This is a genomic window from Streptomyces sp. NPDC048600, assembly GCF_055587025.1.
Genome location: NZ_JBVJGZ010000006.1, coordinates 19,676 through 75,619 on the forward strand (window position 1 = coordinate 19,676; position 55,944 = coordinate 75,619).

Sequence of the window (55,944 nt, forward strand, 5' to 3'; positions counted from 1 at the left end):
CCCGTTTCTGGGGAGGAGATGTCCGCTACTGTTTCGTGGGAGACAAGGCGGGACGTGGGGCGGGGGGGGGGGGGGGGGGTGGTGGGGGGCGCGCAGTGGGCCCCGCACCGCGCGCTGCCGTACCGCTGTCGCCGTACCGCCTGAGCCGACTGGCGAGCCGAGGCCCCCGGGTCCCCGTCCCGGGGGCTTCGGCGTACGCCCGGGGAGGGCCGTGGTCGTACTCGGGACGTAGGCCCCTGGGCCCATCGGGATGCTCCCGCGGGCGCTGGTGCCGGGGCGGGGCGGCTGCCTAGCGTGGAAGCAGCCGAACCGGCCCGGTCCGGACGCCGCGAACGCCGACGGGGATCGGCCGGCCAGACGCGACAGGGAGGCACACGCGATGACCGTCCAGCTCAACCACACCATCGTCGCCGCGCACGACAGGCAGGCCTCGGCCCGCTTCCTGGCCGACCTCCTCGGCCTCGAAGTGAGCCCGCGGTACGGCCCCTTCGTCCCGGTCGAGATCCCCAACGGAGTCACCCTCGACTTCATGGAGGTCCCCGGCGAGATCACCCCGCAGCACTACGCGTTCCTGGTCTCCGAAGCCGACTTCGACACCATCTTCGGCCGTGTCCGCGACGCCGGCCTGACCTACTGGGCCGACCCCTCCCACTCCCGCCCCGGCGAGATCAACCACAACGACGGCGGCCGCGGCACGTACTTCGACGACCCGAACGGCCACAGGCTGGAGATACTGACGCGGCCGTACGGAAGCGGAGGGTGACGCGGCCGGGGCCACGCAGGGTACGTCGGCCCTCAGATCCCAGCCGCAGCAGTGGCCTCGCACGCTCGCGCAAGTTTCTCCACGGGCCTTGAGGGGACTGACCCGCCCCATGCGCGGAGCGCGGCACCAGCGGGTGAAGGAGGCATATTGCACCGTGACCGACGACGGGGGCGCTCCGAGGCAGGCCGCTCAGGGCGACTGGTCGCGGCGGTCCAGGACCTCGTAGTGCGCCGACCGCTCGTCGAAGTCCGAGAGGACCGCCCGGGCGGCCGCCGGTACGTGCGCCGCCTCGTAGTCCTCGCCCATGAACGCCTGGATCGACGAGAGGGCCTCGAACCACATCAGCGTCATGAACTCGACGTCCTCGTCCCGCTCCCGCCGGACCAGGTCGATCGAGAGGAATCCGGGGATCCGCCGCTCCTCGATCCCGGGAATCACCTCCCCGCGCACGATGCGCTCGTACGCGTCGGCGTTCTCCTTGGTCGTCCAGCCCCGCCACACTCGACAGATCATGGGCCGAGCGTAGTGCGCGCGGCCTCTCAGCGGGCCCGACCGGCGTCATCGCCGCCCGCGGCAGTGGTCCTGGCGGCGTAGGCGAGCAGGCCGGCGAACCTCAACCAGGGCAGCAGGTGCACGTTGAGGGGGGAGTAGCCGGGCCGGACGTGGCCGGTGATGCCGTCGACGAGGGCGGCGAGTTCCTCCACGTCCGGGCGGTGGAGGTGACCGAGCGCCGAGAGATAGCTGCGGGCCGCGGCGTCGAGCCGCGCGTGCAGACCGGTGATCCGGCGCCCCTCGCCGTCGGTGGTGAGCGTCTCGTCGGGGTGGCGAAGGCCACGGAAGGCCTTGTGACGGTCCGCCACGGCGGCGACCAGACCCAGCCGGGACGGTGGCGCCGCACTCGGCCAGCGGGGCCCGCGCAGGGCGGCCGTGTCGGAGGCCGACGGAGTACGTCGCCCGGCGGCCTTCTCCGCACTCCGGCGGACGGCGAAGGCGGCCGTCTCCGCGATGCTGACGGCCCGGCTCTCCTCCAGCACGTCCAGCGCGCGCAGCAGCGCCGCCGGGTCCGCGCGCAGGTCGGGAGCGGGGACGGCGGTCGCGCTCAGGTAGGCCCACGTGGCGTTGAACCCCAGCGGGCAGTACTGCCCGACGGCACACCTCAGCGCGCTGTGCCGTCGGACGAGCGGGAGCCGCTCGTCGCGAACCCTCCGCGCTTCCGTTCCGAATGCCACGGCCGAGGTCAGCCCTCGGCCTTCGCGACCCCGATCGGGCAGGAGACACCCGTCCCGCCCAGGCCGCAGTACCCGGCCGGGTTCTTGTGGAGGTACTGCTGGTGGTACGCCTCGGCCGGGTAGAAGGGGTGGGTCGCGGCGGGGAGGATCTCGGTGGTGATCTCGCCGTAGCCGGATTCGCCGAGGACCTTCTGGTACGCCGTGCGGGACGCCTCCGCCGCGGCGGCCTGGGCGGGGGTGTGGGTGTAGACGGCGGAGCGGTACTGGGTGCCCACGTCGTTGCCCTGGCGGAAGCCCTGCGTGGGGTCGTGGGACTCCCAGAAGGTCTTGAGGAGGCGCTCGTAGGAGATCAGCGCAGGGTCGTGGACCACGCGGACGACCTCGGTGTGGCCGGTCAGGCCGGAGCAGACCTCCTCGTAGGTGGCGTGCTCGCTGTAGCCGCCCTGGTAGCCGACCAGGGTCGTCCACACGCCCGCCGGGAGCTGCCAGAACTTCCGCTCGGCGCCCCAGAAACAGCCGAGGCCGAAGTCGGCGACCTCCAGGCCCTCGGGGTAGGGGCCGAGCAGCGGGTTGCCCAGGACGGCGTGGCGGTCCGGGACCGCGAAGACGGCCGTCGCGCGGCCGGGGAGCGCCTGCCCTGGCGTAGGCATCCGAGGGGTTCTGCCGAAGAACATCGCGTCTCCCTGTGTCGCTCGGCCGGCGTCCCGCGGTCGTCCTGACCGGCGCCGCCGGTGTGACCCGTAAACGCCCGGGGCCGGCCGGGAATTCCTCCCGGCCGACCCCTCGGCGCACTCTCCCGGCGCTCATCCCCGCAGCGTCGCCGGAGTCCCGCCGTTCGCCTCGAAGCCGGCGACCGCCAGCGCGCGGTAGACCGCGAACTCCGCCGCCGGGTCGGGGGACAGGGTCCACGGCAGGGCCCCCACATGACCGTCGACCAGCACCAGCTGGCTCATCGCCTCCGCCCAGCGCTCGGCGCGCACCAGGAAGAAGACCAGCATGTGCCGGACATGGGCGAGCATCGGATCGTCGGCCCGGGCCGTGTGCACCGCGTGCAGGGCGCCGTGCATCGCCTTGGTGACGACCTCGCTCTGGTAGAAGCCGGAGACCAGGTTGACCTCGGGCAGGTGCTCGAAGACGGCGAACAGCGGCATGGCCGCGAGCAGTGAACCCTGCGGCGCCCGCGCGGCGGCGGCCTCGGCGAAGGAGTAGGCCTGTGCGCGCGAGCCGTGCCACTTCTCGCACCAGTAGTGCAGGGCGGCCAGGTGCGCGCCCATGTGGTTCGGCGCGCGGTCCAGGATCTTCAGCCAGAGCTGCTCGAACTCCGGCTGCGGGTAGTCGAGTCCGCGGGCCACGGACAGCTCGATGATGTAGGGGACGGGGTCACCGGGGGCGAGCAGCGCTGCCTGCGCGCACGCCTCTCTCGCCTCCTCCATGATGATCCGGAAGTCGTCCGTGCCGGGCGTCGACGTACGCCACGCCTGCTGCACCAGGAACTCGGCGTGCACCGCCGCCCCGCCCGCGTCCTTGGCCTGCTCCGCGCGCCACACCCGCAGCCACTGGCCGCCGGGGGTGTCGCTGACCCCGCCCGGCCGCTGCTGGAGCTCCAGGGCCGCCGCCCCGGCGAAGGCCTGCACGCGCTGCCAGCGGCGCTCGCCCTCCTTCTCGGTGCCCGCGAGCAGCTGCGCCGCCGCCCGGTGGTCCTGGGTGCGCTGCACCAGGTCCAGCACGTCCACCAGGTCCTGATCGGGGCCGGGCATGCGGACGTCCAGCTCCTCCTGCCGTACGAATCCGTAGTGCGCGGGGTCGGCGGCGTCCGGGTGCCCGGGGGACACCAGCTCGATGCCGCGGCGCCGGCGCATGACGAACGGACCGAGCACCAGACTCAGCATGAGCAGGGCCATCAGGACCCAGAGAATCTCCATGTCTCCAGCGAACCAGACCGCACCGACAATTGGCCAACCTGGTCCCCGGCCTGTGGAAAACTCCCGCCCGCCACCGTCCGGGACCGCCCGCCGCCGCCCCTGACCACCGTGCCGCCTGCTCCCTCCTCGCCGCGATCGGGCTCCCGCGCCGACGTGATCACCGTCCCCGGAGCAACGGGTCCGGCCGCCCCCGGCCGTCCCCCGCCCCGCCCGTGTCCCCCACTCGTCCGGCAGCAGGCCTTCAGGCGGACTACGCTCGGTGCCCATGAGCGACAGGCACATCAGTCAGCACTTCGAGACGCTCGCCATCCACGCGGGCAACACGGCCGATCCCCTGACCGGGGCGGTCGTTCCGCCGATCTACCAGGTGTCCACTTACAAGCAGGACGGGGTGGGCGGCCTGCGCGGCGGCTACGAGTACAGCCGCAGCGCCAACCCGACCAGGACCGCGCTCGAGGAGAACCTCGCCGCCCTGGAGGGCGGCCGCCGCGGCCTCGCGTTCGCGTCCGGACTGGCGGCCGAGGACTGCCTGTTGCGTACGCTGCTCAGCCCGGGCGACCACGTGGTGATCCCGAACGACGCGTACGGCGGCACGTTCCGGCTCTTCGCCAAGGTCGTCGCCCGCTGGGGCGTGGAGTGGTCGGTCGCCGACACCGGCGACCCGGCCGCCGTGCGCGCCGCGATCACCCCGAAGACCAAGGCCGTGTGGGTGGAGACCCCCTCCAACCCGCTCCTCGGCATCACCGACATCGCCGCCGTCGCCCAGATCGCCCGCGACGCCGGCGCGAAGCTGGTCGTCGACAACACCTTCGCGACGCCGTACCTCCAGCAGCCGCTGTCGCTCGGCGCCGACGTGGTGGTGCACTCCCTGACCAAGTACATGGGCGGCCACTCCGACGTGGTCGGCGGTGCCCTGGTCGTGGCCGACGAGGCGCTCGGCGAGGAGCTGGCGTACCACCAGAACGCGATGGGCGCGGTCGCCGGTCCCTTCGACTCCTGGCTGGTGCTGCGCGGCGCCAAGACGCTGTCGGTGCGCATGGACCGGCACAGCGAGAACGCCACCAAGATCGCCGACATGCTCACCCGGCACGCGCGCGTGACGAAGGTGCTCTACCCGGGCCTGCCCGAGCACCCCGGCCACGAGGTCGCGGCCAAGCAGATGAAGGCCTTCGGCGGCATGGTCTCCTTCCAGGTGCAGGGCGGCGAAGAGGCGGCCGTCGAGGTCTGCAACCGCGCGAAGATCTTCACCCTGGGCGAGTCCCTGGGCGGTGTGGAGTCGCTGATCGAGCACCCGGGCCGGATGACGCACGCCTCCGTGGTCGGCTCGGCCCTCGAGGTCCCCGGCGACCTCGTCCGCCTGTCCGTCGGCATCGAGAACGTGGAGGACCTCCTGGAGGACCTCCAGCAGGCGCTCGGCTGACGGTCACCAGCCGGTGAGGGGTGGAGTCGTGTCCGACGGCGGCTCCACCCACGGCTGGACCAGCGCGGCCCACACCGCGAAGGCGACCGCCGCCGCGCACAGCGCCAGCCACAGCAGGCGGCGCGCGAGTGTCTGCCGGCGCAGCAGCCGGCTGCCCTGGCGTACGGCGTCGGTGTGCAGCTCCGGCGGTACCGGCGGCGGCGTCCGCTCCATGATCCGCCGCGCCGCGGCCTCCCGGTCGGCGCGGCTCATCCCGGTCTCTCCCCGTCCGGCCCGTTCACCTGAGGACTCCCTTCCTCATGACGCCACCGCCTTCGCGCTCGTGCCCGTGACGGCCGGGGCCGGGCCCCGGGGCGGGTGCAGCACGATCGCGGTGGCGCGGTCGCAGATGGCCCGTACACGTTCCACGGGCATGCCCAGCAGCGCGGCGGCCTGCTCCTCGGCGACCCCCTCGTACAACCGCAGGACGAGGATCAGCCGCTCCTGCGGGGCGAGCGCGGCCAGGACGCTGCCGGGCTGCGGACGGGCCCGGCCGAGGCCGCCGTACCGGTGCCAGGCGGTGCGGGCGAAGTGGGTGGCCAGATACTGGCGGGTGCGGTCGTACGGATCCTCACCGCGCAGCCGGTTCCAGCACGCGTAGGTGTGCGCGAGGGCGAGCGTGAGCAGGCGCCGCGCGCGCGGGTTGTCGGCCGGGGTCTCCGCCGTCAGCAGCGTGGCGGTGTGCAGCAGCCGCCCCGCGGCGCCCGCGACGAACGCCTCGAACTCCCGGTCACGCCCGGCGCTCTGCGCCGCCTGCCGTTCTCGCACCGCGCCTCCCCCTGAGGGCGACCCTGAAGAATCCGGCCCCCGGCCGCGTCCGGCCGCCCTGAGGCGGACCCGCGTGCGACGAGGACCCGGTCCCCTATGAGGACCCGGTCTCATATGAGGCCAGGGGTGCCCTTTCGGTCAAGGGCCGCGCAGCAGCCCGGCCGCCGCGGCCCTCGCGGGAGCGGCCCGCGGAGCTCCCGGACGGACGGGACAGGAGTCCCCGGACGGGCGGGAGGAGACTGGACCCGCAGGCGAACTGCTCCCTGCGGTCGGCGTGCAGGCAGTCCTCGCGCGCGGGCGCGGTCGTCGTCGTGACAGGAGGGTCAGCCGGTCGTCGCCGGGTCCTGGCCCGGGACCCCGGCCGGAGACATCCGGGCGGACAGGGCGTCATTGAAGCGCGTGAGGAGCGCACAGAACGCCTCGCGCTCCTGGGGTGCCCAGTCGTGGGTCAACTCGTCCATCAACTGACGGCGTGAGGAGCGCACTTCGGCCAGCCGCGACAGCCCGCGCGGGGACAGCTGGAGCACCACGGCACGGCCGTCGTCGGGGTGCGAGGTGCGCTTGACGAGCCCGGTGTCGACGAGCGGAGCCACCTGCCGGGTGACCGTGGAGGAGTCGATCCCCATGCTCGCGGCGAGCGCCTTGACACCCATCGGGCCCTCCTTGTCGAGCCGGTTGAGCAGCAGGTACGCGGCACGATCCATGGAGTTGCGCAGCTGCCCGACCCCGCCGAGGCGGGTCTGTTCGGCACGGCGGGCGAACACCGCCACCTCGTGCTGCAGAGAGTCGAGAAGGCCGGTGTCACCGACGGTCGTCATGTCCATCGACATGTCAGGTGTTGTGGGCATGGCCGGAGGCTCACTTCATGAAAGGGCGGCTGAGTTGGGGGACAGAGTACGCGGATGGGGGACGGGCCGTACCGGGCCTGCGCAATCCGGTCTCGGAGGTTGGTCACACCCGTGATCGACGCGTGTGAACTGCGAGACTTGGGCCATGAACCACCTCAAGGCCGATCCTCTGCCGCCGGTCACCCTGGACGACGTGCGCGGCGCGCGGAAGATGCTCGCGGGGGTGGCGCGGGAGACCGCGATGGAGGGCAGCCGGCATCTCAGCCAGCTGGTGGGGGCACCCGTCCACCTCAAGTGCGAGAACCTCCAGCGGACAGGCTCGTTCAAGCTGCGCGGCGCCTACGTCCGGATCGCCGGACTGCTGCCCGAGGAGCGGGCCGCGGGTGTGGTGGCGGCGAGCGCGGGCAACCACGCGCAGGGCGTCGCGCTGGCGTCCTCCCTGCTGGGCGTACGGGCCACCGTGTTCATGCCCAACGGCGCGCCCCTGCCCAAGATCAGCGCCACCCGCGAGTACGGCGCCGAGGTGCGGCTGCACGGCCAGGTCGTCGACGAGTCGCTCGCGGCGGCGGAGGAGTACGCGCGGGAGACGGGCGCGGTCCTCATCCACCCCTTCGACCATCCCGACATCATCACCGGCCAGGGCACCGTGGGCCTGGAGATCCTGGAGCAGTGCCCCGAGGTGCGCACGATCGTCGTCGGTGTCGGCGGCGGCGGTCTCGCCGCGGGCATCGGGGTCGCGGTGAAGTCGCTCCGGCCCGACGTACGGATCGTCGGTGTGCAGGCGGAGGGCGCGGCCGCGTACCCGCCCTCGCTGGCGGCCGGGCGGCCCGTCGCGCTGCCGAACCCGGTGACGATGGCCGACGGAATCAGGGTGGGACGGCCCGGCGACGTGCCGTTCGCCCTGGTCGGCGAGTACGTCGACGAGGTGCGCACGGTCACCGAGGACGAGCTGGCGACCGCGCTGCTGCTGTGCCTGGAGCGGGCCAAGCTGGTCGTGGAGCCGGCCGGAGCCAGCCCGGTCGCCGCGCTGCTCGGCGATCCGGACGCCTTCGAGGGCCCGGTGGTCGCGGTGCTCTCCGGCGGCAACGTCGACCCGGTGCTGCTCCAGCGGGTGCTGCGGCACGGCATGGCCGCGCAGGGTCGCTACCTGGCGGTCCGGCTGCGGCTGACCGACCGGCCGGGGGCGCTCGCGACGCTGCTGGGGGTGTTGTCAGTGGCCGACGCTAACGTGCTCGACGTGGGCCATGTACGGACCGATCCCCGGCTCGGGCTCACGGAGGCGGAGGTGGATCTGCACCTGGAGACGAAGGGGCCCGCCCACTGCGCGGAGGTCGGCAGGGCGCTGCGCGAGGCCGGTTACACGGTCATCGACTGAGGTCGCGCGCGTCGGCGCGGCCGCGTGCGGTGTGCGACGGGAGACCGGGTGGCTGGCTCCGTGCCGTCTTGACCGTCGACTCGGTCCTGCCCGGCGGCCGGCTCGGTCCCGCACCGAGCTCTGAGGCGGCGCAGGACAGACCGGTCGGCGGCTGACATGCGGCCGAGGGGTCTGACGTGTCGCTGACATGGTCATGGCCGGTGACCTGCGGTCCGCCGACGGGTGGATGCCGCGGACCCGGCGACTCCGCTCAGCCGCCGGTCTGCCGCGCTGTTCACGGCTCGGCGGCCGGGCGTTCACGGGCGTGGGTGGGGGTGTTGGCGGGGGTGTTCGCGGGCGTCGTCCGAGGTGGTGGCCCCGGGGTCACTCGTTCGAAGTAAGAGCATTGAGCAACGCGATACATCGCGATACGGTGTGGTGGTGGCCGCGCTCCCACACTCCGACAAGCTCGGAAAATCCCGCGCAGGGCGAAAAGCAGAAACCTAGGCTTTCCGAAGAATCCTCAACGACGTGGAGACTCATATGCCAGGCGCCATTCATGCCGAAGGTCTGGTGAAGACCTTCGGCGACGTACGGGCACTGGACGGCGTCGACCTCGATGTCCCCGAGGGCACTGTCCTCGGCCTGCTCGGGCCCAACGGCGCGGGCAAGACCACGACGGTCCGCTGTCTCACGACACTGCTGCGCCCCGACAGCGGCCGGGCGGTCGTCGCCGGCCTCGACGTGCTCAAGCATCCCAACGAGGTCCGTCGCTCCATCGGCCTGTCCGGCCAGTTCGCGGCGGTCGACGAGCTGCTCACCGGCCGCGAGAACCTGCAGATGGTCGGCCAGCTCTACCAGATGAAGGCCAAGGCCGCGAAGGCCCGGGCCGAGGAGCTGCTCCATCAGTTCAACCTCGCCGAGGCCGCCGACCGCACCGCCAAGACCTACTCCGGCGGCATGCGGCGCCGGCTCGACCTGGCGGCGGCGCTCGTGGTGTCTCCGCCCGTGATGTTCATGGACGAGCCGACGACCGGCCTCGACCCGCGCAACCGCCAGCAGCTGTGGGGGGTCATCAAGGACCTCGTCTCCGGCGGCACCACCCTGCTGCTGACCACGCAGTATCTGGAGGAGGCCGACCACCTCGCGCACGACATCGCGGTCGTCGACCACGGCCGGGTCATCGCCCGCGGCACCTCCGACGAGCTCAAGGCCCGCACCGGCGGCGAGCGCGTCGAGCTCGTCGTGCACAACCGCGAGGACATACAGGCCGCCTCCGAGGTGCTCGCCGGCTTCGGCAAGGGCGACACCAACATCGAGGAGCACACCCGCCAGCTCACGGTGCCCGTCACCGGCGGCGCCAAGCTGCTCGCCGAGGTCATCCGCGAGCTGGACGCGCGCGGCATCGAGCTCGACGACATCGGCCTGCGCCGCCCCACCCTCGACGACGTGTTCCTCTCGCTCACCGGCCACACGGCCGAGACCAAGCCCGGCAACGACGAGGACGGCGAGGGCGCCCCCGCCGACGCCCGCTCCCGCACCCGCAGAAAGGAGGGCGGCCAGTGAGCGCCGTCACCGACGCCGTACCCGCCGCGGCGAGCCACAACCCGGTGGTCCAGTCGATCCGGGACTCGCTCGTCGTCGCCAAGCGCAATCTCATCCGCATGACGCGCATTCCGGAGATGATCATCTTCGGGCTGATCCAGCCCGTCATGTTCGTGGTGCTGTTCAGCTATGTCTTCGGCGGCTCGATGAACATCGGCGGCACCACGGAACCCTCCGTGTACCGCGAGTTCCTGATGGCCGGCATCTTCGCCCAGACCGTCACCTTCTCCACCGCCGGTGCCGGCGCGGGCATCGCCGACGACATGCACAAGGGCCTGATAGACCGCTTCCGCTCGCTGCCCATGGCGCGTGGCGCGGTGCTGACCGGCCGGACCCTCGCCGACCTGGTGCAGACGGCGCTCACCCTGTTCGTCCTGGCGATCGTCGCCCTGCTGGTCGGCTGGCGGACCCACACCAGCTTCGGTGAGGTGCTCGGCGCCTTCGGTCTGCTGCTCCTGCTCGGGTACGCGTTCACCTGGGTCGGCGCGCTGATCGGCCTGTCCGTGCGCACCCCCGAGGCGGCCACCTCCGGCGGTCTGATCTGGCTCTTCCCGGTCACGTTCATCTCGAACGCGTTCGTGGACTCCAGCCAGATGACGCCCTGGCTCCAGCACGTGGCCGACTGGAACCCGTTCAGTGCCACGGTCCAGGCCTGCCGGGTGCTGTTCGGCAACCCCGGGGTGTCCGACTCGACCGCGTGGCCGATGGAGCACCCGGTGTGGGCCTCGCTGATCTACTCGGTGCTGATCATCGTCCTGTTCCGCACCCTGGCGGTCCGCAAGTACCGCTCGGCCTCCGCCTGACCTCGCCTTCTCCCGGGCCACGCCCGGTACGACGAAGCCCCCGGTGTCTCGATGGACACCGGGGGCCGCCGGAAAGGGCAGTGGTGGGTCAGTTCTGGTACGGCTCGGCCTTGAGGATCCGCACGGAGGCCTTCTTGCCGTTGGGCAGCTCGTACTCCGCGTCCTCGCCGACCTTGTGACCGATCACGCCGGAGCCGAGAGGCGACTGCGGGGAGTAGGTCTCGATGTCGGTGCTCGCGTATTCGCGGGAGGCGAGCAGGAAGGTCATCGTGTCGTCCTCGTCACCGTCGAAGGCGATCGTCACGACCATGCCGGGAGCCACGGTGCCGTCCGCCGAGGTAGGAGCCTCGCCCACCTGGGCGTTCTCCAGGAGCTGGGTCAGCTGGCGCACACGGAGCTCCTGCTTGCCCTGCTCTTCCTTGGCCGCGTGGTACCCGCCGTTCTCGCGCAGGTCGCCCTCCTCGCGCGCAGCCGCGATCTTGGCGGCGATCTCCGTGCGCGCAGGACCAGTAAGCTGCGCAAGCTCGTCCTTGAGCTTGTTGTACGCCTCCTGGGTCAGCCAGGTGACGTTCTCGCTGGTCTGGGTCACAGGTGCTCCTCGTCGGTACTGGGAATACAAAGCATCGCCCTACCCAGAAGAATGTTCCTTCACGAGTGGGCGAAACCACGAGCCTAACAATTCAGGGGCGGAAGGGGGAGGACATAAGTCACTAAAATCCCGTCAACGCAGGTCAGCGTCGCGTATTCCTTCGCAGGGCGCCGGTGGCCGGTTGACGTCAGTCCTCGTGGCAGCCGACCAGCTCGGCGGTTGTGCCCCGGGACGTCGTACGGAGCGTGACGACCTCGTCGATCCGGGTCTCCGAGCCGTCGAAGCGGAAGTCGGCCCGGCCGACCTCGGCGCCGTCCGCGGCCTGGGAGCGGACCGTGCAGTACCCGGTGGCGCCGGAGTCCTTGCGCACCTCCAGATGCACCTGGACCCGCTCGTCGTCCGCCTTGAAGCTGATCACCTCGGCGCTGATGCCGGCCCCCGCCACATGGTGATAACCGAACCAGCCCACCACGGCGAGCAGAGCGGCACCCAGCGTGATGCCGACGACCTTGAGCCTGCGGTCGGTGCGCTCGTCCGAGGAGCGGCCGTAGCGGCCCTCGGGCACTCGCGTACTCGCCGTGCTCATGATCGTCCTTTCGGCAGTGCGGGACGAATGTCCCGAAAGGGGTTCCGGGGCCCGGAGCCGGAATTATTCGCCCCCCGATTCGGTCACTATAGAAGCCGCCGATCGCGCCGACGCACCGAGGGCGCCGACTTCGACTTGAGGATTGTGTCTTGACTGACCAGCTGCGACTGATGGCCGTCCATGCCCACCCTGACGACGAGTCCAGCAAGGGTGCCGCCACCATGGCCAAGTACGTGTCCGAGGGGGTGGACGTGCTGGTCGTGACCTGCACGGGCGGGGAGCGCGGGTCCATCCTCAATCCGAAGCTTCAGGGCGACAAGTACATCGAGGAGCACATCCACGAGGTACGCAAGAAGGAGATGGACGAGGCCCGCGAGATTCTCGGCGTCCAGCAGGAGTGGCTCGGATTCGTCGACTCGGGTCTGCCCGAGGGGGACCCGCTGCCGCCGCTGCCCGACGGCTGTTTCGCCCTGGAGGACGTGGACAAGGCGGCCGGGGAGCTGGTGAAGCAGATCCGTTCCTTCCGTCCGCAGGTGATCACCACCTATGACGAGAACGGCGGATACCCGCACCCCGACCACATCATGACCCACAAGATCTCGATGGTGGCGTTCGAGGGGGCCGCGGACGGCGAGAAGTTCCCGGAGTCGGAGTTCGGGCCGGTCTACCAGCCGCTCAAGCTCTACTACAACCAGGGCTTCAACCGGCCGCGCACGGAGGCGCTGCACCACGCGATGCTGGACCGCGGGCTGGAGTCGCCGTACGGGGAGTGGCTCAAGCGCTGGGACGAGTTCCAGCGTGCCGAGCGCACTCTGACCACGCATGTTCCGTGTGCGGAGTTCTACGAGATCCGGGACAAGGCGCTGATCGCGCACGCCACGCAGATCGATCCCGACGGCGGCTGGTTCAAGGTCCCGATGGAGATCCAGAAGGAGGTCTGGCCGACGGAGGAGTACGAGCTCGCCAAGTCGCTGGTGGACACCTCCCTCCCCGAGGACGACCTCTTCGCGGGCATCCGCGACAATGCCTGACATGACCGCAAGCCTGGCACTGACCCACCTCGTCCCCCTCGCCAAGGAACTCGACAAGGACAAGGTGACCCCTGGCGTCCTCGGCTTCATCGTCTTCGCGGTGATGGCCCTGGCCGTGTGGGGCCTGATGAAGTCGATGAACCGCCATATGGGCAAGGTCGACTTCAAGGAGACCCCCGAATCGGAGGCGGAGGTGCCTGCCTCCTCGGGGGCGGGTGGGGGCTCGCCCGCGAAGGGCTGACCGCCGGCTCCTGCAAGGGCTGACTCCTGGCCTCTGCTGCCCTCGCGGCCCGGCGACCCCGGGTGGGCGACCTCGTGTCACCCGCCCCGGGGTGCGTAGGGCTGCCCGGCGCCGGGCCGGCTCACCGGGGGACCGTCCTCACGAGGCCGGTCCCGGCTGACCGTCGGTGGGGGTGTTCGCGCAGTTCCCCGCGCCCCTGAGGCGGTGTGCCCCCGGGGTGTCGCGTTCTGAGGGGTGGTCTGCGTGCGTCCGGCGGCTGGCCGTCGGTGGGGGTGTTCGCGCAGTTCCCCGCGCCCCTAGGGCGTTGCCTCCCCGGGACGTCGCGTTCTGCGCGGTGGTCTGCGTGTGTCGGTCGGCTGACCCGGCGGTGGGGTGTTCGCGCAGTTCCCCGCGCCCCTAGGGCGCCGTGCCCGTGGTCACTCCCATCACCTCGCGGGCGTGGCGGTTCGGGAGCATTCGGAGGCGCCAGGCCTGCCAGCCCGCCTCCAGGGTCACTCCGCGTTCCAGCAGGAGGTGGAAGGCCTCGAGGAAGTCCTCCAGTTTCTCGTCGCGCAGGGGGTGGCCGCCACGGGACAGCTGGATGAGCTCCTCCTGGGCGACGGCGGTGCCGACCTCCAGGCCGCCGGGAGCCGCGTAGGGCAGGAGGGTGCAGCGCAGGAAACGGGCCCAGTCCTCGCCGCGGCGGTCGCCGTAGCCGGCGAAGAGGCCGACGGCCTCGTCGCACAGGGCGAGCGCCTGGGCGGTGCGCGCGTTCCCGGCGTCCACGACGGCCAGCTCCAGACAGGTCCATGCCTCGCCGTGGGCGACACCGATCCGCTGGAAGTCGGCGCGGGCGTCCACCAGGAGCTGACGGGCGAAGCCGGAGTTGCGCAGCGAGCCGGTCTGCGCGGCGCGCTGGTCGCGGGTCACCCGGGCCGAGTGGTGCCGGGCGCAGGCGAGGCCGTAGACGTCGCGCATACGGGAGAACATGGTGCGTGAGCGTTCCAGGGACCGTACCGCGCGGTCCAGGTCGCCGGACTCCTCCAGCGCCTGGCCCAGGTAGTACAGGGTCCAGGCCTCACCGCGGGCGTCCTCGTTCTCCCGGTGCCGGGCCTCCGCCTGCCGCAGCGCCTCGGCGGCCGGCGCGGCGTCGCCCGCCACCAGCCGGGCCCGCGCGAGCTGGGTCAGCGCCCAGGCCTCGCCCCGGGCGTCCCGCGTCCTGCCGTACAGCTCCAGGGCGCTGCGCAGCTCCGACTCCGCGTGCGGGACGTCGCCGAGCCGCAGCCGCAGCTGGCCGAGCTGGTAGTGCGCCCAGGCCTCACCGTGCACGGACTCGCCCGCGCGGTGCAGTTCCAGCGAGCGGTTCAGCAGGTCCAGGGCCTCGGCGAGGTGCGCGCGGTCGCGCTCGACCGCCGCCAGCGCGTGCATCGTCCAGGCCCGGTCCGTGGCCAGCTGCGGCGCGGCCTGGAGATCCAGCGCCTCCCGCAGCTTCGCCGCCGCCTCGGTCAGAGCCCCCTGGTGGTGCAGGGTGATCCCCAGCGAGCACAGGGCCCGCGCCGCGCCCGCCTCGTGATGCGCCTCGCGGTACAGGTCGACGACCGAGGTCAGCGTGGTGCGCGCCCGGTCCAGCTCGCCCAGCTGCCGGGCCGCGATACCGGTGCGCCACTGCACGGAACGGATCAGCAGGCCCTGGTCCACGGCCTGCGCCAGTTCGTTGATCTCGCCCAGCCGGTACAGGTCGCCGCGCAGCAGGCAGTAGTCGCACAGGGCGCCGAGGAGATTCAGGACGGCCGCCTGGTTCACGCCCTCGGCGTGCCGGAGCGTGGCGGTGATGAAGCTCGACTCGTCGTCCAGCCAGCGCAGGGCCTCGTCCAGCGAGGTGAAGCCGTGCGGGCCGAAGCGGTCCGAGCGCGTCGACATGTTGCCGTCGACCAGGCGCAGCACCGAGTCGGCGAGGTCGGCGTAGTTGACGATCAGCCGTTCCTGCGCCGCCGTCCGCTCGGCCGGGTCCTCCTCGTCCAGCAGCCGGGCGTGCGCGAAGGCCCGTACGACGTCGTGCAGCCGGTAGCGGCTGCCGCGGACGTGGTCGAGCAGGCCCGCCCGGGACAGCGCGACCAGGTGCCGGGTGGCCTCCGCCTCGTCGGTCGCGAGCAGGGAGGCGGCGGCCGCCGCGCCCAGCGAGGTGCGTCCCGCCAGGGCGAGCCGCCGCAGCAGGGTCCGGGCGGTGTCCGACTGGTCGGTGTAGCGCAGCCACAGTGCCCGCTGGACCGGCTCGACGGGGCCGTACGCCCCGAGGTCGGCGGCCAGTGTCTCGGCCGACCGTGCCCCCAGCGAGGACCCGGCGATCCGCAGCGCGAGCGGCAGCCCGCCGCACAGCGACCTGATCCGCTCGGCCGCCTCCGCGTCGTACGGCCCGTCGGGCGTGCCCAGCAGCTCCGCCACGCCGTCCGCCGCCAGCGGTTCCACCGGCAGCTGATGCACCCAGGCAGGCACATCGGCCGGCAGCTCCAGCGGCTCGCGCGCGGTCACCAGCACCAGGCTGTCGGAGCGCTCCGGGACGAGCGCGCGCACCTGCTCCGGGTCGGAGGCGTCGTCGAGGACGACGGTGACGGGCACCCCGGTCAGATGCTGGTGGTACAGCTCGCTCAGCCGCTTGAGCTGCTGGTCCGCCGACGAACGCTCCCGGAACAGCAACTGCTCGCGCGGCGCGCCCAGCCGGTTCAGCAGGTGCAGCAGCGCGTCGCGGGTCGGCAGCGGCGGCTCCTCCGCGCTGTCGCCGCGCAGATCGACCAGGCAGGCCCCGCGGAACTGGTCCCGCAGATCGTGCGCCGCCCGTATCGCCAGCGTCGAACGGCCGCTGCCGGACGCCCCGTACAGCACGACCACCGTGGGCCGGGTGCTGGTGTGGGCGCGGGCGGCCTGCACCCACTGCCGGATGCGGGCCAGTTCCTCGCGCCGCCCGGCGAACGGCTCCGACGGCTCGGGCAGGTGCCCGAAGGACTGCTCCAGCACCCGGCGGACGCGGGCCGCCCCGCTCTTGTCCTGGCCCATCAGCTTCGGCGCCGCCTTCTTCACGCCCGTCTGCGCCGCCAGCATCCGCTGCTGGTCCAGGAAGGGCCTGATCCCGCGCACCTCCAGCGCGGTCAGCCACTGCAGGCGCAGCGCCTCCGGTCCGCCGGGCTGTGCGGCGGCGCCCGCCCGCCGGTGCGCTGCCGGCAGATGCGTCCCGGCCACCTTCACCACGGTCGCCGCGGCCCCCACCACCCCGACCGTCGCGCCCGCGCCCAGCGCGGTGCCGGTCCCGGTGCCGAGTGCCAGGTCGGCCACCACCGCGGCGCCCGCCGCCACGGCCGCCATCAGCAGCGGAGCCCCGCCGCCGTCCCGCGCCCAGCGCTGCGAGAACGTGAGCTGCCCGGCCTCCGACTCCTCCAGCGCCCGTACGTAGGCGTCGTACTCCTCGGACGCTGCCGCCGCCATGCCGTCCAGGGAGCCGCGCGCCCGCGCCAGCAGCGACGTGCCGTCGCCGCGGCCCCCCGACCGGCGTATCTCCTCCTCCACGGCCCGGACCAACAGACCTTCGGCCTGCGCCCGGTGACTGTCCCTCATGCCACGTCCCCCTCCTGCGGCAACACTGTCGGGATCAGTGTGCTGCGGCGGGCCCTCCGGGGGCGAGGGGGCGTCCGGAGACCTGCACGCCGGGCGCACAACCGGGCGGGGACAACGCCGCGCCGACGGCCGTGTCCGCCCGCCCCGGGCCCGGTGGGGCGTCGGGATCGTGCTCCGGGGCGCCGGCCTCGAGGCGACCAGGTGCCGGCGGCCTGACGTTCAGGGTGGGGGCCCTGGGGCAGGATGGACCCATGCCGAACCGACTGGCCCAAGAGACGTCCCCCTACCTCCTCCAGCACGCCGACAACCCGGTCGACTGGTGGCCCTGGTCGGACGAGGCGTTCGAGGAGGCACGGAGCAGCGGCCGGCCGGTGCTGCTCAGCGTCGGGTACTCCAGCTGCCACTGGTGCCATGTCATGGCCCACGAGTCCTTCGAGGACCAGGCCACCGCCGACTACCTCAACGAGCACTTCGTGAGCGTCAAGGTCGACCGCGAGGAGCGCCCCGACGTCGACGCCGTGTACATGGAGGCGGTGCAGGCGGCGACCGGGCAGGGCGGCTGGCCGATGACGGTGTTCCTCACACCGGAGGGGGAGCCGTTCTACTTCGGGACGTACTTCCCGCCCGCCCCGCGCCACGGCATGCCGTCCTTCCACCAGGTGCTGGAGGGGGTCCACCAGGCCTGGACGGAGCGGCGGGAGGAGGTCGCCGAGGTCGCCGGGAAGATCGTGCGGGACCTGGCCGGGCGGGAGCTGGACTTCGGCGGCACCGAGGCGCCGGGCGAGCAGGAGCTGGCGCAGGCGCTGCTCGGACTGACCCGGGAGTACGACGCGCAGCGGGGCGGCTTCGGCGGGGCGCCAAAGTTCCCTCCGTCCATGGTGATCGAGTTCCTGCTGCGCCACCACGCCCGCACCGGTGCCGAGGGCGCCCTCCAGATGGCGCGGGACACCTGTGAGCGGATGGCCCGGGGCGGCCTCTACGACCAGCTCGGCGGCGGGTTCGCCCGCTACTCGGTGGACCGGGAGTGGGTCGTTCCGCACTTCGAGAAGATGCTCTACGACAATGCGCTGCTCTGCCGCGTCTACACCCATCTCTGGCGGGCGGACGGGTCGGAGCTCGCGCGGCGGGTGGCGCTGGAGACCGCCGACTTCCTGGTGCGTGAACTGCGTACTCCCGAGGGCGGGTTCGCCTCCGCGCTGGACGCCGACAGCGACGACGGCAGCGGCAGGCATGTGGAGGGCGCCTACTACGTGTGGACGCCCGCGCAGCTCGCCGAGGTGCTGGGGGACGACGCGGACCTCGCCGCCCGGTACTTCGGTGTGACCGAGGAGGGCACCTTCGAGGAGGGCTCCTCGGTGCTGCAACTCCCTCAGCAGGAGCAGGTGTTCGACGCCGAGCGGATCGCCTCGGTCAGGGCGCGGCTGCTCGCCGCCCGTGCCGGGCGGCCCGCTCCCGGCCGGGACGACAAGGTCGTCGCCGCCTGGAACGGACTGGCCGTCGCCGCGCTCGCCGAGACCGGGGCCGCCTTCGGCCGGCCGGACCTGGTCGAGGCCGCGGTCGCCGCCGCGGACCTGCTCGTCCGGGTCCATCTGGACGACTTCGGCAGGCTCGCCCGGACCAGCAAGGACGGCCGGGCCGGCGCGAACGCCGGTGTGCTGGAGGACTACGCCGATGTCGCCGAGGGCTTCCTCGCGCTGGCCTCGGTGACCGGCGAGGGCGTCTGGCTGGAGTTCGCCGGGCTGCTGCTCGACCATGTGCTGGCCCGGTTCGTGGACGAGGAGTCGGGTGCGCTGTACGACACGGCCGCCGACGCCGAGCGGCTGATCCGCCGGCCGCAGGACCCTACCGACAACGCCGCTCCCTCCGGCTGGACGGCGGCCGCGGGCGCCCTGCTGAGCTACGCGGCGCACACCGGTGCCGAGCCCCACCGGGCCGCCGCCGAGCGGGCGCTGGGCGTGGTCAAGGCGCTCGGCCCGCGGGTGCCGCGGTTCATCGGCTGGGGGCTGGCCGTGGCCGAGGCGCTGCTGGACGGGCCGCGCGAGGTCGCCGTGGTCGGGTCCTCGGCCGACGACCCGGCCGCGCGGGCGCTGCACCGCACCGCGCTGCTGGCCACCGCGCCGGGTGCCGTGGTGGCGTACGGCACGGTCGGCAGTGACGAGTTCCCGCTGCTGGCCGACCGCGTCCTGGTGGGCGGTGCGCCGACGGCGTACGTCTGCCGGAACTTCGTGTGCGAGCTGCCCGTGACGGACGAGGCGGCGCTGCGGGCGAGGCTCACACCCTGATCCGCGCCCGAACGGCGGAAGCCGGGCCCGAGGCGCGCCGTCGCGTCTCGGGCCCGGCTCGTGCGGTGGCCGGTCAGCCCAGCGGATCCGGCACGGGGTCCGCCACGGGCTCCGGCAGGGAGACCCTCGTGGGTTCCGCCCGGCGCCCGCTCAGGCGCCGGTAGAGCAGCCGGTCCACGACCAGGAACCGCGCGATGAACACGAGGGCCATCGCCAGCGCGGTCGCCGGTACCGCGGCCATGCCCGCCGAGCTCATCAGCAGCGCGCCGAGCGGGATGCGGGCGACGAGGTCGGCGTTGCCCACCGCCGCGAAGGTCAGCAGCCGTACGGCGCGGCGGTGGTGGCGCCGCTGGTTGCGGTAGACGAAGGAGTCGATCAGCGCGAAGTTCCACAGCAGCCCGGCCTGGTTGGCGACGATCTCGGCCGGGGTGTAGGCCAGCCCCCAGCGGGTGAGCAGCCAGAGCAGCAGCAGGTTGGGGACGAAGCCGGACAGGCCGATCAGGCCGAAGACGACCGCGCGGGCGCGGGGGTCGGCGGTGCGCAGGGTGACGAGATGGCGCAGGAAGCGCAGCCCCTCGCGGGCGGTCGACTTGGACTCCCCGGCGTACCGCTCGCCGAACGCGTAGGGCACTTCGGCGATGCCGCGCGGCCGGCAGCGTACGGCGAGTTCGAGGAGGATCTTGTAGCCGAGCGGCTGGAGGCCCTCCTGCGGGCCGGTGCCGGCCGAGGCCCGTTCGACGGCCTCGCGGCGGATCGCGAAGAAGCCGCTCATCGGGTCGGTCAGCCCGCCGAGAGCCCGCGGGAAGAGGGACTTGGCGACCAGGGTGGAGCCGCTGGAGACGAGTCTGCGGTAGCCGCCGTCGAGGCCTGAGCGGTCACCGCCGGCCGCGTACCGGCTGGCGACGACGAGTTCGGCGCCGCTCGCCTCGCCGCGGGCGACGAGGGCGGGGATCAGCTCGGGCGGGTGCTGGAGGTCGGCGTCGATGACGACGATCCAGTCGCCGCGGGCACGCCCGATGCCCTCGACGACCGCGCCGCCCAGGCCGCCCTCGGGGACGGCGCGGTGATGCAGGACCACGGGCACGGGGCAGTCGGCGGCCGCCTCCTCGACGGCCCGGCAGGTGTCGTCCGTGGAGTCGTCGGCGAAGACGACCTCGGCGCGGGTGCCGGGCGGGATCGCGGCGGCGACGCGGGTGAGCAGTTCGCGGATGTTGCCGGATTCGTTGAAGGTGGGGACGACGACGGACACATCGGCGGGCGGCGCCGTCACCGGGCCTCCTGGGGCTGGGGCGCGGCCTGGGCGAGGTGGGCGCCGACGTGGGAGGTGAGCTCCCAGTCGCGGCGGCCGGTGTACTCGCGCCAGACCGCGCGCAGGGCGGCGGCGGCGAGGATGACGGCGTAGACGGGGCCGCCGAGGATCAGCTTGGCGTAGTGGCCGAAGCCGATCCGGAAGCCGTACTCGCGGCCGAAGTCGTGCAGGGCGACGGCCTCGAAGACGATCATCGCGGCCATCGGCAGCATGGGCAGCCAGGCGACCAGCGAGAACGGCAGCGGCACCCCGCCGATGACGGCGAAGAGGATGCCGAGCGGGATCATCACGCCGGTCGCGGCCTGCACGAACGGGGTGCTGAGGGTGTAGCGGGCGAGCAGCCGCTGGCCCACGCCGGGCAGCCGGCGCCACTCGCCCTTGCGCAGCACCTGGAGGAAGCCCTGGTTCCAGCGGGTGCGCTGTTTGTAGAGCGCCTTGATGGAGCCGGGCGTCTCCTCGCGGGTGACCAGCGCGGAGTGGTAGGCGACGACGACCTTGGCGCCGCCGGAGGACAGCCGTACGCCCAGGTCGCAGTCCTCGGCGAGGCAGTCGCCGTCCCAGCCGCCGGTCTCGCGCAGCAGTGCGGACCGGACGAACACCGTATTGCCGCCGAGCGGGATGAACCCCTTGCGGGCGTGCAGATGCAGCCGGCTGCGGAACCAGAAGAAGTACTCCAGGCAGTTGCGCAGGCTGTACCAGCTGCTCTCGTAGTTGATCAGCTGGACGCCGCCCTGGACGACGTCGGCGTTCTCGTGGCGGAAGGCGAAGTCGACGTGGCTGAGCAGTTCGGGGTGCACCACGTCCTCGGCGTCGAAGACCCCGACGACCTGGCCGCGGGCGTGGGGCAGGGCGGTGTTGAGGGCGCGGGGCTTGTTCTTCTTCTCGTGGGTGTCGACGACCGTGCGCACCGTGCCGGGGTGCTCGGCGGCGAGTTCGTGGGCGATGGCGGAGGTGCCCGGGTCGTCGTGGCCGACGATCAGGATGATCTCGTAGGAGGGGTGGTCGATGCGGAGCATCTGCTCGACCGTGTGCCGCAGCACCGCCTCCTCGTGGCGGGCCGGCACCAGCAGCGAGAAGGAGAGTTCGGCGCGGCCGTCGGGCGCCGCGAAGGCCGTCGACTCCAGCGTCTCGGGCGTGCGCCAGGCGTGCAGCATCCACCACAGCGTCGCTCCCGCGGCGGCCATGAGCACGACGGAATCTATGAAGAGCACAACGGAGACCACGAATTCCCCCCTCGGTCTTTCTGGTCATCCTTGCTGTGAACCGGTGGTACGAATCGATCGCGCGGAACGTTCGACGTCCGTATCGGCCCCCCGGCGGACGTGGCTTCCTGAGCGTGATCGTGATCTTCGCCCTGTGTAAAGTCGGTCCGAAAATAGCAGCTCGGCATTTCTGTCGCAATGTGGCCTTGACGTGATGATCTTCGCCTCGACCGGAATCCGCAATTCCCCTCTTGTTCTGCCGGAAGCTGTGCCATGATGCAGCGTCCTGCCTGATTCCGGGGGGTTTCAAGGGGGAAGCCCTCGCGAGTCGGGGCGGCTAAGTGGGTGGGGGGATTCCGCATGGGGACAGGTGTGTCATACACCGATGTGCGTGTCAGAAACGGGGTCGAAACTTCCGAACGCGCTCCTTCCGTTTCCCGGTCCGGGCGCCGAAGTATGTTTCGGCCCGGTTATTTCTGGGTTGCGCCCGTTCTCGCGGCCGGCCTTTTGGTAAGGGCTGTCGGAATAGGCAATTTCCCCTTTCCCAACGACGACGAGGGCACGTATCTCGCCCAGGCGTGGGCCGTCCGGCGAGGCGGACTCGCGCACTACACCTACTGGTACGACCACCCGCCGCTGGGCTGGGTCCAGCTGGCCGGCCTGTCCTGGGCGCCCGACTGGCTGCTGCCCGAGCTGCCCGCCTACGTCCAGGGCCGCATCGCGATGCTGCCGGTGGCCGCGGCGGCGATGGTCCTGGTGTACGTGATCGGACGGCGCCTCGGTCTCGCCCGGCCCACCGCCGCGGCGGCCATGCTGCTGTACGCGCTCTCCCCGCTCGCGGTCGTCCTGCACCGGCAGATCTACCTGGACAACTTCGCCGTGCTGTGGGTCCTCGTCGCCTTCGCCCTCGCGCTCTCGCCGCGCCGCCATCTGTGGCACCACGCGGCCGCCGGCATCGCCTTCGCGCTGGCGGTGCTCTCCAAGGAGACCATCGCGGTGCTGCTGCCCGTGCTGGTGGTCGCCGTCTGGCAGGGCAGCCACGCCAGCACGCGCAAGTTCTCCCTGGCCGGCTTCGGCTCCGGCTTCGTGCTGACCGCCCTGTTCTATCCGCTGTACGCCCTGCTCAAGGGCGAGCTGCTGCCCGGCGCCGGACATGTCTCACTGCTCGGCACGCTGAAGTTCCAGCTCGGCGGCCGCGAGGGCAGCGGCTCGGCGTTCCAGGACGGCACCGACGCCCACCGGCTGTTCACCGACTGGCTGGAGCGCGACCCGTATCTGCTGGCCGGCGGCGCGGCGGCGGCCCTCGTCGCCCTGGCGGTACGGCGGTTGCGGCCCGCCGCGCTCGCCGTACTGGTGCTCGCGCTGGTGGCGTTGCGGCCCGGCGGCTATCTGCCGCAGATGTACATCGTGCAGGCCCTGCCCTTCCTGGCGCTCACCGTCGCCGGGCTCGTCCAGGCCGCCGTCACCCGGCTGCCCGCGCCGCGGGCCTGGCTCCGTCCCGCCGCGGCCGTCGCCGCGCTGGCCGCCGGTGCCGCGCTCGTCGCCCCGCACTGGTACGAGCGGGACCGCGCGGCCATGTCCGACGACGACAACGGCGTCTACCGCCAGGCCGCGCGCTGGCTGCACGAGACCGAGGTCGGCGATCGCGCGAAGGTACGCGTCGTCACCGACGGCGTGCTCTGGCTGGACGCGGTCGACGCCGGCTACCGGCCCGGCACGGGCGTCATCTGGCACTACAAGCTGGACCAGGACCCGGCCGTCACCAGGACGCTGCCGCACGGCTGGAGGGACATCGACTACGTCGTGTCCACGCCCGCCCTGCGCGGCGAACGACAGCATCTGCCCACGCTGCGGGACCTGTTCGCGCACGCCACCCCGGTCGCCACCTTCGGCGAGGGCGGCGGCCGGATCGACGTCCTGCGCATCCGCGACGACGGGTGAACCGGGCGGCCCGCCCCGGGCCACCCGGCACCCGTGGACACAAGGGGACCCCCAGGCGCCCGGAAGCCGCCGGGGGTCCCTCACCAGCAAGGGGTTCGTGAACAAGGGGGGACGACCATGCACCTTCGAGCCCGAAGACCAGCACGCGGCAGAACCGGCCGTGTGCTGACCACATCCCTCATCCTCTTCGCCGCCGCGCTCGGCCTCGGCCCGCTCGGCGCCCGACCCGCCACCGCCGCCACCAACCTGGTCGAGAACCCCGGCCTGGAGATACTCGACTCCCAGTCCCAGTTCCCGCAGTGCTTCGAGAAGTCCGGCTGGGGAGACAACGACTTCAGCTTCACCGTCACCGACGACGCCCACACCGGCGGCAAGGCCGTCCGGATCGAGCTGACCCGGCGCGGCGACGGCGACCGCAAGACGATGATGCTGGAGAACTCCTGCGCCCCGCAGGTCACTTCCGGCCACCAGTACGACCTGTCGTTCTGGTACAAGTCCACGACCCCCAACGTGGCCTTCACCATCTTCCGCCACGACACCGAACTCGGCTGGGTCTACTGGACCGACCTCAAGACCCTGGAGCAGTCCGCGGACTGGAGCCGCACCGAGGTCCGCACCCCGGTCATCCCGCCGAACACCGATCAGGTCACCTGGGGCGGCGCCCTCTACGGCGTCGGACGGCTCACCACCGACGACTACGCGATGACGGACGCCACCGTCCCCACCGGGCCCGACCCCTGCGAGGCCGGCGGCAGCGGCCCCGAGTGCAAGGGCGAGTGGACCGTCCAGACGCTCCAGTCACCCGTGCGCGCCATCCACTCCGTGCTGCTGCACAACGGCAAGGTGCTGCTGATCGCCGGCTCCGGCAACGACCTCGACATGTTCCGGGCCGGCACGTTCAGGACCACGCTGTTCGACCCGGTCGCCGGCACCTACACGGACATCCCGACGCCCTCGGACTTCTTCTGCGCCGGGCACGTCCAGCTCCCCGACGGGCGCGTGCTGGTGATGGGCGGCAACAAGGACTACGCCGCCCCCGACGGCAGCGTCGGCTACAAGGGCCTGAGGACCAGCTACGTCTTCGACCCGGCGACCAACAGCTATGTGAAGACCAACGACATGCTGTCCGGGCACTGGTACCCGTCGGCCACCGCGATGGGCAACGGCGACGTCATCTCGCTCGGCGGCCTCGGCGAGGACTCCTCCGGCACGGTCGTCAACGAGCACTTCTCCTACGCCCAGAACAAGTGGCTGCCGATGGGCGAGGCCAAGCAGGCCTGGGCCTTCTGGGGCCTGTACCCGTCGATGATCCTGCTCCAGGACGGCCGCCTCTTCTACACCGGCAGCCATGTCTTCGGCCCGGGCCTGTCCGGCACGGGCGCCTCGGTGTACGACTACGCCGCGAACAGCATCAGCGAGATCCCGGGCCTGCGCCGCAAGGACGAGCGCGACCAGTCGATGTCGGTGCTGCTGCCGCCCGCCCAGGACCAGAAGGTCATCACCATCGGCGGCGGCAACCACACCGTCTCGCCCGACGCGCACCGGCTCGTCGACGTCATCGACATGAAGGCCGACTCCCCGGCCTACGTGCCCGGACCGAACCTGCCGCAGGGCCGCTACCGCGACGGGCAGCCGCAGACCGGCGACCAGGGCAAGGTGTACGTCTCCGCGGTCATCCTCCCGGACGGCAAGGTCCTGGAGACCGGCGGCGCCCTGCACACCTACCGCGAGGACCCCGTCTTCGAGGCCTCGATGTACGACCCGGCGACCAACGCCTTCCAGCCGGGCCTGGCCACCGACCCGGTGCCGCGGACCTACCACTCCTCGTCCGTGCTGCTGCCCGACGGCCGCGTCATGAGCATCGGCGACAACCCGGGCGACGGCTCCTTCGACCAGCGCGTGTCGATCTACAAGCCGCCGTACCTGTTCAAGGGCGCCCGGCCGCAGATCACCTCGCTGGAGCACACGGCCTGGGCGTACGGCAGCACACAGCGCGTCACGGTCGACAAGCCGGTGGTCAAGGCCTCGCTGATCCGCCCGGCCGCGGTCACCCACTCCTCCGACCCCAACCAGCGCTATGTCGACCTGCCGATGACCGTCGACGGCAACACCGTCGACCTCAGCCTGACCAGCAACCCGAACATCGCACCGCCCGGGTACTACATGCTGAGCGTGGTCGACGCGAACGGTGTGCCCTCGGTGTCCAGGTGGGTGCGCGTCGGTGCCACCGGCCAGGTCGCCGAGGCGCGGGTGCAGGCGTACGCCACGGATCTGGAGAAGAGCCTGGCGTCGGGCGGCGCGGACCGGGCCGCCTCCGGTGCCACCGGCGGACACGACCACGGTGCCACGGCCTCGGGCGGCGGACACTCGGGGCACCAGGGCGTCACGATGCCCAAGGGCTACGACGGCTGCGACCACTCCTACGGCACCATCAGCCAGTGCGTGCCGTGGAAGTTCCCCGCGGTGCCGCGCGGCGATCGGTGCGCCTGGCTGAAGAAGAACGGCTACGGCACCGCGCTCGCGGTCCACGGCCGTGACCGGCACCGCCTGGACCGCGACGGGGACGGCATCGCCTGTGGCAGGGGAGACCTGGTCAGACGCCGCTGATCCCCCGTTCCGCGCGCGTCCTCAGGGCGCCCTCCACGATCGCCTCCAGCTGATCGTGGTGGGCGCCCTTCCAGTAGGCGCGCCCGCAGGCGCCGCATTGCGCGAAGACGTCGTACGTCGCCCGGGTGCCGTGTTCGAGCTGGTCGGCGACCTCTTCCTTGGTGGCCTGGCGCAGTACGCCGTTGCAGGCGGTGCAGCGGGTCCAGGGGCGCAGCTCGGGGGCGAAGCGGTCGAGGACGTCGTCGAGCTGGTCCTCGGGGCGGGTGCTGTAGATGTACGCGCCGGCCCACAGCTCGCGGCGCCGCAGCAGACCGCGGTCGCGGCTGAGCATGACCCGGCGCTCGGCGGCGGAGCGGGCGGCGAGTGCCGGGTCGCCGATGTCGGTGGACTCGTAGGCGGTGTCCACGCCGAGCAGCCGCAGGCGGCGGGCGAGGGTGCCGAGGTGGACGTCGAGCAGGAAGCGCAGGGGGGCGCCGGGGACCTGCTGGGGGCGGGGGACCGGGCGGACCTCGACGGACTCGCCGTGCGCGGGTATGTGCGAGACGGGCACCTCGTGTCCGTCCACGAGCAGGGCGCCGACCTCGGTCAGGGGTACGCCGAGGGACTCCACGACGTGGCCGAGGGTGGAGATGCCGTCCACGGCGAGGGGGGTGGCCGGGCCTCGGCGGGCGTGCGGGACGAACAGGGCGAGGTCGGGGCTTACTTGGACGTGGATCTCGGGTGCGCTCACGGGGCCAGGATGGCACGTGGCCCCGGCCCCGTCCCCCGGGTTTCCCCGGGCTCCACGGTGCTGCGTGGCTTCGCCGTGTCGTGTCGTCGGGTGCGGGTGCGGGTGCGTTGTGGCTGGTCGCGCAGCTCCCAGCGCCCCTAAAGGCTTTGCGCGGTTCCTCGCGCCCCTGAGGAGGTGCGTGGCTGGGTCGCGTTGTCGGGTGCGGGTGCGTTGTGGCTGGTCGCGCAGTTCCCCGCGCCCCTAAAGGCTTTGCGCAGTTCCCCGCGCCCCTAAAGATTTGCGCCGTTCCTCGCGCCCCCAAAAGCTCTGCGCCAAGAGCCTTGCCGACGGGCGGCGGCCCCGTTTTGAGGGGCGCGGGGAACTGCGCGACGAGCCACGGACGGGCTGGCGGGCGACGTGTTCAGGGGTGCGGGGAACTGCGCGACAGGTCACGGACGGGGCGGCGGGGGACGTGTTCAGGGGCGCGGGGAACTGCGCGATCAGCTAGGGAACGGGCCGCGGGTGGCGTCAGGCGTGTTGGTAGGCGACCAGGGAGATGCCGACGTAGTGGACGACGAACGCGGCCAGGGTGAACGAGTGGAAGACCTCGTGGAAGCCGAACCAGCGGGGCGACGGGTTCGGCCGCTTGATGCCGTAGATCACGCCGCCCGCGCTGTAGAGCAGACCGCCCACGATGACCAGGACCAGCACCGCGATCCCGCCCGCGCGCATGAAGTCGGGCAGGAAGAAGACCGCGGCCCAGCCCATGGCGATGTAGCAGGGGGTGTAGAGCCAGCGCGGGGCGCCGACCCAGAACACCCGGAAGACGATCCCGGCGGCCGCGGCGGCCCAGATGCCCCACAGCAGCCACCGCCCCTTGCCGTCGGGCAGGAGCAGCAGGGTCAGCGGGGTGTAGGTACCCGCGATGATCAGGAAGATGTTCGCGTGGTCGAGCCTGCGCAGGACACCGTCCATGCGCGGGCCCCAGTTGCCCCGGTGGTACAGCGCGCTCACGCCGAACAGCAGACAGGCGGTGAGTACGTAGATGCCACAGGCCATGCGGCCGCGCGGGGAGTCCGCCAGCGCGGTGAGCACCAGGCCCGCGATCAGTACGGCCGGGAACATGCCGAGGTGCAGCCAGCCCCGGAGCTTGGGCTTGACCGGATGCGGATGTGAGGACGCCTGGGGACCGCTGCCGGCGTCCGGCGAGTCCAGCGGCGCGTCGGTGGCGGACGCAGTCATGGGCCGCATCGTACCTACGGAACCGTAAGTTGCGGATCAGCGAGGCGAGATGACAGGCCGCGAGTGGCCATCTTCTCACGTTCCCTTGTCGGGCGTCCGCCCCCTGTCAAGGCAAAGGACTTTCCGCTGAACGCCATGTGGACGCAAAGAAGCGTCGTTACACGTGGCGATCCTCACTCCGCTCACCTGTGAGGCCCTCTGGACAGATGCGCAGTAACGTCGGATGATCAAATGAGTGCAGTCGGCACCGGATGAGCGCCTACGAAGCATCCGGGTCGCGGCCCCCACGGGGCAGAAAAGGACAAAAACCCTCTCTTAGGAGCAATCGTGGCGCGAGACATCGCGGCTCCCTCCGTCGTTCCCACCAACCACCAGGAACTGGTCACCTGGGTCAACGAGATCGCCGAACTCACCCAGCCGGACAACGTGGTCTGGTGCGACGGATCCGAGGCCGAGTACGAGCGGCTCTGCGAGGAGCTGGTCGCCAAGGGCACCTTCCAGAAGCTCGACCCGGTCAAGCGCCCGAACTCCTACTACGCCGCCTCCGACCCCACCGACGTGGCGCGGGTCGAGGACCGGACCTACATCTGCTCCGAGAAGGAGGAGGACGCGGGCCCCACCAACCACTGGAAGGCCCCCGCCGAGATGCGGGAGATCTTCGCCGGTGACAAGGGCCTGTTCCGCGGCTCCATGAAGGGCCGCACCATGTACGTGGTGCCCTTCTGCATGGGCCCGCTCGGCTCGCCGCTGTCCGCGATCGGCGTCGAGATCACCGACTCCGCCTATGTCGCCGTCTCCATGCGCACCATGACCCGCATGGGACAGCCCGTCCTCGACGAGCTCGGTGACCAGGGCTTCTTCGTCAAGGCCGTCCACACCCTCGGCGCCCCGCTGGAGGCGGGCGAGCAGGACGTGCCGTGGCCGTGCAACCAGACGAAGTACATCTCCCACTTCCCGGAGAGCCGCGAGATCTGGTCCTACGGCTCCGGCTACGGCGGTAACGCGCTGCTCGGCAAGAAGTGCTACGCCCTGCGTATCGCCTCCGTCATGGCCCGTGACGAGGGCTGGCTGGCCGAGCACATGCTCATCCTGAAGCTGACCCCGCCGACCGGCGAGTCCAAGTACGTCGCCGCGGCCTTCCCGTCCGCCTGCGGCAAGACCAACCTCGCCATGCTGGAGCCCACGATCTCCGGCTGGACGGTCGAGACGATCGGCGACGACATCGCCTGGATGCGCTTCGGCGAGGACGGCCGTCTGTACGCCATCAACCCCGAGGCCGGCTTCTTCGGCGTCGCGCCCGGCACCGGTGAGCACACCAACGCCAACGCGATGAAGACCCTGTGGGGCAACTCCGTCTTCACCAACGTCGCGCTCACCGACGACGGCGACATCTGGTGGGAGGGCATGACGGAGGAGACCCCGGCCCACCTGACGGACTGGAAGGGCAACGACTGGACGCCCGCGTCCGAGGTGCCCGCCGCGCACCCCAACGCCCGCTTCACGGTGCCCGCTTCGCAGTGCCCGATCATCGCGCCCGAGTGGGAGGACCCCAAGGGCGTGCCGATCTCCGCGATCCTCTTCGGCGGCCGCCGCGCCACCGCCGTCCCGCTGGTGACCGAGTCCTTCGACTGGGACCACGGCGTCTTCCTCGGCGCCAACGTGGCCTCCGAGAAGACCGCCGCCGCCGAGGGCAAGGTCGGCGAGCTGCGCCGCGACCCCTTCGCCATGCTGCCGTTCTGCGGCTACAACATGGGCGACTACATGGGGCACTGGGTCGACGTGGCCAAGGACAAGGACCAGTCCAAGCTGCCGAAGATCTACTACGTCAACTGGTTCCGCAAGAACGACGAGGGCAAGTTCGTCTGGCCCGGCTTCGGCGAGAACTCCCGCGTCCTGAAGTGGATCGTGGAGCGCCTGGACGGCAAGGCCGAGGGTGTCGAGACCCCGATCGGCGTGCTGCCGACCAAGGCGGCGCTGGACACCGACGGTCTCGAACTGTCCGACTCCGACCTGGACTTCCTGCTCACCGTCGACAAGGACGTGTGGCGCGAGGAGGCCGCGCTGGTGCCCGACCACCTCAACACCTTCGGCGACCACACCCCGAAGGAGCTGTGGGACCAGTACCGCGCTCTGGTCGAGCGCCTGGGCTGACAACCCGGTAACCGGGGCGTAAGCCCCCCAAGATCCCCCGCGGCCGGCTCGATGGGAGCCCTGACCAGTGATCGTCACGGCCGGCCGCGGGAGGCGGCACATTGTCACGAACCGTGGCCCCGCACAATGGCGTGCGGGGCCGTGCTGCGTGCGCGCCCACTTCCCGGCGGCGGGCCCCGTCCCCGGTGACCGCCGCCGACGGCCCCGCCCGAGCCAGGCAGGGCCTAGATCTCCGCGGACCCGCCCCGGTCCTCCAGGTACCGGGTGTGGGTCTCCTGCCGGCGGGCCTCGATCTCCCGCAGGCCGGCCGCCAGGGTCTCCGCCTCCCGGCGCAGCAGCCCCAGCTGACGCTCCAGATGCCGCTCGGGCGGCTCCTGACCGGGCGTCATCCGCGACCACCACCGGGTCCGTACGAAGGTGTCGACGGCCTCCGGGACGTCCTGGCGCACCACCCGGGACAGCGCGTGCACGCCCTCCGGGTCACCGGCCAGGGCCTCGGCCACCCAGCCGGGCTCCAGCAGCGCGGCCAGCAGCTCCGTCAGCTCGGCCAGGCCCCCGGCGGCGGCCGGCGGCAGCTCCACGTCCGCGAGGTAGTCGCGCAGCCTGCCGAAGTCCTCCCGCAGCTCGTCCAGCTGGGCCGAGGGGTCGGGGAAGTCCGGCAGTGCGGGCCGCTCCGGCGGGGCGATCAGCGCGCCCGCGCCGTACAGCCCGAGGACCACCAACGGCCAGTAGGTGCCCGCGAGCCCGGTGAAGGTGAGCGCGAGACCGGCCAGCCCGCACACGCTCCCGGTGATGTTCTTCCGGGACCCGAGGTACTCACTGATAGCCACGGATCTCCTCGAAGGCGCCGTCCAGCGAGCCCTGCCGGGCGTCGAAGAGACGGCCGCCGGTCAGCTCGGCGATGTGCTCCAGCTCCCCGCGGTCGGAGTCGCCGAAGAGGATGGGGAAGACGGGAGTGGCCCGCCGCGCAGGGTCGAGCCCGGCGTAGAAGGCGTCGAACGCCCCCGCGCTCGCGCCCGTGGTGTTCTCGCCGTCCGTCATCAGCACGATGGACGTGAACGTGTCCCGGCTGCCGCCCAGGTGCTCGTACGCCTCCTGGAGCGAGGTGAAGATCGCGGTGTCGCCCTCGGCGGTGAGCGCGTCGGTGTCCTTCCGGATCGCCTTCAGGCCCTTGTCCGGGTCCGCGGGATCGACCACATGGGTGCGCACGCTCTTCACGTCCGAGCCGAACGGCATCAGCGTGACCTCCTCGCGCTCCCGGAAGTCGCCGGTCAGCCCGGCCAGCGCCGTCTTCAGCCGTTCGATCCGGTCGCCCTCCATCGAGCCGGAGGTGTCCAGCACGTACACCGTGCGCGAGGGCCGGCGCAGCTCGTTCTCGTAGGAGTCGAGCAGCCCGTCGGCGACCGACCGGCTGCCCGGGAAGGGCAGTTCGCGGCGCCGCTCGGTGTCCAGGCCGGGCGCCGGGTCCACCGAGGGCACGACCGGGCGGCGGTGCGTGCGGGTGGTGATCTCGCGCTGGATCTCCGGGGAGCGCAGCGCCTCGGACAGCCGGCGCACGTCCTCGCGGGCCGTGGCGTTCGACGAGGCCAGGGAGGACAGCGGGTAGTCGGCGGTGACGACCCCGTCGCGCGGGCGGATCACCGTCAGGTCCGGCATACCGGTGAGCACGGACTCGTAGTTGAGCAGCGCGTCCACGTCACCGCGCCGCTGGTAGGCGGTGGCCAGCCAGCCCGAGGAGCCCGAGGTCAGCTTCTGCCCCTCGAAGAACTCCTTCAGCCGGGGCGTGGCCTTCGTGACATCGGCGTCCGTCAGCGCGGACTGCGCCCCGGACAGCGCGGAGGCCACCGAGATCAGCGTCGAGAAGCCGGAGTTGGAACGTGCAGGGTCCGTCATGCCGTAGGTGAGCCCGCCGTCGGCGACGGCCCTCTCGACCTGCGCCCAGGTCACGTCACCGGGCTTCCAGCCCAGCGCCCTCATGGTGGCCGTGCGCACGCCGACGGCCACCGGGCTGGACATCACCGGGGTCTCGGAGACGATCTCCTTCGCCGCCTCGGGGCGCAGCCGCAGATAGTCGTTCGAGGACAGCCACAGCGCGTCGTACGTGCCCCTGGCCCGGCCCCGCGCCAGCAGGTCGACGGCGTCCAGTGTGCCCATGTAGGTGGGCCGCACCGTGATGCCGGTCTGCTCGCGGACCTTGTCCAGCACGGGCGTCATGTCGGCGAGTTCGCTGGAGGCGAGGACGCGCAGGGTGCCGGCCTCGTAGGTGGCGGCGGGGCGGTCGGGCTCGTCCGTCGTCCCGCAGCCGGTGAGCAGGGCGGTGCAGGCGAGCGCCGCGGCGAGCACGCGTCTCATGCGGGGCCGCCTTCCAGCGCGGACTGCGAGCGGCTGCGCGCCAGGTAGTTGCCCGCGCTCTGGAGCTCCGCGGTGAGGTTCTCCACGGTCGTCGCCATCACCTCGGTGGCCTGGACCTTGTAGCTGTCGATGGCGTCGAGGGTGCGGTAGATCTGCTGGAACGCGGTGCGCAGGGTCTCCGCGCCGACGGCCGGGTCGGCGGCGATGCGCTGGATCTCCCCGCTCTGCGTGGCGAGCATCTCGGCGTTGCCCCGGATCAGGTCCTCGGTGGTGCCGCGCAGGGCGTTGACCTGCTCGACGACCTTCTTCTGGTTGTCGAGCGCGGAGGCCAGCATCACGGAGATGCGCAGCGCCGACACGGTCGTCGTGGCGGCCCGGTCGACGCCCTTGATCAGCTCCTCGTTGTTGCGCCGTACGACGTCCATGGCGAGGTAGCCCTGCGCGCACACCGCGAGCTGGGTCAGCAGGTCCTGGTGCTTCTGCCGCACGGGGAACAGCACGTCGGCGCGTAGCGAGTCGGCCGCCTCGAGGTCGCCGACCCCGGCGATGTGCTGCTCGACGGCGGTGTCCAGGGCGTCGGTGAGGACGACGTACTCCTGGAGCTTGCCCATGGTCTCCCACAGCCGGACCCGCTCGGTCTGCAACGCGGCGTTGTCGCGGCGCAGTTCGTCCTGGCCGCCGCGCAGCGAGCCGACGATCTTGTTGAGGGTGCCCTGGGCGGAGGCGTACTTGGCGACGTGGTCGCGCAGCTTGTTGCCGCCGGGCAGCCGCGAGAGGAACTTGCGCCCCTTGGCCGCGGGCAGGTCGCGCGGGTCGAGGTCCTCGACGACACGGCGCAGCTCGACCAGCGATCCGGCGACCTTCGCCGAGGCGTCGCCGCCCTTGTCGGGCAGGGAGCGCACGGTGCGCTCCAGCATGCGGTTGGACTGTGCGGCCGCGGTGCGCATCTCCCCGGCGCCGAGGCCGGTGATCTCCCCGACCTTCCCGGCGAACTCCGGGGAGCGGGCGTCGAGCACGGCCAGTCCGAGGACGTAGTCGGCGGCCTTGCGCGCCATGTCGTCGCGCACCGAGTCCTCGACGGGCACCAGCCCGCCGGCCCTGTCCTTGGGCACGGCCACGACGGGCTCGGGCGGAGTGAGGGTGAATTCGTTCTCTGTCATGCGGAGTTCCCCCTAGTTCCGGGCCCGGCGCGCCATCTCGTGCAGCACCGCGGAGGTGGGCACGGGCGCCTGCCGGACGCCGGTCAGCGTCTGGTTGAGGTGGGCGGAGTGGGCCTTGGTGGCCGCGGTGAACTCGGCGGCCGCCCCCTGCGGCCGGAACCCGTACTTCACCGCGAGTCGCCGCAACTCCTTGTCGTTGCTGAGCAGTTCACCGACCGCCCGGCCGTTCTCGGTCAGCGGTACGACGGTGTGGTCGCTGTTGGCGGTGGTGTCCGGGTACAGGACGGTCAGGTCGCCCGGGTCCTGCTGCTCGTTCAGCAGCGAGGCCACCTGCGACTCGTAGACCAGGACCAGCGGGTTGCCGACCCCGCTGACGAAGTCCCGGAACGCCGCGTCCGAGCTGGACTGCTGGGCGCCCTGCACACTGACGAGCTTGCGCATCAGGGGGGCGGTGGCGTCGAGTCCCTTGCCGTCGGCGACGACCCGGCCTCCGTTGGCCACGTAGGAGGCGGCGGCGAGGTACAGGGCGCCGGAGCTGGAGGTCTCCGGGTCGGTGCTGGCGACATACAGCGTGCCGCTCAGCTCCCCGTACTTGTCGGCCCCCTTCAGCTCCTGCCAGGTCCGGTCCGCGCGGGCGGCGGCGAGATAGGGCTCCATCCTGAGCACGCCCCGGCCGGCGCCCTGCTCCAGCGTGGCCATCCCGTTGCCGGCCAGCACCTCGGCGGCGCTGCGGTGCGCGACGACGACCAGGGGCGAGTAGAAGGGCCTCGGCAGCGGCTGCCGCACCTTGTACTTCCCGGCCAGCTCGTCGGCGGGCGCCTTGCTGGACGGGAACGCGAGGTCGTACCCGTCGAGTTCCAGTCCCTCCATGGCCCAGGACCCTGAGGTCTCGGCCTTCACGGTGTAGCCCTCGGCGGCCAGGGCCTTCACCACCTGAGGGTCGGCGAAGAACTCCGCCTTCTCCGACCCGATCACCGCGCGTACGGTCTTCGTTGCCGTACTCCGGTCCTCACCGCCCTGCCCGATGACGACGGCCACCACCACACCGCCGACCAGCAGAGCCGCAAGAACGATTCCCATAAGTCGTCTCACACCGCGGAGACTGCTCGCGGAACCCCAACTTCCCGTGCGTCCGAGATGAACGCCAGGTGTCACCCCCTTCCCGGTATGAAACCGGACCCCCAGCCTCCATCACCGCCCCCGGAAAGGGGCGCGGGGAACTCCGCGCAAACTCAACCCCGAGAAGCCCCCGAGAAGCAGCGCGGCAGCCCCCAGAAGGGGCGCGGGGAACTGCGCAAAGCCCCAACCCCCAGAAGCCCCCAGAGAAACGGCGCTACACCCCCCAGAAAAAAGGGGCGCGGGGAACTGCGCGACCAGCCACCCACAAACAGAAGCCCGCCCACAACAGCCCCCACCACCACGACACCCCGCCAAAGCCGACGCAGTGCCATGGCACCCGGTCCGCGCGTCGCTGCGATCGCACGCGGACCGGGGCCGTAGGGGGGAGCCCGGAAGGGCTCAGGGAAGGGCCGGCTGAAGGGCCTCGGAATGTGCGTCCATCCGCTGCGCCGAAAGAATCGCCGCCGCCGTGTCCGCACGGGACGCGGCAACCACCAGCGCCCGCCCCGCAAGGGCATGCGCACGCTGATGAAGAGCGGCGGAATCGCCCGTGGCGCTCGGGACCGCGCGAACCGGCACGGCGCCGCCCCGCAGTCGTGCCACCTGCTCGGCGAGACGTGCCGCCGCGCTGTCCAGCTCGGCGGACGGGGTCAGGGCGCGCAGTTCGTCGGTGACGGCGAGCAGCGCGCCGAGATGCCCCGCGAGCTGGATGTCCAGCTCCTCCTCGCGAGAGCGGTGGGGGAAGTCCGAGGACGTGCCGGCCATCGTGCTGTGGACCGACTTCGTGCGGATCGGTTCGTACATGGATGGCCTCCTGTATCTACAGAAGCCATCCTAGCTTGGATCGAGTCTAAAGTTGACCGATCAGAGAAACTGAACGAAAAAACCGGCCGCTTCGGGTTTGAAGCGGCCGGCTTCGGCGTCACGGCTGGCTGTAGCCGTCCAGGAAGTTCCCGATCCGGCTTATCGCGTCCGTGAGGTCCCTCGACGTCGGCAGGGTCACCACCCGGAAGTGGTCGGGCTCGGGCCAGTTGAAGCCCGTGCCCTGGACGACCATGATCTTCTCCCGGCGCAGCAGGTCCAGGACCATCTGCCGGTCGTCCTTGATCTTGAACACCTGTGGATCGAGGCGAGGGAACAGATACAGCGCGCCCTTGGGCTTCACGCAGCTCACGCCCGGGATCTGGGTGAGCATCGAGTGCGCGACGTCCATCTGTTCCTTCAGCCGCCCGCCGGGCAGCACCAGGTCGTTGATCGACTGCCGGCCGCTCAGCGCGGCGACCACCCCGTGCTGTCCCGGCATGTTCGCGCACAGCCGCATGTTCGCCAGGATCGTCAAGCCCTCGATATAGGACTCGGCGTGCGTGCGCGGACCCGAGACGGACATCCAGCCCACCCGGTAGCCGGCCACCCGGTACGCCTTCGACATGCCGTTGAAGGTCAGCGTCAGCAGGTCCGGGGCGACCGAGGCCGTCGGGGTGTGGGTGGCGCCGTCGTAGAGGATCTTGTCGTAGATCTCGTCCGAGCAGACCAGCAGATTGTGGCGGCGGGCGATGTCCGTCAGTGCCTCGATCATGGCCCGGTCGTACACCGCGCCCGTCGGGTTGTTCGGATTGATGATCACCATCGCCTTGGTGCGGTCGGTGATCTTCCGCTCGATGTCCGCCAGGTCCGGCATCCAGTCGGCCTGCTCGTCGCAGCGGTAGTGCACCGCCGTACCGCCCGACAGGGACACGGCGGCCGTCCACAGCGGGTAGTCGGGCGCCGGGACGAGCACCTCGTCGCCGTCGTCCAGCAGCGCCTGCATCGCCATGACGATCAGCTCGGAGACGCCGTTGCCGATGAAGACGTGTTCGACATCGGTCTCGATGCCCAGGGTCTGGTTGTGCATCACGACGGCCCGGCGCGCGGCCAGCAGGCCCTTGGCGTCGCCGTAGCCGTGGGCGGAGGAGACGTTGCGGAGGATGTCCTCCAGGATCTCCGGCGGGCACTCGAAGCCGAAGGCGGCCGGGTTGCCGGTGTTCAGCTTGAGGATGCGGTGACCCGCGGCCTCAAGCCGCATGGCCTCCTCGAGCACCGGGCCGCGGATCTCGTAACAGACGTTGGCGAGCTTGGTCGACTGGATCACCTGCATGCCTCGGAGCTTACGGCCCGGTAATGCCGCAGGCGCCGTGTTTCCCGCCACGTGAGACGGCACTATGTCAGGTTTTCTCCGATGGCTGGGCCAACCTACCCGTCAGTCTCTACAATGCGCGGCCATGTCCGAGCACCGTCAGCCCGACAACGGGATGTCCGCGATGAACGCCGCGAGCAGCGCTACCGGCGGGTACGACGTGCATGCCACGCACCAGGCCCCCGACGTGCCGCCGAACGTCTACCACCCGCAGGGCACCGGGAGCGTTCCCGCCTACGACGGGTACGCCGACCCGGCGGCCGCCCACGGCTGGCAGAACGCCTACGACGAGACGGCGCCGCTGCCCCTGGTGGCCGACCCGGCCGCGTACCCCGGTTACGGCGACGGACCGGCCGGCCCGGCCGACCCCGCGTCCGCCCCGCCGCCCGGCGGGCACCGCCGGTCCCGCCGGGCCGCCACCAGGCGCCGCGACCGCCGTGTGCTGGGCGCCGCCGGTGCCCTCGGTGTCGTCTCCCTGGCCGCGATCGTCGCCGGCCTGTCCTTCAGCGGCCTCTCGGAGGACGAGTCGGGGGGTCCCAAGGACCGTACGGGAGCGACGGCGGAGGACTCGGCCGGGCCCGAGGCGACGCCCTCCGGGACCGGCCAGGGCGGCCCGTCCGCCTCCGCGACGCCCGGCAGGGCCCCCTCCGCCTCCCCGACACCCACCCCCACGGCGACCACCGCGTCGCCGCGCACGACGGCCACGTCGCCCACCACCCCGGCCGTGCAGCCCACGCCCACCGGGGACTCCGCGCAGGACGGGAGCAGCGACGGGGACGACAAGCCGGGCCGCGGCCTCGGCAGGCCCCGCGGCTCCCAGTGATCCCGAAGGCCCGGCCTCGCGGGTCCCGGTGATCGCAGGGGCCGGCCCCACGGGTCCGGGTGATCCCGGAGGTCCGGACCCGCGGATCCAGCGATCCCGGACGTCCGGCCCCACGGGTCCCCATGACCCCAGGGGCGCCGACGGGGTGCGCGCCACCGTCTCTAACCGGCCACCCGGGCCGGATACGCCTCCTTGTCCCCTCCTGTCACTGCATTAACAATGCACATGACAAGCACGGGCGGCCGGAAGATCTCCGGTCGCTCACGCATGAAGAGGGGACCCCCACATGAACAAGCCTCTCCTTGCCGCGCTCGCCGCCCTGGTGATCACCGGGACGGGCGCGGCCCCCGCGCTCGCGGCCCCCGGGGCCGGCACGGACGTCGCGGCCCCCACGGTCAAGGCCGTGAACTTCGCCGGCACCGTCTCGCTCAGCAACTGCTCCGGCTCGGTCGTGCGTCTCCCGGCGTCCGTGGACAGCGACCCGGCCCTGGTGATGACCAACGGCCACTGTCTGGAGACCGGCTTCCCCGCGCCCGGCCAGGTGATCGTCAACCAGGCGTCCAGCCGCAGCTTCGGTCTGCTCAACGCCTCGGCCACCCGGGTCGGCACCCTGCGCGCCAACAGGATCGTGTACTCGACGATGACCGACACGGACGTCGCGCTCTACCAGCTGACGACCACGTACGCGCAGATCAGGAGCAGCTACGGGATCAACGCGCTGACGATGCAGGACACGCACCCGGTCGCCGGCACCGCCATCACCGTCGTCTCCGGCTACTGGAAGCGGACCTACGCCTGCAACATCGACGGGTTCGCCTACCGGCTCAAGGAGGGCAACTGGACCTGGAAGGACTCGGTCCGCTACACCTCCGCCTGCCAGACCATCGGCGGCACGTCGGGCTCCCCGGTCGTCGACAACGCCACCGGCAAGGTCGTCGCCGTCAACAACACGGGCAACGAGGACGGCGGGCGCTGCACCGACAACAACCCCTGCGAGGTCGACGCGAGCGGCAACGTCACCGTCCGCCAGGGCATCAACTACGCCCAGGAGACCTACAACATCCCGGGCTGCTTCACCACCGGCAACAAGCTGAACCTGAGCCTGAGCGGCTGCACCCTGCCCAAGCCGTAGCCGGTGGCCGGGGCCGAGGGTCACGTCACGGTTCTGCGTACCGACCGGCCCGCCAGCACGTCCGTGCGCCGGCCGTCGTCGATCACGAACCGGCCGTCGACCAGGACGTACGGGATACCCGTCGGCAGGGTGCGGGGCCGGTCGTAGGTGGCCCCGGCCGCGACCGTCGCCGGGTCGAACAGCACCAGGTCGGCGCGGTACCCCTCGCGCACCAGCCCGCGGTCCGGCAGGCGCAGCCGGGCCGCGGGACGCGAGGTGAGCCGGGCGACGCACTCCTCCAGCGAGAGCACGCCCAGCTCGCGCACATAGTGACCGAGGTAGCGCGGGAAGGTGCCGTACGCCCTCGGGTGCGGCTTGGCGCCCTGGAGGATGCCGTCGGAGCCGCCGGTGTGCACCCGGTGGCGCATGACGGCACGCACGTTCTCCTCGTGGCCGACGTGCTGGAGGACCGCCGTCCCGAGCCGGTCGCGCAGCAGCAGCCGCCGCGCGGTCGTCCAGGGGGTCTCGCCGCGTGCGTCCGCCGACTCGCGGACCGTACGGCCGACGTACTCGGCGAGCGCGGGATCGGCGACCCCGGAGATCTCGATCGTCTCCCACTCCACCGGCACCCCGTGGCAGCCGTCCGCGCCGGTGACCTCCAGGTCGTGCCGGACCCGCTCGGCCGTCTCCTCGTCCGCGAGACGGCGCAGCAGGGCCTCGGGGCCTCCCTCGCCCGCCCAGCTCGGCAGCAGCGCCGCGAGGGTGGTGCTGCCGGGGGTGTACGGGTAGGTGTCGAGGCTGATGTCGGCCCCCGCGTCCAGCGCCTCGTCCAGCAGGGCCAGCAGCTCCGGGGCCCGGCCCTCGTTCACGCCGAAGTTCAGGGTGGCGTGGGCCAGATGCAGGGCGCAGTCCGCCGCGCGGGTCAGCTCGACCATCTCCGCGTACGCCGCGAGCGCCCCGGCGCCGTAGGAGCGGTGGTGCGGGCAGTAGTAGCCGCCGTAGGAGGCCACCACTCGGCACAGCGCGGTCAGTTCGGCGTTCGGGGCGTACATGCCCGGGGTGTACGTCAGCCCCGACGACAGGCCGACCGCGCCCTGTTCGAGGCCCTCGGCGACCAACTGCCGCATCCGGTCCAGCTCCTGGGCCGTGGCCGCCCGGTCCTCCCAGCCGACGACGAGCGCGCGGACCGTGCCCTGCGGGATCAGATAGGCGGCGTTGACGGCGATGCCCCGGTCCAGCCGGTCCAGGTACCCGCCGACGGACCGCCAGTCGAAGTCGATGTCGTCGCCGTAGCCGTTCCAGCCGGTGATCGCCCGGCGCACCTCCTCCAGGGCGCGGTCGTCGACCGGCGCGTACGACAGCCCGTCCTGGCCGAGGACCTCCAGGGTCACGCCCTGCGCGGCCTTCGCGCTGTGGTCGGGGTCGCGCAGCAGGGCGAGGTCGCTGTGCGCGTGCATGTCGATGAAGCCGGGGGAGAGGACCAGGCCCTCGGCGTCCAGCTCGCGCGTCGCGCGCGGCCGCTGGCAGCCCGCCGCGGCGGCCTCCTTGACGATCGACACGATCCTGCCGCCGTCGACGACGACATCCGCGCGGTACGACGGCTCACCGCCGCCGTCGACGACGTCCGCGTCCCGGATGACCAGGTCCTCCATCGACCGCTCCCGTCTAGAAGAACGTACGGATCAATTCCACGACCGTGCCGTCCGCCTGCGCCACCGGGATCAGCGGCCACTTGTCGAAGGACGTGCACGGGTGGGACAGGCCCATGCCCAGCCAGTCCCCGATCTCCAGGTCCGCCTCGCCGCTCGTGCGCAGCCACGCGTGCTGGTCGGACAGACCGGTCACCTCGATGCCGGTGGCCGGGCGCTCCACACCGTCGCGGCGGACCACCTGCGCGAACGGCAGGTCGATGTCGTACGCCGCGTCCCGCTTGCCCGCGTTGACGAAGGCCTGCTCGGGCGTGGGCCGGGAGACGACCTGGGCCCAGAGCCGGAAGGCGGGCTCCAGGGCGCCCTCCTCGGGGACCCGGTTGAACGGCGTGATCCTGCGGTAGTGGCCGTCGTCGTGCGAGACGTACGCGCCCGAGCGCAGCAACTTCAGTACGGGGCGTGAGAGTTCGGGAATCTCCGCGAACACGTCCGCCACCGCGTCGAACCAGGCGCTGCCGCCCGCGCTGACCACGATCTCGTCCGCGCCGGCGAACAGCCCGGCCTTGTCCAGGTCCACGGCCAGCGCCACCAGACGGCGCAGCCAGGCGTGCACGCGCTCCGGCGTCGCCTGCGGCACCTCGCCCTCGTAGCCCGCGACGCCGACCAGCCGCAGCGTGCGTGTGCGGGCGACGGCCTCGGCGACCCGCGCGCACTCCGCCTCCGCGCGTACGCCCGTGCGCGCGCCCTCGCCGGCCGCCAGCTCCACGACGACGTCGACGGGGCGGGCGCAGCCGTCGAGCGCCGCGTCCATCAGCTCCACGCCGCGTACGGAGTCGACGTAGCAGACGAGCCGGAAGTCCGGGTCGGCGGCGAGTTCTGCGGCGACCCACTTCAGGGCGGCCGGGTCCACCAGCTCGTTGCCGAGGAAGACCCGCCGGACACCGAAGGCGCGGGCCACGCGTACCTGGTGCGGCACGGCGAGGGTGATGCCCCACGCCCCGTGCTCGATCTGCCGCTGGAACAGCTGGGGCGCCATGGTCGTCTTGCCGTGCGGGGCGAAGGCGAGGCCGTGGCGTTCGGCGTACGTCTCCATCAGCCGCAGGTTGTGCTCCAGGCGCTCCGCCGAGAGCGCGAGCACGGGTGTGGCGAAGCCGCCGGTGAAGAGGTTGCGGCGCTGGGCGGCCAGCTCGCCCACGGTGAGCCCGTCGGCGTCCGGCGGGAGGCCCTTGAAGCGGTGGTCGACCGTCTCCGTGGCCAGCCGGGCCAGCGACTCGGTGCTCATGGAACCTCCCGATCAGGGTCGTTGCGTTGCCTGCAACGACCGTTGCGTATGCCGCTACCGCTGTCTAACATCTCCGCCGACGCGGGGTCAACGGAGCGGTCCGCGCGGCCCGAAGGAGCATCTGACCATCGTGACTGTCACCGGAGCCGGACCCGAGGCCGTGGACGTCGTCGCCCTCGGCGAGTCCATGGTCACGTTCCTGCCCAGCCGGCCGGGGCGGCTCGCGGACGTCCCGTCCTTCGAGCGGGGGATCGGGGGCGCGGAGTCGAACGTGGCCTGCGCGCTGGCCCGCGGCGGTCACTCGGTGCGGTGGGTCAGCCGGGTGGGCGCGGACGGTTTCGGGGATCACCTGGTGGAGGCGGTCGGGTCGTACGGCGTCGACGTGTCCGCCGTGTCGCGGGACGCCGGGCGGCCCACCGGGGTGTACTTCCGAACGGCCGGCGAGCGGGGGTCCCGCGGCCATGAGGTGGCGTACTACCGGGCCGGGTCCGCGGCGTCCGCGATGTCCGTGACGAACGTCGACCTGGACGTGGTGCGGGCGTGCCGGGTGCTGCATCTGTCGGGGATCACCGCCGCGGTGTCGCGGGGCTGCCTGGAGCTGATGAGGGAGCTGCTCGCTCCGCGGGCCGGGCGGCCGCTGATCTCCTTCGACGTCAACTTCCGGCCGGGGCTGTGGGGGGACCGCGACGAGGCCCGTGTGCTGCTGGAGCTGGCGCGGGCGGCGGATGTGGTGTTCGTGGGGGCGGACGAGGCGTGTGACGCCTGGGGGCTGTGCGGTACCGGGGCCGTCCGTGACGCCCTGCCGGAACCGGAGGTCGTGGTCGTCAAACTCGGCAGGGGCGGCGCGATCGTCTTCGACAGGAGCACCCACGGGACGGAGGACGCCGACGGCACGGCCACCCTCGAACGGCCCCCACGCGTCGACGTGCAGGCCGCCGTAGGCGCCGGGGACGCCTTCGCCGCCGGGTTTCTCTCGGGCACCCTGCGGGGGCTGTCCGTGCGGCAGCGGCTGCGGCACGGGCATCTGTGGGCCGCCGCCGCGCTGACCGTGGACGGGGACCTCGCGGCGCCGCCTTCCCGGGGCCACGCCGAGCGGCTGGTCGCGCTGGACGACGAGGCGTGGGGGAGACTTCGACTCGGTCCCGGCTGGACGCGAGCCGGTGAGGCCGTCGAGGAGGTACCCACACCATGAGCCAGACCGTCGACCGGGCGCTGAGCATCCTGCCGCTGCTGGCCGAGGGGCCCGCCGACCTGGGGCAGGTCGCCGAGCGGCTGGGCGTGCACAAGAGCACCGCGCTGCGCCTGCTGCGCACCCTGCACGAGCACGGGCTGGTCTACCGCCAGTCCGACCAGCGCTACCGCCTCGGCGCCCGGCTGTTCGCGCTCGCCCAGGAGGCCATGGAGAACCTCGACGTCCGCGAGATCGCGCACCCCCACCTGGTCCGCCTCAACGAGGAGTGCGGACACACCGTCCACCTCGCGGTGTACGAGGAGAACGAGGTGCTCTACATCGACAAGGTCGAGAGCCGCTACCCGGTGCGCATGTACTCGCGGATCGGCAAGCCCGTCGCGATCACCGTCGCGGCGGTCGCCAAGCTGCTTCTCGCCGACCTCCCGGAGGCGCAGCGCCGGGCGGTCGCGGAGAAGCTCGACTACCCCCTGTACACGGCCCGTTCGACACCGAACCCGGAGGCCTACCTCCGGGAGCTGACGCAGGTGCGCGAACAGGGCTGGGCCACCGACCTCGGCGGCCACGAGGAGTCCATCAACTGTGTCGCCGCGCCCGTCAGGGGAGCGGACGGCAGGGTCGTCGCCGCGCTGTCGGTGTCCGCGCCCAACGTCGTCGTCAGCGCCGACGAACTCCTCACCCTGCTCCCGCTGGTGCGCCGTACCGCGGACGCCGTCAGCGGCGAGTACTCCGGCAGGACCCCAGCCAAGGAAGTCATGTGATGACCGAGAAGACCGCGCTCACCCCGAAGACCCACACGAGCCCGCCCGCGAAGTTCTCCCACGGAGTGCGCAAGGGCAACATCCTCCAGGTCGCCGGTCAGGTCGGCTTCCTGCCGGCCGTCGAGGGGCGGCCGCCGACGCCCGCCGGGCCCACCCTGCGCGAGCAGACGCTCCAGACCCTCGCCAACGTCAAGGCGATCCTCCAGGAGGGCGGCTCCGGCTGGGACGACGTGATGATGATCCGGGTCTACCTCACGGACGTGGGCCACTTCGCGGAGATGAACGAGATCTACAACGCCTACTTCGAGGCGGAGAACCTCACCGCCCCGCCCGCCGCCCGTACGACCGTCTACGTCGGCCTCCCCGCCGGGCTGCTGATCGAGATCGACGCCCTCGCCGTCCTCGGCTGAGGCGGGCCCGGAGCCGGGCCACGAGCCGGGCTCGGGGGCGGGGCCCGAGGCGGAGTTGGACATCGTCGTATAACGAAGCCGGGGCTGGCTGTCCCCGACACAGGATCTTCGACCATACTGCTGCGCTGTGGAGCAGCGCATAGGTTCGAGCAGTCAGCCCCTGGACGCCGGAGTGAACCCGGCGCACATCCCCGGGATCACGGTTCCCCTGTCCAAGGACACGGAGGAGACCGGGCCCGAGGACGAGGCCGTCGCGGCGGCGGAGGACAACGGCGGCGACGACGCGGAGACGGCGTCGGAGCCGTCCGGGTCGTCCGAGGCCACCGGCTCGCCGGACGCCGAGGACACCAAGGACGCGGAGGACGCGGCGGAGTCCGGGGATTCCGCCGACGAGTCCGCCGACGACTCCTCCGGGGAGGCGCCCGCCGACGGCCCCGTGTTCGAGGCCGCCGACCGGCGCGCGCGGATCGTCGCCGACTCCTCAGGTGTCCGGCTCGCCCTGGACGACCAGGAGTGCGAGTTCCGTTGGGACGAGGTCGGTGCGATCGAGTCCGAGTCGCCTCGGTTCGGCAAGCGGTTCACCGTGACGGTCCACACCCCCGACCGCCGCTGGTACCCCATCGAGATCGAGGCCGGGTCCCGTTCCCAGCACAGGGACTGGGAGACGGAACTGGACGCGGTGCTCGACGCCTACTTCGAGGAGTAGAGGGCGTCAGCAGTACTGCGACTGCTTGCCGATGGAGCGGTACATGCAGTCCGCGTTCTCCAGGAGCTGCAGGACCGCGTCGCGGTTGCGGGAGGTCTCCCGCTCGATGACCTCGTCGGGCGGGTAGAACCCACCGCCGCCGCTGGACGGGTACATCTCGAAGGTGTACCCGAAGATCTTGTGCACGCCCCACAGGTAGTCGTCGATCGACCCGTCGGTGATGTACAGGTCGCTGGACTGCTCCGGCGTGTAGCCGTTGCTCGACGCCATCTTCTGGCCGACCGTGGCGAAGGCGTTGCGGTCGTCGGCGGTCATACCGGTCGTCGTGTCGGAGTACGTGTACCCGAACGGCCAGAGCACCAGCTCGCTGTACGTGTGGAAGTCGATGCCCGCCTTGATCTGCTGGACGCCGCCCACCACCCGGCTGCGCACGAAGTCGGAGACGACCTTCACCTCGGGCGCCGACTCGGGAGCCGTACCCCGGTAGGTGTCGGAGGACTTGGAGCCGGAGGAGCCGCCGCAGCAGCCCCAGCGGTAGTTCCAGTTGCGGTTGAGGTCCGTACCGACGTACGAGGAACCGGAGTTGGGCTGCCGGTTCTTGCGCCAGGAGCGGTAGGAGCCGGTGGCGATGTCGTACTCGCCGCCGTCGGGGTTGAGGTCGGGCAGGATCCAGATCTCGCGGCTGTTGACCATGTTCGTGACGCGTGAGTCGGTGCCGTAGCCCGCGCCGAGTTCGCGCAGCAGGTACAGCGCCATCTCCACCGTGAGGTGCTCGCGGGCGTGCTGGTGGTGGGTGAACAGCACCTCGGGCTCGGCCTCGTCGGACGCCACGTTGTCGCTGATCTTGATGGCGACGAGGTCGCGGCCCTGGTAGGACTTGCCGATCACGCGCTTGCTCATGATGCCCGGGTAGGCGGCGATGCGCTGGTCGATCTCCGTGCTCATCTCGGCGTAGTTGTGATAGCGCGAGTCGGCGGACGGGAAGTCGAAGAGCCGGATCTCGTCCTCGGCGATCCGGGCCGCCGGGTCGGCCAGCGCGCTGACCTCGTAGCCCCTGGCGCGCAGGGCGCGGATCTGGTCGGCGCGGCCGGAGACGACCAGGCCCTCCTCGTCGGCCTGGTCCACGGTCACACCGGCCGCCATGACGGCCGTGCGCTCGGCGGCGGTGCTGTTGTGGACGTGGACCTCGTACTGCCGGATGTCGTCGGCGGCGCGGGCCGGCCTCGCCGCGCTGTCCGCGCTGGCGCTGTCGCCGGTCAGACCGGCCGAGACGGGTGCGGCGAGCGCGAGCGCGAGGACGGCGGCCAGGGCGGCCGTCCTGCGGGTGCCGCGGGCGCCCGAGCCGCGGATGCGAAGTCGCATGAAATCTCCTTGGTTCTCCGGGAATTCCGGGGTCTCCGGAACGGGGAGTGGAGCGGGGGGTGGTTCTTCCGTGCGACGTGCGCGGACCCTGCCGGTGACTGTGGGGTCCCTGTGGGCCGGGTCCGGGTGCGGGTGTGGCGCTCATGGTGCGGGCGTGGCATGAGCAGGTCAATAGGGCCGCCGTGTTCCGTGGCCCGGACCAGGCGGAAATCGGCCGGGCAGTGTACGCGCGCGGGCTGTTCGGGGCGGGTACTGCGGCGAAGTCCACCCGGAGGTGTGAAGCGGGCGTGCGGAATCGCGCCGACCGCGTCAGAGTGGCGGACCCGGCGCGTCGATTTCCGTGCCGAGGGCAGAACCCGGCCTGTGCGCGTGCCACGGCTGCGGTCGGCGACAGCCGTGGCACGCGAGTCCGGGGACCCGTACGTGTCCGTCCCCGGAGGGCCCGGACCCCGGCCGAACCTGCCCGCCGGGGTCCGAGGTCCGGGCGGGGGAGCGCGGCCGCCGGGACCGGGCGGGAGCGCCGGAGGCGGAGCGGGACCACCAGGAGCGCACGGCGCCGCCCGCTCCTCGCCACAGGGGCGACTTCTGCGCGCATCGGGTGGAGATCCCGGCAGGCCCCCTTGCCGCCCGCCCGTGGACTGCGCTTACTTGGCGCACATGGCGGACACCACGGGACACTCCACACCATCAGACGTCTCACCCGAACCGAACCCCGCTCCCCGCCGGGCCGGTTGGCGCCACATCGGACCGGGCATCGTGGTCGCCGCGACGGGAGTCGGCGCGGGCGACCTCGTGGCCACGCTGATCGCGGGCAGCAGCTTCGGCTACACCCTGCTGTGGGCGGCGGTCGCCGGCTGTCTGGTGAAGATCTCCCTCGCGGAGGCCGCCGGCCGCTGGCATCTGTCCACCGGCCGCACCCTGTTCGACGGCTGGGCGAGCCTCGGCCGCTGGACGACGTACTTCTTCGCCGTCTACGTGGTCGTCTGGGGCTTCGTCTACGGCGCCGCCGCGATGTCCTCCAGCGCCCTGCCGCTCCAGGCGCTGTTCCCGGACGTGATGGACCTGAAGGCGTGGGCGGTCCTGTGCGGGCTGTCGGGCCTGGTGTTCGTCTGGTTCAACCGGTACGCCGTCTTCGAGAAGGTGATGACCGTCCTGGTCGGCGTCATGTTCGTGGTGACGGTCTACCTCGCCGTCCGGGTCACCCCGAACCTCCCCGACGCGCTCGCCGGTCTGCTGCCCGTGCTGCCCGACGAGAAGGACTCGGTCCTCAACACCCTCGGTCTGATCGGCGGGGTCGGCGGCACCATCACGCTCGCCGCGTACGGCTACTGGGTCAACGCCAAGGGCTGGACCGACACCGGCTGGATGCGGGTGATGCGGCTGGACAACCGGGTCGCCTACATCACCACCGGCGTCTTCGTCGTGGCCATGCTGTTCGTCGGCGCGGAGCTGCTGCACTCCGCGAACGTGGCCCTGGCGAGCGGTGACAAGGGGCTGATCCAGCTCGGCGGCATCCTCGAGGCCGAGTACGGCTCCGCCACGGCGAAGTTCTTCCTGATCGGCTTCTTCGCCACCTCCTACACCTCGCTGATCGGCGTGTGGCACGGCGTGAGCCTGATGTTCGCGGACTTCGTGGCCCGGCTGCGCACCGGCGGCGGGGCCGGTGCCGAGGCGGTGGCCTCCGGGGCCCGTGAGCGCTCCTGGCCGTTCCGCGCCTATCTGCTGTGGCTGACCTTCCCGCCGATCGTGCTGCTCTTCCAGGACGAGCCCTTCCGCCTGATCATCGTCTACGGCGTGCTGGGCGCGGCCTTCCTGCCTTTCCTGGCCGGCACGCTGCTGTGGCTGCTCAACTCCGCCCGTACGCCGAGGCAGTGGCGCAACGGGCCGCTGAGCAACACGATGCTGGCGCTGGCCGGGCTGCTGTTCCTGGTGCTGTGCGTGAAGCAGGTCTGGGACCAGCCGTGGTCGGAGTTCTTCTGAGCCCGGACTCCGGCCACGGCTGGCGCTCAGCGCTCCGCCGCCGTTACGGCAGCGCGTGCACGTGCGGGCCCACCGCGTTCGACCAGGCGTTGCCCGCCGTGGCGTCCCAGTTGGTGGACCAGGTCATCGCGCCGCGCAGGGCCGGGTAGGTGCGCGACGGCTTGAAGGAGCCGCAGTTGGTGCCCTTGGCGAGGCAGTCCAGCGCGTTGTTCACGATCGACGGCGAGACGTAGCCGCTGCCCGCGCCCCGGGTCGAGGCCGGCACGCCGAGGCCCACCTGGGACGGGGCCAGGCCGCCCTCCAGCTGGATGCAGGCGAGGGCGGTGAGGAAGTCCACCGAGCCCTGCGAGTACACCTTGCCGTCGCAGCCGAGCATCGAACCGCTGTTGTAGTACTGCATGTTGACGACCGTGAGGATGTCCTTCACGTTCAGCGCCGTCTGGAAGTACGAGTTGGAGGTCGACTGCATGTCGATCGTCTGCGGGGCCATCGTGAGGATCAGCGACGGGCCCGCCTTCGCCGACAGGGAGCGCAGCGCCTGCGTCATGTAGGTCGCGTTCAGGCCGTTCTCCAGATCGATGTCGACGCCGTCGAATCCGTACGTCTGCATCAGGGAGTACACGGAGTTGGCGAAGTTCGTCGCCGAGGCGGAGTCGTTGACCCGGACCGTGCCGAGCTCGCCGCCGATGGAGATGATCACCTTCTTGCCCGCGTTGCGCTTGGCGCGGATGTCGGCCTTGAACTGGTCGACGGTGTAGCCGCCGAGGCCGGCCGAGTCGAGGTTGAAGGTGACGGCGCCGGGCGTGGCGGTGGCGTCGGCGAAGGCGACGGCGATGATGTCGTACTGGTTCGGCACGTCGGAGATCTTCTGGACGGTCGCGCCGTTGTTGAAGTTCTGCCAGTAGCCGGTCACCGCGTGCTTGGGCAGGTCGCCGCCGCCGCCCGGGTCCGTGGGCCCGGTCACGGCGGTCACGGCCGCGGACTTCGGCGACTCGCCGGCCGAGTTGGTCGCGGTGACCTGGAAGGAGTAGCTGGTGGACGCGGCGAGCCCGGTCACGGTCGCGGAGGTGCCGGTGACCGCGGTGATCTTGGTGCCGTCGCGGTAGACGCTGTAGCCGGTCGCTCCGGAGACGGTGTTCCAGGCCAGCGACACCGACGTCGAGGTCGTGCCGGAGACCGCGAGGCCCGCCGGGGCGCCCGGAACCGTCGGGCCGGGGTCGGTGCCCCCGCCGCCGTCGGGGCCGAACACCGAGACGTCGTCGGCGAGGTAGGCGGCCTGGCCGTACCAGCCGTGCAGATAGACCGTGACGGACGTGGTGGAGGCGCCCGTGCTGAAGGTCGTCGAGAGCTGCTTCCAGGACGAGGAGTCCGGCGTCCAGGTCGACACGTCGGTGGTGCCGGTGCCGGTGGCGCCGAGGTAGGTGTAGCCGCCCTGCACCCATGCGCTGAGGGTGTACGTCGAGTTCGGCTTGACCGCGACGGTCTGGGTGCAGCGGGCGTTGTCCTGCCCGGCCGGGGTCGCCTTCAGCGCGGCTGTGCCGCCGTGCACGGGCGAGCCGGTGGTGCTGCCGCTGTTCGCGCTGCACGTCCAGTTGGCCAGGCCCGACTCGAACCCGGCGTTCTTCGCGTTGTTGACGTCGGCGGCGGACGCCTGGCCGGCGGTGACGAGGGACAGGCCGAGTGCGGCCGTGACGACGCCCGCCCACAGGCTCGTGCGTCGTCTGCGGCCGGGCGGCGAGGGCTGTGCGCGGTCCACTGGGGCCTCCGGTGGGGGAGAGGGACGGGGAGGACGGTGGCCACCGTTGGACGTCCAAGTTGGTCCAGACCAATTGGAGTTGTCAAGAGGTCCAGACCAACTCCCTTCCCTGGGGCGCAGTTGAGAGCGCTCCCTGTGTGAGCCGGACCCTGCGCGACGCCCGCAGCTTCCTGTATGAGCCGGGTCCCGCGCGGCGCCCGCGGCTCCCTGTTCGAGCCGGGCCTCGCGCGACGCCCGTACCCACCCCGCGGGCACCGGAATTGAAGGGCTCTGTGCGCAACCTGACCCGTTTTGGCGCGAGTTGTGCGCCAGTAGTTCCCCAGGAGCTCACCAAACGCTGTTCTCCGGTGTCAGGGGCGTGGGTAAAGTGCCGAGGTAGTCACGCAATGAAGTCATCTCGGTGCACCGGAGTAACACCCGGCGGCGCCGACCGGCGGGGATTCGGGGAGCTGCGCGTGTCAACTGCCGTCGCCGTGACCAGTGCCGACCTGGCGCTGCCGCCGCTGGACGAGCGCACCCTGCCCGCGACCGTCCTCGCGGACATCGACCGCGAGCCGCTGGAGCAGGCGGTCGCCCGGCTGTCCCTGCTGGTGGAGCAGCACGGACATCTGGTCGTCGTGTTCTCGCCCGCCGTCCCGCCGGCCGTCGAGCGGCGGCTGCGCACGGTCCGCTCCCTGCTGGAGAGCGACCGCATCGCCCTGTTCCGCCCGGACCTGCCGCCCCTGGGCATCGCCGTCCTCGCCCGGCAGCTGCGCCAGCTCGCCTCCTGCGACCTCGGCCCCGGCGTGCTCGCCTCCGCCGGGCGGCTGCTCACCCACTACATCCACGCCGGGGCCGTGCTGGGCTCGGTGGCCAGGCTGGACCGCGTCCCGGTCACCCTCAAGGCGCACGCCAAGTCCTGGGTGCCGGGCAGCCAGTTCGCCGTGGTCGCCCACCCCGAGCCCCAGCTCGTCCGCGTCGGCCCCGAAGCCGTGCTCGCCGGACCCGAGTTCGGCACCTGGATGCTGGTCGCCAAGGGCCAGCTCCAGTCCGACTGGGTCACCGGCTCGCTCGCCCCGGCCTGGAACGCCCAGGGTCTGCGCGAGGCGCCGCTGCCCGCCGAGTCGCCCGGCTGGTGGGGGACCGGCCGGCTGACCGAGTTCTGCAGCTTCCTGCCCGACCTGTCCGTCCTCTACCAGCTGGTGACCTCGGTCCGGCAGAGCGTGTGCCACTGGTGCGGCCTGGACGTCATCGGCGACCGCTGTGTGTTCTGCTCCGCCACCCCGCCCGCCTCGGAGAGCCGCATGCTCACCGGCTGACCCACCGCACCCCGCCCACCAACCCACCCCCATAGAGGTTGCACGGTTCATGAACTCCCGTCAGCGCCGCGGCGTGATACTCCTGCTCCTGTCGGTCCTCGGTGCCCTGGGCGCCTTCGGCGGGGTGCTCTCCGTCGTCAACGACGTGAAGTCCAAGGTCGGCCCCGAGGTCACGGCGTACGAGCTCAAGAGCGACGTGCAGCCCTACACGGCCCTGACCGCGGCGCAGTTCCGCGAGATCAGCATGCCCGAGCGCTGGCTGTCCTCGAACGCGGTCACCGACCTCTCCCGCATCCGGGGCAAGATCGCGGTGACGACGCTGAAGAAGGGCAGCCTGCTCCAGGACGACATGATCGTCGACCAGCCCGAACTGGCCCCCGGGGAGCAGGAGGTGGCCATCATGATCGACGCGGCGACCGGTGTGGCCGGCAAGATCACCCCGGGCTCCAAGGTCAACGTCTACGCCACCTTCGAGGGCAGGCGCGACACCGACCCCGACCAGTCGAAGATCATCGTCACCAACGCCCGGGTCCTGGACGTCGGCGAGCTCACCCCCCTCGAACCCGGTGCGAGCGAGCGCTCCCGCCGCACCACCGAGGCCGTGCCCATCACCTTCGCCCTCTCCACCCTCGACGCCCAGCGCCTCACCTACGCCGAGTCCTTCGCCCAGCGCGTCCGCCTCGCCCTCGTCGCTCCCGGCACCGACACCGCCGTACCCGACAAGGACCGCACCTACGAACTCGCCCAGGACAAGTGAGAGGCCCGGTATGCCCACGAGGATCCTCCCGGCCGTCGGCGACGCGGACGCGGTCCGGTCCATCACGACGCTGCTCAGCCAGCTCCCCGACGCCGAACCGGTGGCCCCCGTCGTCGACTCCACCCAGCTCGTCGACACCCTGGCCCGCCTCGCCGCCGAGTCCGTCGACGAACTGCCCGAGGTCGTCGTCGTCCACGAGCGCATCGGGCCCGTGCCCGCCCTGGAGCTGATCCGCGAGGTCGCCCTGCGCTTCCCGGCCGTCGGCGTCATCCTGGTCACCACCGACGCGAGCCCGGGCCTGTTCTCCGCCGCCATGGACTCCGGCGCCCGCGGCCTGGTCGCGCTGCCGCTGTCGTACGAGGAACTCGCCAGCCGCGTCCAGGCCGTGGCCGCCTGGTCCGTGGGCGTACGCCGCCATCTCGGCCACGGCGCCGAGGTGTTCACCGGCGTCGGCGGCACCGTCGTCACCGTCAGCGGCGCCAAGGGCGGTGTCGGCACCACCCTCACGGCCATCCAGCTCGCCCTCGCCGCCCAGGCCTCCGGCCGCTCCACCGCCCTGGTCGACCTGGACCTCCAGACCGGTGACGTCGCCTCCTACGTGGACGTCCAGTTCCGCCGCTCCGTCGTCGACCTGGCCGGCATCACCGACATCTCCCCGCGCGTCCTCGCCGACGCCGTCTTCCGCCACGACTCCGGCATCGCCCTGCTCCTCGCCCCCGCCGAGGGCGAACGCGGCGAGGAGGTCACCGACCGCGCCGCCCGCCAGATCGTCAGCGCCCTGCGCTCCCGCTACGAGATCGTCGTGGTCGACTGCGGCGCCCAGCTGGGCGGGGCGGGCGCGGCCGTCGTCGAGATGGCCGACACGGCCCTGCTGGTCACCACGCCGGACGTGATCGCCGTACGCGGCGCCAAACGCGCGGTCCGCATGTGGGACCGGCTCCAGATCCGCAAGGCGGAGGAGACGACGGTCGTGGTCAACCGCCACAGCCGCAGCGCGGAGATCCAGCCGTCCCTGATCCGGAAGATCACCGGCACCGCCCTCGCGGCCACCGCGATCCCCGCCCACTTCAAGGAACTCCAGTCCGCGGTCGACGCCGGCCGCGTCCACGAACTCGACCCCAAGGGCCAGGTCCGCCAGTCCCTGTGGGCCCTCGCCGGCGAACTGGGCCTGGTCAAGGCAGAGGCCGGGGCCCAGCGGCACGGCCGGCTGCGGGGCGAGCGGCGGCGCAAGGACGGTGCGGGATGAGGCGGCCCGGCCCCTCCCGGCGGGACTCGGGGCAGGTCACGGTCGAGTTCCTCGGGATGACGCCGACGATACTGATCACGCTCGTGCTGATGTGGCAGTTCGTGCTGGTCGGTTACACGTTCACGCTCGCGGGCAACGCGGCCGACGAGGCCGTGCGCGCGGGGACCGCCGTACCCGCGGGGGAGCGGCAGGGCGTCTGCGAGGCGGCCGGCCTGGAGAAGCTGCCGGACGCCTGGTCGGGCGGGGTCGAATGCGGAGGGACCGGCTACGTCACGGCCGACGTCACGCTTCAGGTGCCCGTGCTGTTCCCGGGCGTCGGTGCCTTCCCGTTCTTCGAGGTGGAGGGCCACGCGGGCGCGGTGGAGGAGGAGACGGACTGACATGACGTACGACGCCCACGACGCCCACGGCCCCCGCAGCTCCCACGGCTCCGGGCGCCGCGACCGCGGCCAGGTGGCCATCGAGTACCTGGGCTTCCTCCCCGTCCTGATCCTCGTCGCCATGGCGGGGGTCCAGATCGGGCTCATCGCCTACGCCGGCCAGCAGGCGGGCACGGCGGCGCGGGCGGGGGCGCGCAGCGCGTCACTGGGGGAGAGCGCGCAGGAGGGCTGCGCGCAGGCGGTCAGCGACTGGCTGTCCGTCTCCTGCGCCTCCGCCCCGGGCGGCGACGAGGTCACGGTCACCGCGACCGTGGACATCCCCTCCGTGGTCCCCGGCTGGGACTTCGACACCGCGAGGAAGACCGCCACCATGCCCCTCGACCACACCGACGAGGAGTCCGGTCAGCCATGAGCCTGCGCGCACGCATCAACTCCCCCGAGGAGAGCGGCAGCCGGGGCGAGGACGGTCATCTGGTCGCCTCCTACCGCGCCAAGCTGCTGGAGGAGATCGACCTCGCCGAGATGAGCTCGCTCGCGGCCGCGGAGCGCCGGGCCCGCCTGGAGCGGGTGCTCGGGCACATCATCAGCCGCGAGGGCCCGGTGCTGTCGACCGTCGAGCGCTCGCAGCTGATCCGCCGGGTCGTCGACGAGGCCCTGGGCCTCGGCATCCTCGAACCGCTCCTCGAGGACGCCTCGGTCACCGAGATCATGGTGAACGGCCCGGACGCGATCTTCGTGGAACGCGGCGGCAGGGTCGAACAGCTGCCGATGCGGTTCGCCTCCGCCGACCAGCTGATGCAGACGATCGAGCGGATCGTCTCGACGGTCAACCGACGGGTCGACGAGTCCAACCCGATGGTCGACGCCCGGCTGCCCTCGGGCGAGCGGGTCAACGTGATCATCCCGCCGCTCTCGCTGACCGGCCCGATCCTCACCATCCGCCGCTTCCCGCGCTCCTTCACCCTTCAGGAGCTGATCGGCTTCGGCTCGCTCGACGAGCACATGCTGTACCTGCTGGCGGGCCTGGTGCAGGCGAAGTTCAACATCATCGTGTCCGGCGCGACGGGCACCGGCAAGACGACCATGCTCAACGCCCTGTCCGGCCTGATCCCCGGCGGCGAACGCATCATCACCATCGAGGACTCCGCCGAACTCCAGCTCCAGCAGTCCCATGTGATCCGCCTGGAGTCCCGGCCTCCGAACGTCGAGGGCAAGGGCCACGTCACCATCCGCGACCTGGTCCGCAACTCCCTGCGGATGCGCCCCGACCGCATCGTCGTCGGCGAGGTCCGCGGCGGGGAGTCCCTGGACATGCTCCAGGCCATGTCCACCGGCCACGACGGCTCGCTCGCCACCGTCCACGCCAACAGCGCCGAGGACGCCCTCACCCGTCTCCAGACCCTGGCCTCGATGTCCGACGTGGAGATCCCGTTCGTCGCCCTTCACGACCAGATCAACAGCGCGGTGGACGTCCTGGTCCAGCTGACCCGGTTCGCGGACGGCGCCCGGCGCATCACCGAGATCGCCGTCCTGGACAGCGCCGGCGGGGAGCCGTACCGCCTCGCCACGGTGGCGCGTTTCGAGGCGCAGCCGATGACCCCCGACGGCCGGGTCCACGGCGCCTTCCGGTACTTCCCGCTGCCGCGCCGCACCGCCGACCGCCTCTACATGGCGAGCCAGCCCGTCCCGCAGGCCTACGGCGTCGCCCGGCACGACGAACAGCTCGCCACCCGAGAGGCCAGGTAGGACCGCCCCATGGAACTGAGCACCCTAGTCCAGCTCACCAGCGGCCTCACCCTGCTGGCCTGCGTGCTGTCCGTCCTCGGCGTGCACGCGTACGCCACGGGCCGCGCCCAGCGGCAGGCGCTGGTGGAGCGGCTGGCGATCGAGAGCGGCCACGGCACGGCCACCGGCCGAAGGCGCTACTTCCGGGGCCTGGACCGCAGGCTGCGCCGCACCCGCCCGGGTCGCTCGCTGGAACTGCGCCTGGTCTCCACCGGCCTCGATGTCACACCCGGCGAGTTCTTCGCCGCCATGCTGTTCACGGTCGCCGGTCTCTGGCTGGTCGGACAGGCCGCCCTCGCCCCCTTCTTCGGCCCGATCGCCGGACTCCTCGGCGTCTGGGCGGCCTGGCAGTTCCTCAACTGGCAGCGGCAGAAACGCATCGAGCGGTTCATCAACCAACTGCCCGAACTGGCGCGCAT

The 55,944-nt window shown here is 71.8% G+C and carries 49 protein-coding genes (1 of these 49 running past the window's edge); 25 read left to right on the forward strand and 24 right to left on the reverse strand.

What is annotated here, in order from left to right:
• Positions 1–379: 379 nt before the first annotated feature.
• Entirely contained in the window at positions 380–763 is a 384-nt protein-coding gene (locus tag ACZ6SQ_RS10010) for a VOC family protein (protein ID WP_469558811.1), read from the forward strand.
• Positions 764–952: 189 nt separating this feature from the next.
• On the opposite strand, the gene ACZ6SQ_RS10015 is transcribed toward ACZ6SQ_RS10010, so the two are convergent.
• The 4 genes from ACZ6SQ_RS10015 to ACZ6SQ_RS10030 form a co-directional block, all read right to left on the reverse strand.
• Positions 953–1,276: an antibiotic biosynthesis monooxygenase gene (locus ACZ6SQ_RS10015; protein ID WP_469558813.1), complete on the reverse strand. Its 324-nt coding sequence runs from the start codon at positions 1,274–1,276 to the stop codon at positions 953–955.
• A gap of 26 nt (positions 1,277–1,302) precedes the next feature.
• The gene (locus ACZ6SQ_RS10020; RefSeq protein WP_469558815.1) at positions 1,303–1,992 is read right to left on the reverse strand and encodes a hypothetical protein; all 690 of its coding nucleotides are present in this window, start codon (positions 1,990–1,992) and stop codon (positions 1,303–1,305) included.
• Between the two features lie 8 nt (positions 1,993–2,000).
• Positions 2,001–2,666: a peptide-methionine (S)-S-oxide reductase MsrA gene (gene msrA / locus ACZ6SQ_RS10025; RefSeq protein WP_469558819.1), complete on the reverse strand. Its 666-nt coding sequence runs from the start codon at positions 2,664–2,666 to the stop codon at positions 2,001–2,003.
• A gap of 129 nt (positions 2,667–2,795) precedes the next feature.
• On the reverse strand, positions 2,796–3,914 hold the full coding sequence (locus ACZ6SQ_RS10030) for a hypothetical protein (RefSeq protein ID WP_469558822.1): 1,119 nt from the start codon (positions 3,912–3,914) through the stop codon (positions 2,796–2,798).
• 265 nt (positions 3,915–4,179) lie between these two features.
• Between ACZ6SQ_RS10030 and ACZ6SQ_RS10035 the strand changes: the two genes are divergently transcribed.
• Positions 4,180–5,334 carry a cystathionine gamma-synthase gene (locus ACZ6SQ_RS10035; protein ID WP_469558825.1) on the forward strand — a complete coding sequence of 385 codons (1,155 nt, stop codon included), beginning with the start codon at positions 4,180–4,182 and terminating at the stop codon, positions 5,332–5,334.
• A 3-nt stretch (positions 5,335–5,337) separates the two neighbouring features.
• On the opposite strand, the gene ACZ6SQ_RS10040 is transcribed toward ACZ6SQ_RS10035, so the two are convergent.
• From ACZ6SQ_RS10040 to ACZ6SQ_RS10050, 3 genes are all read right to left on the reverse strand, one after another.
• The gene (locus tag ACZ6SQ_RS10040) at positions 5,338–5,586 is read right to left on the reverse strand and encodes a hypothetical protein (protein ID WP_386380710.1); all 249 of its coding nucleotides are present in this window, start codon (positions 5,584–5,586) and stop codon (positions 5,338–5,340) included.
• A 45-nt stretch (positions 5,587–5,631) separates the two neighbouring features.
• Entirely contained in the window at positions 5,632–6,141 is a 510-nt protein-coding gene (locus ACZ6SQ_RS10045) for a sigma factor-like helix-turn-helix DNA-binding protein (protein ID WP_469558829.1), read from the reverse strand.
• A 323-nt stretch (positions 6,142–6,464) separates the two neighbouring features.
• The gene (locus tag ACZ6SQ_RS10050) at positions 6,465–6,971 is read right to left on the reverse strand and encodes a MarR family winged helix-turn-helix transcriptional regulator (RefSeq protein ID WP_386380739.1); all 507 of its coding nucleotides are present in this window, start codon (positions 6,969–6,971) and stop codon (positions 6,465–6,467) included.
• 163 nt (positions 6,972–7,134) lie between these two features.
• On the opposite strand from ACZ6SQ_RS10050, the gene ilvA reads away from it, so the two are divergent.
• The 3 genes from ilvA (at position 7,135) to ACZ6SQ_RS10065 (ending at position 10,751) form a co-directional block, all read left to right on the forward strand.
• Positions 7,135–8,364: a threonine ammonia-lyase gene (gene ilvA, locus ACZ6SQ_RS10055; protein ID WP_469558831.1), complete on the forward strand. Its 1,230-nt coding sequence runs from the start codon at positions 7,135–7,137 to the stop codon at positions 8,362–8,364.
• A 522-nt stretch (positions 8,365–8,886) separates the two neighbouring features.
• The gene (locus ACZ6SQ_RS10060; RefSeq protein ID WP_469558833.1) at positions 8,887–9,909 is read left to right on the forward strand and encodes an ATP-binding cassette domain-containing protein; all 1,023 of its coding nucleotides are present in this window, start codon (positions 8,887–8,889) and stop codon (positions 9,907–9,909) included.
• Positions 9,906–10,751, forward strand: a complete 846-nt coding sequence (locus tag ACZ6SQ_RS10065) for an ABC transporter permease (RefSeq protein WP_386380706.1) — start codon at positions 9,906–9,908, stop codon at positions 10,749–10,751. The genes ACZ6SQ_RS10060 and ACZ6SQ_RS10065 overlap by 4 nt, the downstream gene beginning before the upstream one ends.
• Positions 10,752–10,839: 88 nt before the next feature.
• Here the strand turns inward: ACZ6SQ_RS10065 and greA are convergent, their stop codons facing one another.
• Together greA and ACZ6SQ_RS10075 are read right to left on the reverse strand one after the other, a co-directional pair.
• Positions 10,840–11,340: a transcription elongation factor GreA gene (greA, locus tag ACZ6SQ_RS10070; protein ID WP_386380705.1), complete on the reverse strand. Its 501-nt coding sequence runs from the start codon at positions 11,338–11,340 to the stop codon at positions 10,840–10,842.
• A 187-nt stretch (positions 11,341–11,527) separates the two neighbouring features.
• Positions 11,528–11,926 carry a DUF4307 domain-containing protein gene (locus ACZ6SQ_RS10075; protein ID WP_386380704.1) on the reverse strand — a complete coding sequence of 133 codons (399 nt, stop codon included), beginning with the start codon at positions 11,924–11,926 and terminating at the stop codon, positions 11,528–11,530.
• A gap of 170 nt (positions 11,927–12,096) precedes the next feature.
• Here ACZ6SQ_RS10075 and mca point away from each other — a divergent pair, with 170 nt between their 5' ends.
• Both mca and ACZ6SQ_RS10085 read left to right on the forward strand, forming a co-directional pair.
• The gene (mca, locus tag ACZ6SQ_RS10080) at positions 12,097–12,957 is read left to right on the forward strand and encodes a mycothiol conjugate amidase Mca (RefSeq protein WP_389321083.1); all 861 of its coding nucleotides are present in this window, start codon (positions 12,097–12,099) and stop codon (positions 12,955–12,957) included.
• Positions 12,950–13,198, forward strand: a complete 249-nt coding sequence (locus ACZ6SQ_RS10085) for a hypothetical protein (RefSeq protein ID WP_469558838.1) — start codon at positions 12,950–12,952, stop codon at positions 13,196–13,198. The genes mca and ACZ6SQ_RS10085 overlap by 8 nt, the downstream gene beginning before the upstream one ends.
• Positions 13,199–13,594: 396 nt before the next feature.
• On the opposite strand, the gene ACZ6SQ_RS10090 is transcribed toward ACZ6SQ_RS10085, so the two are convergent.
• A complete protein-coding gene (locus ACZ6SQ_RS10090) occupies positions 13,595–16,783 on the reverse strand; it encodes an AAA family ATPase (protein WP_469558841.1) in 3,189 nt (1,062 codons plus the stop codon).
• 251 nt (positions 16,784–17,034) lie between these two features.
• Here ACZ6SQ_RS10090 and ACZ6SQ_RS10095 point away from each other — a divergent pair, with 251 nt between their 5' ends.
• Positions 17,035–19,065 carry a thioredoxin domain-containing protein gene (locus ACZ6SQ_RS10095; protein WP_469558844.1) on the forward strand — a complete coding sequence of 677 codons (2,031 nt, stop codon included), beginning with the start codon at positions 17,035–17,037 and terminating at the stop codon, positions 19,063–19,065.
• A gap of 73 nt (positions 19,066–19,138) precedes the next feature.
• Here the strand turns inward: ACZ6SQ_RS10095 and ACZ6SQ_RS10100 are convergent, their stop codons facing one another.
• The gene (locus tag ACZ6SQ_RS10100) at positions 19,139–20,335 is read right to left on the reverse strand and encodes a glycosyltransferase (RefSeq protein ID WP_469558847.1); all 1,197 of its coding nucleotides are present in this window, start codon (positions 20,333–20,335) and stop codon (positions 19,139–19,141) included.
• Positions 20,332–21,558 carry a glycosyltransferase family 2 protein gene (locus ACZ6SQ_RS10105; RefSeq protein ID WP_469559573.1) on the reverse strand — a complete coding sequence of 409 codons (1,227 nt, stop codon included), beginning with the start codon at positions 21,556–21,558 and terminating at the stop codon, positions 20,332–20,334. The genes ACZ6SQ_RS10100 and ACZ6SQ_RS10105 overlap by 4 nt, the downstream gene beginning before the upstream one ends.
• A gap of 525 nt (positions 21,559–22,083) precedes the next feature.
• Here ACZ6SQ_RS10105 and ACZ6SQ_RS10110 point away from each other — a divergent pair.
• Together ACZ6SQ_RS10110 and ACZ6SQ_RS10115 are read left to right on the forward strand one after the other, a co-directional pair.
• Positions 22,084–23,517 (forward strand): phospholipid carrier-dependent glycosyltransferase, encoded by a 1,434-nt coding sequence (locus ACZ6SQ_RS10110; RefSeq protein ID WP_469558849.1) that lies wholly within the window; start codon positions 22,084–22,086, stop codon positions 23,515–23,517.
• A gap of 117 nt (positions 23,518–23,634) precedes the next feature.
• Entirely contained in the window at positions 23,635–26,124 is a 2,490-nt protein-coding gene (locus ACZ6SQ_RS10115) for a galactose oxidase-like domain-containing protein (protein WP_469558852.1), read from the forward strand.
• Here the strand turns inward: ACZ6SQ_RS10115 and ACZ6SQ_RS10120 are convergent.
• On the reverse strand, positions 26,111–26,854 hold the full coding sequence (locus tag ACZ6SQ_RS10120; protein WP_469558855.1) for a Mut7-C RNAse domain-containing protein: 744 nt from the start codon (positions 26,852–26,854) through the stop codon (positions 26,111–26,113). The two genes, ACZ6SQ_RS10115 and ACZ6SQ_RS10120, sit on opposite strands and share 14 nt — an antisense overlap.
• Before the next feature lie 507 nt (positions 26,855–27,361).
• Positions 27,362–28,075 carry a PAQR family membrane homeostasis protein TrhA gene (gene trhA, locus ACZ6SQ_RS10125; protein ID WP_469558857.1) on the reverse strand — a complete coding sequence of 238 codons (714 nt, stop codon included), beginning with the start codon at positions 28,073–28,075 and terminating at the stop codon, positions 27,362–27,364.
• A 327-nt stretch (positions 28,076–28,402) separates the two neighbouring features.
• Here trhA and ACZ6SQ_RS10130 point away from each other — a divergent pair, with 327 nt between their 5' ends.
• A complete protein-coding gene (locus ACZ6SQ_RS10130; RefSeq protein WP_469558860.1) occupies positions 28,403–30,226 on the forward strand; it encodes a phosphoenolpyruvate carboxykinase (GTP) in 1,824 nt (607 codons plus the stop codon).
• A gap of 224 nt (positions 30,227–30,450) precedes the next feature.
• On the opposite strand, the gene ACZ6SQ_RS10135 is transcribed toward ACZ6SQ_RS10130, so the two are convergent.
• From ACZ6SQ_RS10135 to ACZ6SQ_RS10160, 6 genes are all read right to left on the reverse strand, one after another.
• Entirely contained in the window at positions 30,451–31,056 is a 606-nt protein-coding gene (locus ACZ6SQ_RS10135; protein WP_469558863.1) for a hypothetical protein, read from the reverse strand.
• Positions 31,043–32,578 (reverse strand): substrate-binding and vWA domain-containing protein, encoded by a 1,536-nt coding sequence (locus ACZ6SQ_RS10140; protein WP_469558866.1) that lies wholly within the window; start codon positions 32,576–32,578, stop codon positions 31,043–31,045. Before ACZ6SQ_RS10140 ends, ACZ6SQ_RS10135 begins: the two co-directional genes overlap by 14 nt.
• On the reverse strand, positions 32,575–33,738 hold the full coding sequence (locus ACZ6SQ_RS10145; protein WP_469558871.1) for a toxic anion resistance protein: 1,164 nt from the start codon (positions 33,736–33,738) through the stop codon (positions 32,575–32,577). The genes ACZ6SQ_RS10140 and ACZ6SQ_RS10145 overlap by 4 nt, the downstream gene beginning before the upstream one ends.
• 12 nt (positions 33,739–33,750) lie before the next feature.
• Positions 33,751–34,818 (reverse strand): substrate-binding domain-containing protein, encoded by a 1,068-nt coding sequence (locus ACZ6SQ_RS10150; RefSeq protein ID WP_469558873.1) that lies wholly within the window; start codon positions 34,816–34,818, stop codon positions 33,751–33,753.
• A gap of 438 nt (positions 34,819–35,256) precedes the next feature.
• Complete coding sequence (locus tag ACZ6SQ_RS10155; RefSeq protein WP_469558875.1) at positions 35,257–35,661, reverse strand: SCO4983 family protein; 405 nt, start codon at positions 35,659–35,661, stop codon at positions 35,257–35,259.
• A gap of 118 nt (positions 35,662–35,779) precedes the next feature.
• On the reverse strand, positions 35,780–36,991 hold the full coding sequence (locus ACZ6SQ_RS10160) for a pyridoxal phosphate-dependent aminotransferase (protein ID WP_386380689.1): 1,212 nt from the start codon (positions 36,989–36,991) through the stop codon (positions 35,780–35,782).
• Positions 36,992–37,115: 124 nt separating this feature from the next.
• Between ACZ6SQ_RS10160 and ACZ6SQ_RS10165 the strand changes: the two genes are divergently transcribed.
• On the forward strand, positions 37,116–37,853 hold the full coding sequence (locus tag ACZ6SQ_RS10165; RefSeq protein WP_469558878.1) for a hypothetical protein: 738 nt from the start codon (positions 37,116–37,118) through the stop codon (positions 37,851–37,853).
• Between the two features lie 286 nt (positions 37,854–38,139).
• The gene (locus tag ACZ6SQ_RS10170) at positions 38,140–38,985 is read left to right on the forward strand and encodes a S1 family peptidase (protein WP_469558881.1); all 846 of its coding nucleotides are present in this window, start codon (positions 38,140–38,142) and stop codon (positions 38,983–38,985) included.
• A gap of 20 nt (positions 38,986–39,005) precedes the next feature.
• On the opposite strand, the gene ACZ6SQ_RS10175 is transcribed toward ACZ6SQ_RS10170, so the two are convergent.
• Positions 39,006–40,616 (reverse strand): N-acyl-D-amino-acid deacylase family protein, encoded by a 1,611-nt coding sequence (locus ACZ6SQ_RS10175; RefSeq protein ID WP_469558884.1) that lies wholly within the window; start codon positions 40,614–40,616, stop codon positions 39,006–39,008.
• A gap of 13 nt (positions 40,617–40,629) precedes the next feature.
• Positions 40,630–41,895: an amino acid deaminase gene (locus tag ACZ6SQ_RS10180; RefSeq protein WP_469558889.1), complete on the reverse strand. Its 1,266-nt coding sequence runs from the start codon at positions 41,893–41,895 to the stop codon at positions 40,630–40,632.
• Positions 41,896–42,025: 130 nt separating this feature from the next.
• Here ACZ6SQ_RS10180 and ACZ6SQ_RS10185 point away from each other — a divergent pair, with 130 nt between their 5' ends.
• The 4 genes from ACZ6SQ_RS10185 (at position 42,026) to ACZ6SQ_RS10200 (ending at position 44,961) form a co-directional block, all read left to right on the forward strand.
• The gene (locus tag ACZ6SQ_RS10185; RefSeq protein WP_469558892.1) at positions 42,026–43,087 is read left to right on the forward strand and encodes a sugar kinase; all 1,062 of its coding nucleotides are present in this window, start codon (positions 42,026–42,028) and stop codon (positions 43,085–43,087) included.
• Positions 43,084–43,845, forward strand: a complete 762-nt coding sequence (locus ACZ6SQ_RS10190) for an IclR family transcriptional regulator (protein WP_469558895.1) — start codon at positions 43,084–43,086, stop codon at positions 43,843–43,845. The genes ACZ6SQ_RS10185 and ACZ6SQ_RS10190 overlap by 4 nt, the downstream gene beginning before the upstream one ends.
• Positions 43,845–44,255 carry a RidA family protein gene (locus ACZ6SQ_RS10195; protein ID WP_469558900.1) on the forward strand — a complete coding sequence of 137 codons (411 nt, stop codon included), beginning with the start codon at positions 43,845–43,847 and terminating at the stop codon, positions 44,253–44,255. Before ACZ6SQ_RS10190 ends, ACZ6SQ_RS10195 begins: the two co-directional genes overlap by 1 nt.
• A 127-nt stretch (positions 44,256–44,382) precedes the next feature.
• A complete protein-coding gene (locus ACZ6SQ_RS10200; RefSeq protein WP_469558901.1) occupies positions 44,383–44,961 on the forward strand; it encodes a hypothetical protein in 579 nt (192 codons plus the stop codon).
• Positions 44,962–44,967: 6 nt separating this feature from the next.
• Here the strand turns inward: ACZ6SQ_RS10200 and ACZ6SQ_RS10205 are convergent, their stop codons facing one another.
• Positions 44,968–46,323, reverse strand: a complete 1,356-nt coding sequence (locus tag ACZ6SQ_RS10205; protein WP_469558904.1) for a M14 family metallopeptidase — start codon at positions 46,321–46,323, stop codon at positions 44,968–44,970.
• A 657-nt stretch (positions 46,324–46,980) separates the two neighbouring features.
• Between ACZ6SQ_RS10205 and ACZ6SQ_RS10210 the strand changes: the two genes are divergently transcribed.
• Complete coding sequence (locus ACZ6SQ_RS10210) at positions 46,981–48,303, forward strand: Nramp family divalent metal transporter (protein ID WP_469558906.1); 1,323 nt, start codon at positions 46,981–46,983, stop codon at positions 48,301–48,303.
• Between the two features lie 43 nt (positions 48,304–48,346).
• On the opposite strand, the gene ACZ6SQ_RS10215 is transcribed toward ACZ6SQ_RS10210, so the two are convergent.
• Positions 48,347–50,059 (reverse strand): chitinase, encoded by a 1,713-nt coding sequence (locus ACZ6SQ_RS10215; RefSeq protein WP_469558909.1) that lies wholly within the window; start codon positions 50,057–50,059, stop codon positions 48,347–48,349.
• A gap of 455 nt (positions 50,060–50,514) precedes the next feature.
• On the opposite strand from ACZ6SQ_RS10215, the gene ACZ6SQ_RS10220 reads away from it, so the two are divergent.
• The 7 genes in view from ACZ6SQ_RS10220 to ACZ6SQ_RS10250 are tightly spaced (at most 49 nt apart) and all read left to right on the forward strand, a layout consistent with a single transcriptional unit that may run on beyond the window.
• Positions 50,515–51,357 carry a hypothetical protein gene (locus tag ACZ6SQ_RS10220; RefSeq protein ID WP_469558912.1) on the forward strand — a complete coding sequence of 281 codons (843 nt, stop codon included), beginning with the start codon at positions 50,515–50,517 and terminating at the stop codon, positions 51,355–51,357.
• A gap of 49 nt (positions 51,358–51,406) precedes the next feature.
• Positions 51,407–52,114 carry a Flp pilus assembly protein CpaB gene (cpaB, locus tag ACZ6SQ_RS10225; RefSeq protein ID WP_389320293.1) on the forward strand — a complete coding sequence of 236 codons (708 nt, stop codon included), beginning with the start codon at positions 51,407–51,409 and terminating at the stop codon, positions 52,112–52,114.
• Between the two features lie 10 nt (positions 52,115–52,124).
• Entirely contained in the window at positions 52,125–53,360 is a 1,236-nt protein-coding gene (locus tag ACZ6SQ_RS10230; protein WP_469558915.1) for an AAA family ATPase, read from the forward strand.
• On the forward strand, positions 53,357–53,740 hold the full coding sequence (locus ACZ6SQ_RS10235; protein ID WP_386380675.1) for a TadE family protein: 384 nt from the start codon (positions 53,357–53,359) through the stop codon (positions 53,738–53,740). The genes ACZ6SQ_RS10230 and ACZ6SQ_RS10235 overlap by 4 nt, the downstream gene beginning before the upstream one ends.
• A gap of 1 nt (position 53,741) precedes the next feature.
• Complete coding sequence (locus ACZ6SQ_RS10240; protein WP_469558919.1) at positions 53,742–54,152, forward strand: TadE/TadG family type IV pilus assembly protein; 411 nt, start codon at positions 53,742–53,744, stop codon at positions 54,150–54,152.
• On the forward strand, positions 54,149–55,486 hold the full coding sequence (locus ACZ6SQ_RS10245; protein WP_469558922.1) for a CpaF family protein: 1,338 nt from the start codon (positions 54,149–54,151) through the stop codon (positions 55,484–55,486). Before ACZ6SQ_RS10240 ends, ACZ6SQ_RS10245 begins: the two co-directional genes overlap by 4 nt.
• 9 nt (positions 55,487–55,495) lie before the next feature.
• A protein-coding gene (locus ACZ6SQ_RS10250; protein WP_469558925.1) for a type II secretion system F family protein crosses the window boundary here: on the forward strand, positions 55,496–55,944 show its beginning. It continues 499 nt past the right edge of the window; the window shows 449 of its 948 coding nt (coding positions 1–449); it begins with the start codon at positions 55,496–55,498; the stop codon falls past the right edge of the window.

Excerpts from the sequence above, each read along its gene's own strand:
- ACZ6SQ_RS10010 (WP_469558811.1), top strand. The coding sequence starts at position 380 with ATGACCGTCCAGCTCAACCACACCATCGTCGCCGCGCACGACAGGCAG.
- ACZ6SQ_RS10015 (WP_469558813.1), bottom strand. The coding sequence starts at position 1,276 with ATGATCTGTCGAGTGTGGCGGGGCTGGACGACCAAGGAGAACGCCGAC.
- msrA (WP_469558819.1), bottom strand. The coding sequence starts at position 2,666 with ATGTTCTTCGGCAGAACCCCTCGGATGCCTACGCCAGGGCAGGCGCTC.
- ACZ6SQ_RS10030 (WP_469558822.1), bottom strand. The coding sequence starts at position 3,914 with ATGGAGATTCTCTGGGTCCTGATGGCCCTGCTCATGCTGAGTCTGGTG.
- ACZ6SQ_RS10035 (WP_469558825.1), top strand. The coding sequence starts at position 4,180 with ATGAGCGACAGGCACATCAGTCAGCACTTCGAGACGCTCGCCATCCAC.
- ACZ6SQ_RS10040 (WP_386380710.1), bottom strand. The coding sequence starts at position 5,586 with ATGAGCCGCGCCGACCGGGAGGCCGCGGCGCGGCGGATCATGGAGCGG.
- ACZ6SQ_RS10050 (WP_386380739.1), bottom strand. The coding sequence starts at position 6,971 with ATGTCGATGGACATGACGACCGTCGGTGACACCGGCCTTCTCGACTCT.
- ilvA (WP_469558831.1), top strand. The coding sequence starts at position 7,135 with ATGAACCACCTCAAGGCCGATCCTCTGCCGCCGGTCACCCTGGACGAC.
- ACZ6SQ_RS10060 (WP_469558833.1), top strand. The coding sequence starts at position 8,887 with ATGCCAGGCGCCATTCATGCCGAAGGTCTGGTGAAGACCTTCGGCGAC.
- ACZ6SQ_RS10075 (WP_386380704.1), bottom strand. The coding sequence starts at position 11,926 with ATGAGCACGGCGAGTACGCGAGTGCCCGAGGGCCGCTACGGCCGCTCC.
- mca (WP_389321083.1), top strand. The coding sequence starts at position 12,097 with ATGGCCGTCCATGCCCACCCTGACGACGAGTCCAGCAAGGGTGCCGCC.
- ACZ6SQ_RS10085 (WP_469558838.1), top strand. The coding sequence starts at position 12,950 with ATGCCTGACATGACCGCAAGCCTGGCACTGACCCACCTCGTCCCCCTC.
- ACZ6SQ_RS10090 (WP_469558841.1), bottom strand. The coding sequence starts at position 16,783 with ATGAGGGACAGTCACCGGGCGCAGGCCGAAGGTCTGTTGGTCCGGGCC.
- ACZ6SQ_RS10095 (WP_469558844.1), top strand. The coding sequence starts at position 17,035 with ATGCCGAACCGACTGGCCCAAGAGACGTCCCCCTACCTCCTCCAGCAC.
- ACZ6SQ_RS10105 (WP_469559573.1), bottom strand. The coding sequence starts at position 21,558 with ATGGCCGCCGCGGGAGCGACGCTGTGGTGGATGCTGCACGCCTGGCGC.
- ACZ6SQ_RS10115 (WP_469558852.1), top strand. The coding sequence starts at position 23,635 with ATGCACCTTCGAGCCCGAAGACCAGCACGCGGCAGAACCGGCCGTGTG.
- trhA (WP_469558857.1), bottom strand. The coding sequence starts at position 28,075 with ATGACTGCGTCCGCCACCGACGCGCCGCTGGACTCGCCGGACGCCGGC.
- ACZ6SQ_RS10140 (WP_469558866.1), bottom strand. The coding sequence starts at position 32,578 with ATGAGACGCGTGCTCGCCGCGGCGCTCGCCTGCACCGCCCTGCTCACC.
- ACZ6SQ_RS10145 (WP_469558871.1), bottom strand. The coding sequence starts at position 33,738 with ATGACAGAGAACGAATTCACCCTCACTCCGCCCGAGCCCGTCGTGGCC.
- ACZ6SQ_RS10150 (WP_469558873.1), bottom strand. The coding sequence starts at position 34,818 with ATGGGAATCGTTCTTGCGGCTCTGCTGGTCGGCGGTGTGGTGGTGGCC.
- ACZ6SQ_RS10155 (WP_469558875.1), bottom strand. The coding sequence starts at position 35,661 with ATGTACGAACCGATCCGCACGAAGTCGGTCCACAGCACGATGGCCGGC.
- ACZ6SQ_RS10160 (WP_386380689.1), bottom strand. The coding sequence starts at position 36,991 with ATGCAGGTGATCCAGTCGACCAAGCTCGCCAACGTCTGTTACGAGATC.
- ACZ6SQ_RS10165 (WP_469558878.1), top strand. The coding sequence starts at position 37,116 with ATGTCCGAGCACCGTCAGCCCGACAACGGGATGTCCGCGATGAACGCC.
- ACZ6SQ_RS10170 (WP_469558881.1), top strand. The coding sequence starts at position 38,140 with ATGAACAAGCCTCTCCTTGCCGCGCTCGCCGCCCTGGTGATCACCGGG.
- ACZ6SQ_RS10175 (WP_469558884.1), bottom strand. The coding sequence starts at position 40,616 with ATGGAGGACCTGGTCATCCGGGACGCGGACGTCGTCGACGGCGGCGGT.
- ACZ6SQ_RS10180 (WP_469558889.1), bottom strand. The coding sequence starts at position 41,895 with ATGAGCACCGAGTCGCTGGCCCGGCTGGCCACGGAGACGGTCGACCAC.
- ACZ6SQ_RS10190 (WP_469558895.1), top strand. The coding sequence starts at position 43,084 with ATGAGCCAGACCGTCGACCGGGCGCTGAGCATCCTGCCGCTGCTGGCC.
- ACZ6SQ_RS10195 (WP_469558900.1), top strand. The coding sequence starts at position 43,845 with ATGACCGAGAAGACCGCGCTCACCCCGAAGACCCACACGAGCCCGCCC.
- ACZ6SQ_RS10205 (WP_469558904.1), bottom strand. The coding sequence starts at position 46,323 with ATGCGACTTCGCATCCGCGGCTCGGGCGCCCGCGGCACCCGCAGGACG.
- ACZ6SQ_RS10210 (WP_469558906.1), top strand. The coding sequence starts at position 46,981 with ATGGCGGACACCACGGGACACTCCACACCATCAGACGTCTCACCCGAA.
- cpaB (WP_389320293.1), top strand. The coding sequence starts at position 51,407 with ATGAACTCCCGTCAGCGCCGCGGCGTGATACTCCTGCTCCTGTCGGTC.
- ACZ6SQ_RS10230 (WP_469558915.1), top strand. The coding sequence starts at position 52,125 with ATGCCCACGAGGATCCTCCCGGCCGTCGGCGACGCGGACGCGGTCCGG.
- ACZ6SQ_RS10235 (WP_386380675.1), top strand. The coding sequence starts at position 53,357 with ATGAGGCGGCCCGGCCCCTCCCGGCGGGACTCGGGGCAGGTCACGGTC.
- ACZ6SQ_RS10240 (WP_469558919.1), top strand. The coding sequence starts at position 53,742 with ATGACGTACGACGCCCACGACGCCCACGGCCCCCGCAGCTCCCACGGC.
- ACZ6SQ_RS10245 (WP_469558922.1), top strand. The coding sequence starts at position 54,149 with ATGAGCCTGCGCGCACGCATCAACTCCCCCGAGGAGAGCGGCAGCCGG.